The 55594-nt window shown below is 62.8% G+C and carries 55 protein-coding genes and 4 tRNA genes (2 of these 59 only partly in view); 31 read left to right on the plus strand and 28 right to left on the minus strand.

The genetic code is table 11. The features are described 5' to 3' along the window. Positions 1-270, minus strand: the 5' portion of a protein-coding gene (locus tag BLV20_RS23810; RefSeq protein ID WP_092304892.1) for a PA4570 family protein. It extends 3 nt beyond the left edge of the window; only the first 270 of its 273 coding nucleotides appear in the window; it begins with the start codon at positions 268-270; its stop codon lies beyond the left edge, outside the window. Here BLV20_RS23810 and BLV20_RS31505 point away from each other — a divergent pair. After that, the gene (locus BLV20_RS31505; RefSeq protein WP_175540253.1) at positions 269-433 is read left to right on the plus strand and encodes a hypothetical protein; all 165 of its coding nucleotides are present in this window, start codon (positions 269-271) and stop codon (positions 431-433) included. The genes BLV20_RS23810 and BLV20_RS31505 overlap by 2 nt on opposite strands. A gap of 44 nt (positions 434-477) precedes the next feature. Here the strand turns inward: BLV20_RS31505 and BLV20_RS23815 are convergent, their stop codons facing one another. Both BLV20_RS23815 and BLV20_RS23820 read right to left on the minus strand, forming a co-directional pair. Continuing rightward, entirely contained in the window at positions 478-819 is a 342-nt protein-coding gene (locus tag BLV20_RS23815) for a zinc ribbon domain-containing protein YjdM (protein WP_092304893.1), read from the minus strand. Between the two features lie 135 nt (positions 820-954). Beyond that, complete coding sequence (locus BLV20_RS23820) at positions 955-1923, minus strand: polyprenyl synthetase family protein (RefSeq protein WP_092304894.1); 969 nt, start codon at positions 1921-1923, stop codon at positions 955-957. Positions 1924-2164: 241 nt separating this feature from the next. Between BLV20_RS23820 and rplU the strand changes: the two genes are divergently transcribed. From rplU to BLV20_RS23845, 5 genes are all read left to right on the plus strand, one after another. Then, on the plus strand, positions 2165-2476 hold the full coding sequence (gene rplU / locus BLV20_RS23825) for a 50S ribosomal protein L21 (RefSeq protein ID WP_007924746.1): 312 nt from the start codon (positions 2165-2167) through the stop codon (positions 2474-2476). Between the two features lie 35 nt (positions 2477-2511). Next, the gene (gene rpmA, locus BLV20_RS23830; protein ID WP_003228360.1) at positions 2512-2769 is read left to right on the plus strand and encodes a 50S ribosomal protein L27; all 258 of its coding nucleotides are present in this window, start codon (positions 2512-2514) and stop codon (positions 2767-2769) included. Between the two features lie 195 nt (positions 2770-2964). Further along, positions 2965-4188 (plus strand): Obg family GTPase CgtA, encoded by a 1224-nt coding sequence (gene cgtA / locus BLV20_RS23835; protein WP_092304895.1) that lies wholly within the window; start codon positions 2965-2967, stop codon positions 4186-4188. A gap of 121 nt (positions 4189-4309) precedes the next feature. After that, positions 4310-5428 (plus strand): glutamate 5-kinase, encoded by a 1119-nt coding sequence (gene proB, locus BLV20_RS23840; RefSeq protein WP_092304896.1) that lies wholly within the window; start codon positions 4310-4312, stop codon positions 5426-5428. Positions 5429-5438: 10 nt separating this feature from the next. Beyond that, positions 5439-5903 (plus strand): CreA family protein, encoded by a 465-nt coding sequence (locus BLV20_RS23845; RefSeq protein ID WP_023969420.1) that lies wholly within the window; start codon positions 5439-5441, stop codon positions 5901-5903. A 139-nt stretch (positions 5904-6042) separates the two neighbouring features. On the opposite strand, the gene rpsT is transcribed toward BLV20_RS23845, so the two are convergent. Continuing rightward, the gene (gene rpsT / locus BLV20_RS23850; RefSeq protein ID WP_007924739.1) at positions 6043-6321 is read right to left on the minus strand and encodes a 30S ribosomal protein S20; all 279 of its coding nucleotides are present in this window, start codon (positions 6319-6321) and stop codon (positions 6043-6045) included. Positions 6322-6571: 250 nt separating this feature from the next. Here rpsT and murJ point away from each other — a divergent pair, with 250 nt between their 5' ends. The 6 genes from murJ (at position 6572) to ispH (ending at position 14071) form a co-directional block, all read left to right on the plus strand. Then, positions 6572-8110, plus strand: coding sequence for a murein biosynthesis integral membrane protein MurJ (murJ, locus tag BLV20_RS23860; protein WP_092304897.1), 1539 nt, complete (start codon positions 6572-6574; stop codon positions 8108-8110). A gap of 129 nt (positions 8111-8239) precedes the next feature. Continuing rightward, positions 8240-9184, plus strand: a complete 945-nt coding sequence (ribF, locus tag BLV20_RS23865) for a bifunctional riboflavin kinase/FAD synthetase (protein WP_175540254.1) — start codon at positions 8240-8242, stop codon at positions 9182-9184. 13 nt (positions 9185-9197) lie between these two features. Further along, complete coding sequence (gene ileS, locus BLV20_RS23870) at positions 9198-12029, plus strand: isoleucine--tRNA ligase (protein WP_092304899.1); 2832 nt, start codon at positions 9198-9200, stop codon at positions 12027-12029. Beyond that, complete coding sequence (gene lspA / locus BLV20_RS23875; RefSeq protein WP_092304900.1) at positions 12022-12534, plus strand: signal peptidase II; 513 nt, start codon at positions 12022-12024, stop codon at positions 12532-12534. Before ileS ends, lspA begins: the two co-directional genes overlap by 8 nt. Then, positions 12527-12979: an FKBP-type peptidyl-prolyl cis-trans isomerase gene (fkpB, locus tag BLV20_RS23880; protein WP_092304901.1), complete on the plus strand. Its 453-nt coding sequence runs from the start codon at positions 12527-12529 to the stop codon at positions 12977-12979. Before lspA ends, fkpB begins: the two co-directional genes overlap by 8 nt. A 144-nt stretch (positions 12980-13123) precedes the next feature. Beyond that, positions 13124-14071 carry a 4-hydroxy-3-methylbut-2-enyl diphosphate reductase gene (gene ispH, locus BLV20_RS23885; RefSeq protein ID WP_092304902.1) on the plus strand — a complete coding sequence of 316 codons (948 nt, stop codon included), beginning with the start codon at positions 13124-13126 and terminating at the stop codon, positions 14069-14071. Here ispH and BLV20_RS23890 read toward each other — a convergent pair whose 3' ends face one another. Beyond that, positions 14072-14596 carry a GspH/FimT family pseudopilin gene (locus tag BLV20_RS23890; protein WP_092304903.1) on the minus strand — a complete coding sequence of 175 codons (525 nt, stop codon included), beginning with the start codon at positions 14594-14596 and terminating at the stop codon, positions 14072-14074. It lies immediately after the preceding gene. Between the two features lie 133 nt (positions 14597-14729). Between BLV20_RS23890 and BLV20_RS23895 the strand changes: the two genes are divergently transcribed. The 7 genes from BLV20_RS23895 to thiO are packed head-to-tail and all read left to right on the plus strand — an operon-like array spanning position 14730 to position 21470. Further along, entirely contained in the window at positions 14730-15200 is a 471-nt protein-coding gene (locus tag BLV20_RS23895; RefSeq protein ID WP_092304904.1) for a GspH/FimT family pseudopilin, read from the plus strand. Then, positions 15197-15649: a type IV pilus modification protein PilV gene (pilV, locus tag BLV20_RS23900; protein ID WP_092304905.1), complete on the plus strand. Its 453-nt coding sequence runs from the start codon at positions 15197-15199 to the stop codon at positions 15647-15649. The genes BLV20_RS23895 and pilV overlap by 4 nt, the downstream gene beginning before the upstream one ends. Then, on the plus strand, positions 15646-16356 hold the full coding sequence (locus tag BLV20_RS23905; RefSeq protein WP_092304906.1) for a PilW family protein: 711 nt from the start codon (positions 15646-15648) through the stop codon (positions 16354-16356). Before pilV ends, BLV20_RS23905 begins: the two co-directional genes overlap by 4 nt. An 11-nt stretch (positions 16357-16367) precedes the next feature. Continuing rightward, on the plus strand, positions 16368-16844 hold the full coding sequence (locus BLV20_RS23910) for a pilus assembly PilX family protein (RefSeq protein WP_256577868.1): 477 nt from the start codon (positions 16368-16370) through the stop codon (positions 16842-16844). Next, positions 16831-19899 (plus strand): pilus assembly protein, encoded by a 3069-nt coding sequence (locus BLV20_RS23915; RefSeq protein WP_092304908.1) that lies wholly within the window; start codon positions 16831-16833, stop codon positions 19897-19899. The genes BLV20_RS23910 and BLV20_RS23915 overlap by 14 nt, the downstream gene beginning before the upstream one ends. Before the next feature lie 13 nt (positions 19900-19912). After that, positions 19913-20314: a type IV pilin protein gene (locus tag BLV20_RS23920; RefSeq protein ID WP_092304909.1), complete on the plus strand. Its 402-nt coding sequence runs from the start codon at positions 19913-19915 to the stop codon at positions 20312-20314. 55 nt (positions 20315-20369) lie between these two features. Then, a complete protein-coding gene (gene thiO / locus BLV20_RS23925) occupies positions 20370-21470 on the plus strand; it encodes a glycine oxidase ThiO (RefSeq protein ID WP_092304910.1) in 1101 nt (366 codons plus the stop codon). A gap of 146 nt (positions 21471-21616) precedes the next feature. On the opposite strand, the gene BLV20_RS23930 is transcribed toward thiO, so the two are convergent. From BLV20_RS23930 to BLV20_RS23940, 3 genes are all read right to left on the minus strand, one after another. Beyond that, the gene (locus BLV20_RS23930) at positions 21617-22945 is read right to left on the minus strand and encodes a sigma-54-dependent transcriptional regulator (protein WP_092304911.1); all 1329 of its coding nucleotides are present in this window, start codon (positions 22943-22945) and stop codon (positions 21617-21619) included. A gap of 284 nt (positions 22946-23229) precedes the next feature. Further along, on the minus strand, positions 23230-23463 hold the full coding sequence (locus BLV20_RS23935) for a PP0621 family protein (protein WP_092304912.1): 234 nt from the start codon (positions 23461-23463) through the stop codon (positions 23230-23232). A gap of 138 nt (positions 23464-23601) precedes the next feature. Continuing rightward, entirely contained in the window at positions 23602-24624 is a 1023-nt protein-coding gene (locus tag BLV20_RS23940; protein WP_092304913.1) for an outer membrane protein assembly factor BamD, read from the minus strand. Positions 24625-24775: 151 nt separating this feature from the next. Here BLV20_RS23940 and rluD point away from each other — a divergent pair, with 151 nt between their 5' ends. The 7 genes from rluD to BLV20_RS23975 all read left to right on the plus strand — a co-directional run bounded on the left by rluD (position 24776) and on the right by BLV20_RS23975 (position 29882). Further along, positions 24776-25738 (plus strand): 23S rRNA pseudouridine(1911/1915/1917) synthase RluD, encoded by a 963-nt coding sequence (gene rluD / locus BLV20_RS23945; protein ID WP_092304914.1) that lies wholly within the window; start codon positions 24776-24778, stop codon positions 25736-25738. Beyond that, the gene (pgeF, locus tag BLV20_RS23950) at positions 25735-26460 is read left to right on the plus strand and encodes a peptidoglycan editing factor PgeF (protein ID WP_092304915.1); all 726 of its coding nucleotides are present in this window, start codon (positions 25735-25737) and stop codon (positions 26458-26460) included. Before rluD ends, pgeF begins: the two co-directional genes overlap by 4 nt. Before the next feature lie 130 nt (positions 26461-26590). Further along, positions 26591-29155 (plus strand): ATP-dependent chaperone ClpB, encoded by a 2565-nt coding sequence (gene clpB / locus BLV20_RS23955; RefSeq protein ID WP_092304916.1) that lies wholly within the window; start codon positions 26591-26593, stop codon positions 29153-29155. Between the two features lie 314 nt (positions 29156-29469). Next, a tRNA-Asn gene (locus BLV20_RS23960) sits at positions 29470-29545 on the plus strand. Between the two features lie 9 nt (positions 29546-29554). Then, positions 29555-29631, plus strand: a tRNA-Pro gene (locus tag BLV20_RS23965). A 5-nt stretch (positions 29632-29636) separates the two neighbouring features. Continuing rightward, positions 29637-29712: transfer RNA gene (locus tag BLV20_RS23970), tRNA-Lys, on the plus strand. Between the two features lie 93 nt (positions 29713-29805). Continuing rightward, a tRNA-Pro gene (locus tag BLV20_RS23975) sits at positions 29806-29882 on the plus strand. Between the two features lie 123 nt (positions 29883-30005). On the opposite strand, the gene BLV20_RS23980 is transcribed toward BLV20_RS23975, so the two are convergent. From BLV20_RS23980 to BLV20_RS24050, 15 genes are all read right to left on the minus strand, one after another. Continuing rightward, the gene (locus BLV20_RS23980; RefSeq protein ID WP_092304917.1) at positions 30006-31304 is read right to left on the minus strand and encodes an NAD(P)/FAD-dependent oxidoreductase; all 1299 of its coding nucleotides are present in this window, start codon (positions 31302-31304) and stop codon (positions 30006-30008) included. Positions 31305-31364: 60 nt separating this feature from the next. Next, entirely contained in the window at positions 31365-31538 is a 174-nt protein-coding gene (locus BLV20_RS23985) for a DUF3094 family protein (protein ID WP_092304918.1), read from the minus strand. A gap of 209 nt (positions 31539-31747) precedes the next feature. Then, positions 31748-32377 (minus strand): DUF1780 domain-containing protein, encoded by a 630-nt coding sequence (locus BLV20_RS23990; protein ID WP_025807520.1) that lies wholly within the window; start codon positions 32375-32377, stop codon positions 31748-31750. Between the two features lie 115 nt (positions 32378-32492). Beyond that, positions 32493-33899, minus strand: a complete 1407-nt coding sequence (locus tag BLV20_RS23995; protein WP_092304919.1) for a lipid II flippase MurJ — start codon at positions 33897-33899, stop codon at positions 32493-32495. Further along, positions 33899-34720: an acyltransferase gene (locus tag BLV20_RS24000; RefSeq protein ID WP_092304920.1), complete on the minus strand. Its 822-nt coding sequence runs from the start codon at positions 34718-34720 to the stop codon at positions 33899-33901. The genes BLV20_RS23995 and BLV20_RS24000 overlap by 1 nt, the downstream gene beginning before the upstream one ends. 5 nt (positions 34721-34725) lie before the next feature. Beyond that, entirely contained in the window at positions 34726-36114 is a 1389-nt protein-coding gene (locus BLV20_RS24005) for an O-antigen ligase family protein (RefSeq protein WP_092304921.1), read from the minus strand. Beyond that, a complete protein-coding gene (locus BLV20_RS24010; RefSeq protein ID WP_092304922.1) occupies positions 36114-37217 on the minus strand; it encodes a glycosyltransferase family 4 protein in 1104 nt (367 codons plus the stop codon). The genes BLV20_RS24005 and BLV20_RS24010 overlap by 1 nt, the downstream gene beginning before the upstream one ends. Continuing rightward, positions 37208-38422: a glycosyltransferase family 4 protein gene (locus tag BLV20_RS24015; protein ID WP_092304923.1), complete on the minus strand. Its 1215-nt coding sequence runs from the start codon at positions 38420-38422 to the stop codon at positions 37208-37210. The genes BLV20_RS24010 and BLV20_RS24015 overlap by 10 nt, the downstream gene beginning before the upstream one ends. Before the next feature lie 22 nt (positions 38423-38444). After that, positions 38445-39794 carry a glycoside hydrolase 5 family protein gene (locus BLV20_RS24020; protein ID WP_092304924.1) on the minus strand — a complete coding sequence of 450 codons (1350 nt, stop codon included), beginning with the start codon at positions 39792-39794 and terminating at the stop codon, positions 38445-38447. After that, positions 39791-40969 carry a glycosyltransferase gene (locus BLV20_RS24025; RefSeq protein WP_092304925.1) on the minus strand — a complete coding sequence of 393 codons (1179 nt, stop codon included), beginning with the start codon at positions 40967-40969 and terminating at the stop codon, positions 39791-39793. The genes BLV20_RS24020 and BLV20_RS24025 overlap by 4 nt, the downstream gene beginning before the upstream one ends. After that, a complete protein-coding gene (locus BLV20_RS24030) occupies positions 40969-42951 on the minus strand; it encodes a GumC family protein (RefSeq protein ID WP_092304926.1) in 1983 nt (660 codons plus the stop codon). Before BLV20_RS24030 ends, BLV20_RS24025 begins: the two co-directional genes overlap by 1 nt. 72 nt (positions 42952-43023) lie before the next feature. Continuing rightward, the gene (locus BLV20_RS24035; RefSeq protein WP_092304927.1) at positions 43024-43845 is read right to left on the minus strand and encodes a polysaccharide biosynthesis/export family protein; all 822 of its coding nucleotides are present in this window, start codon (positions 43843-43845) and stop codon (positions 43024-43026) included. Positions 43846-43851: 6 nt separating this feature from the next. Continuing rightward, positions 43852-44763, minus strand: coding sequence for a glycosyltransferase family 2 protein (locus BLV20_RS24040; protein ID WP_092304928.1), 912 nt, complete (start codon positions 44761-44763; stop codon positions 43852-43854). Next, entirely contained in the window at positions 44763-46223 is a 1461-nt protein-coding gene (locus BLV20_RS24045; RefSeq protein WP_092304929.1) for a mannose-1-phosphate guanylyltransferase/mannose-6-phosphate isomerase, read from the minus strand. Before BLV20_RS24045 ends, BLV20_RS24040 begins: the two co-directional genes overlap by 1 nt. Further along, the gene (locus BLV20_RS24050) at positions 46223-47659 is read right to left on the minus strand and encodes an undecaprenyl-phosphate glucose phosphotransferase (RefSeq protein WP_092304930.1); all 1437 of its coding nucleotides are present in this window, start codon (positions 47657-47659) and stop codon (positions 46223-46225) included. Before BLV20_RS24050 ends, BLV20_RS24045 begins: the two co-directional genes overlap by 1 nt. A gap of 453 nt (positions 47660-48112) precedes the next feature. Between BLV20_RS24050 and BLV20_RS24055 the strand changes: the two genes are divergently transcribed. From BLV20_RS24055 to BLV20_RS24065, 3 genes are all read left to right on the plus strand, one after another. After that, positions 48113-48580, plus strand: coding sequence for an FAD/FMN-containing dehydrogenase (locus tag BLV20_RS24055; protein WP_092304931.1), 468 nt, complete (start codon positions 48113-48115; stop codon positions 48578-48580). After that, a complete protein-coding gene (locus BLV20_RS24060) occupies positions 48577-49266 on the plus strand; it encodes an energy-coupling factor ABC transporter permease (protein ID WP_092304932.1) in 690 nt (229 codons plus the stop codon). Before BLV20_RS24055 ends, BLV20_RS24060 begins: the two co-directional genes overlap by 4 nt. Positions 49267-49331: 65 nt before the next feature. Then, positions 49332-49547: a hypothetical protein gene (locus tag BLV20_RS24065; RefSeq protein WP_092304933.1), complete on the plus strand. Its 216-nt coding sequence runs from the start codon at positions 49332-49334 to the stop codon at positions 49545-49547. Positions 49548-49553: 6 nt separating this feature from the next. Here the strand turns inward: BLV20_RS24065 and yacG are convergent, their stop codons facing one another. From yacG to BLV20_RS24085, 4 genes are read right to left on the minus strand one after another with little or no spacing between them, the layout of a single operon-like run. Then, the gene (gene yacG / locus BLV20_RS24070; RefSeq protein WP_009045670.1) at positions 49554-49757 is read right to left on the minus strand and encodes a DNA gyrase inhibitor YacG; all 204 of its coding nucleotides are present in this window, start codon (positions 49755-49757) and stop codon (positions 49554-49556) included. Beyond that, positions 49754-50377 carry a dephospho-CoA kinase gene (gene coaE / locus BLV20_RS24075; RefSeq protein ID WP_092304934.1) on the minus strand — a complete coding sequence of 208 codons (624 nt, stop codon included), beginning with the start codon at positions 50375-50377 and terminating at the stop codon, positions 49754-49756. The genes yacG and coaE overlap by 4 nt, the downstream gene beginning before the upstream one ends. Then, positions 50374-51246 carry a prepilin peptidase gene (locus BLV20_RS24080; RefSeq protein ID WP_092304935.1) on the minus strand — a complete coding sequence of 291 codons (873 nt, stop codon included), beginning with the start codon at positions 51244-51246 and terminating at the stop codon, positions 50374-50376. The genes coaE and BLV20_RS24080 overlap by 4 nt, the downstream gene beginning before the upstream one ends. A 2-nt stretch (positions 51247-51248) precedes the next feature. Further along, the gene (locus tag BLV20_RS24085; RefSeq protein ID WP_092304936.1) at positions 51249-52466 is read right to left on the minus strand and encodes a type II secretion system F family protein; all 1218 of its coding nucleotides are present in this window, start codon (positions 52464-52466) and stop codon (positions 51249-51251) included. A 355-nt stretch (positions 52467-52821) separates the two neighbouring features. Between BLV20_RS24085 and BLV20_RS24090 the strand changes: the two genes are divergently transcribed. Both BLV20_RS24090 and BLV20_RS24095 read left to right on the plus strand, forming a co-directional pair. After that, positions 52822-53238: a pilin gene (locus tag BLV20_RS24090; protein ID WP_092304937.1), complete on the plus strand. Its 417-nt coding sequence runs from the start codon at positions 52822-52824 to the stop codon at positions 53236-53238. Between the two features lie 286 nt (positions 53239-53524). Next, on the plus strand, positions 53525-53887 hold the full coding sequence (locus tag BLV20_RS24095; protein WP_092304938.1) for a BON domain-containing protein: 363 nt from the start codon (positions 53525-53527) through the stop codon (positions 53885-53887). 193 nt (positions 53888-54080) lie between these two features. Here BLV20_RS24095 and BLV20_RS24100 read toward each other — a convergent pair whose 3' ends face one another. Then, positions 54081-55594, minus strand: the 3' portion of a protein-coding gene (locus BLV20_RS24100; protein WP_092304939.1) for a DUF748 domain-containing protein. It continues 1417 nt past the right edge of the window; only the last 1514 of its 2931 coding nucleotides appear in the window; its start codon lies beyond the right edge, outside the window; the stop codon is at positions 54081-54083.

Here is a 55594-nt window from a genome sequence, read left to right on the forward strand (position 1 = left end):
TAGACGTATTTTTGCGCTCTGGCCTTGCCCTTCGGCTGTTCCGGCAGGGCGCAAGGCCCGTGCATAGCAGAACAGAAACAGGTTGCGCACCAGTTCTTTGAGCACCACCGGCTCGCTGGAACTCAGGCCGTTGAGGTCCAGGTCGCCCTGATCCTGCAGTTCATTTAAGGCTTCTTCTTCCAATACCGCACAGACTTCCCCGGTTTCCCGATGCAGGATTCGCAGGTAAGGGTGTGGGCGGTCCAGCCATGCGTCGATCAAATAAGTCATGAGTTTCATCTCCTTGATGGGGTTCAATGAGAATAATTCTTATTCAATGAATAGCAAGTGCCTATTGGCGGTTTCTGCTGTTTTCTGTGTGGAAATTGTTGTGCGTCAAAAGGGCTGGCCTTTTGATATTTGGCAGGAGGGGCTTGGAGTCGAGGGGGAGTGAGAAGGGCTTCACCCCGCGCCTGGCGCGGGGCGATAACCGGAATATCAGACCTTGCGGACGAACTCGGACTTGAGCTTCATCGGGCCGATACCGTCGATCTTGCAGTCGATGTCGTGGTCGCCATCGCACAGGCGGATGTTCTTGACCTTGGTGCCGACCTTGACCACCAGCGAGGTGCCCTTGACCTTGAGGTCCTTGATCACGGTGATGGTGTCGCCGTCTTGCAGGACATTGCCGACTGAGTCCTTTTTCACGGTTTCATCGGATGTGGCCTCGGCTTCACCGTTGGCGGACCATTCGTGGGCGCATTCGGGGCAGACCAGCTGGGCGCCGTCTTCGTAGGTGTATTCGGAATTGCATTTAGGGCAGGGTGGCAACGTGCTCACTAAGACTCCTCGAGTTCAGGAAGGCTAAAAAGCGCACATTATATAGGGTTTTGCGTGGGGAGGGGCGTCGCGGGGAAAGTGCTGCGAGCAAGCCCGCTCCTGCGAAGGGCAGGAGCAAGCTCGTTCGTGGTCGGATCAGTGCGTGCGGGCTACCGCGAATTCGCTCAGTTCCACCAGCGCGTCGCGGTACTCGCTTGGCGGCAGGGCTTCCAGGCAAGCGATGGCGCGAGCGACATAGTCGCGTGCCAGCTGCGCGGTGTAATCCAGGGAGCCGGAGGCTTCCACGGCGGCGCGAATGCTTTCCAGATCTTCGATACCGCCTTTCTGGATTGCCTGGCGCACCAGGGCCGCCTGTTCCGGCGTGCCTTCGCGCATGGTGTAGATCAGCGGCAGGGTCGGCTTGCCTTCAGCCAGGTCGTCGCCGACGTTCTTGCCCAGGGTTTCAGCGTCGCCACGGTAGTCGAGCAGGTCGTCCACCAGCTGGAAGGCTACGCCCAGGTGATCGCCGAAGGTGCGCAGGGCTTCGCTCTGCGCTTCGGTAGCGCCGGCCAGGGCGGCGGCGCTGTGGGTCGACGCCTCGAAGAGCATTGCGGTCTTGCCGCGAATGACTTCCATGTAGGTTTCTTCGGTGGTGCTGGCGTCGCGGACTTTCGACAGTTGCAGCACTTCGCCTTCAGCAATGATGCGAGTGGCTTGCGAAAGGATCTTCATCACCGGCATCGAGCCCAGCTCGACCATCATCTCGAACGAGCGCGAGTACAGGAAATCGCCCACCAGCACGCTCGGGGCGTTGCCCCACATGGCGTTGGCGGTCGAGCGGCCACGGCGCATGCCGGACATGTCGACCACGTCGTCATGCAGCAAGGTGGCGGTGTGCAGGAATTCGATGGTGGCAGCCAGCAGGCGCATGTCATCGCCTTCGCGACCCAGGGCCTTGCCACACAGCAGCACCAATAAAGGACGCAGGCGTTTACCGCCGGCCGAGGTAATGTAGTCGCCGATTTTCGATACCAGCGGCACTCGGGAGGTCAGCTGCTTCTTGATGATGCCGTCGACGGCGCTAAAATCGTCCGCCACCGCGCGGTAGAAAGCTTGGGGTTGCATCAGCGACAGGTGCTCCAGAAGGGTTGCGCGGCATGCTAGGACCCACATCCGGGGCTGTCAAGGCGCGATGGGCGGCCACTTGCATCGCCAGGACAGCTTGCGTACAATCGCGCACCCTGAACTTCCTGGGCAGCACCTGCCTTACGCAATTGCACTTGGGCCGTTCCAGCCCCATGCAGCCATGCCAGCCAATACTTCTTCTTATAAAGAGCTGGGTGAGCAGGATTATCGGAGAAATACCATGTACGCAGTAATCGTTACCGGCGGTAAGCAATACAAGGTCGCTGAAGGTGAATACCTGAAGATCGAAAAACTGGAAATCGCCACTGGCGAATCCGTGACTTTTGACCGCGTTCTGTTGGTTGCCAATGGCGACGACGTGAACATCGGCGCACCTGTTGTTGCTGGCGCAACCGTCAAGGCTGAAGTGATCTCCCAAGGTCGTCACGATAAAGTCCGCATCATCAAGTTCCGTCGCCGTAAGCACCACATGAAGCGTATGGGCCACCGCCAGTGGTTCACCGAGATCAAAATCACCGGTATTCAGGCTTAATTTCAGCCTAATTCCTCACTAGGAGAATTGAACTCATGGCACACAAAAAAGCTGGTGGTAGTACCCGTAACGGTCGCGACTCAGAAGCCAAACGCCTTGGCGTGAAGATGTATGGCGGCCAGGTCATCAAGGCCGGCAACATCATCGTGCGTCAGCGCGGCACCCAATTCCACGCTGGCTACGGCGTTGGCATGGGTAAAGATCACACCCTCTTCGCGAAAATCGAAGGCGTGATCAAGTTTGAAGTAAAAGGCGCCTTCGGTCGTCGTTACGTGAGCGTCGTCGCAGCTTAATTGTGCGATCGCTGGAAAAGCCCTGTCTCGCGACGGGGCTTTTTCGTTTGTGGGGTGAGTCTCTTGCAAAACTGTTTGTATGGGCTGCCAGCGCTGGATGTTACGGCCGTTGATCGGGTTCGCTGCGCTCATTTTTGCAAGAGTCTTATATCTTAGTGTTTTTCAGCTCGTCCGCGCGGCGAGAGGCGTTTTGTTATGAAGTTCGTTGATGAAGTTTCGATCCGAGTAAAAGCTGGCGACGGCGGCAATGGCTGCATGAGTTTCCGTCGGGAAAAATTCATCGAAAACGGTGGTCCGAACGGTGGTGACGGGGGCGATGGCGGATCGATCTACATGATCGCCGACGAAAACCTCAACACCCTGGTGGACTACCGCTACACCCGTCATTTCGATGCCGAGCGTGGCTCCAATGGCGGCAGTACCGATTGCACCGGCAAAAAGGGTGAAGACCTGGAGTTGCGTGTGCCGGTCGGCACCACTGTGATCGACGCCGGTACCCAGGAAGTGATTGGCGATCTGACCAGGGCTGGCCAGCGTTTGCTGGTAGTGCAGGGCGGTTGGCACGGTCTGGGTAACACCCGTTTCAAATCCAGTACCAACCGCGCGCCGCGCCAGACCACTCCGGGCAAGCCGGGTGAGCAGCGCGACCTCAAGCTTGAGCTGAAAGTACTGGCGGACGTCGGTCTGCTGGGCTTGCCGAATGCCGGCAAGAGCACCTTCATCCGCTCGGTTTCCGCGGCCAAGCCGAAAGTGGCTGACTATCCGTTCACGACCCTGGTGCCGAACCTGGGCGTGGTCAGTGTCGATCGCTGGAAGAGCTTTGTGATCGCCGATATTCCGGGGTTGATCGAAGGGGCTTCGGATGGTGCGGGCCTGGGGATCCGTTTCCTCAAGCACTTGGCGCGTACCCGTCTGTTGCTGCATCTCGTGGACATGGCGCCGCTGGATGAAAGCAGCCCGGCCGATGCGGCAGAGGTTATCGTCAACGAGCTGACCAAGTTCAGTCCGTCCCTGGCTGAGCGCGATCGCTGGCTGGTGCTGAACAAGTGCGACCAGATTCTCGAGGAAGAGCATGAGGCGCGGGTCAAGGAGATCGTCGATCGCCTGGAGTGGACCGGTCCGGTGTACGTGATCTCGGCCATTTCCAAAGACGGTACCGAGCGCCTGAGTCGCGACATCATGCGGTATCTGGAGGATCGTGCTGATCGCCTGGCCGCCGACCCGGCTTATGCCGACGAATTGGCCGAGCTCGATCAGCGTATCGAGGACGAGGCGCGTGCCCAGCTGCAGGCTCTGGACGACCAGCGTGCCCTGCGCCGCAGCGGCGTGAAGAGCGTGCACGACATCGGCGACGATGATTGGGATGAGGAAGATGTGGATGATGAAGATGGTCCGGAAATCATTTACGTCCGCGACTGATTCGTTGCAGTAAACTACAAGCGCCGCTCACTGAGCGGCGTTTTAGTATCCGGGAAACGTAGCCAAGAATAACTTTATGGGCGCGCTCGGTCGCGTGGCTCTCAAGCTAAGGTTGAAGAAGATGCGGAGTAAGGTGACAGGTGCGCAGCGCTGGGTCGTGAAGATCGGCAGCGCGTTGCTGACGGCGGACGGCAAAGGGCTGGATCGCGCGGCAATGGGTGTTTGGGTCGAGCAGATGGTGGCCTTGCATGAGGCTGGCGTCGAGCTGGTATTGGTCTCCTCCGGCGCGGTTGCGGCCGGCATGAGTCGCCTGGGCTGGACCGCACGACCGAGTGCGATGCATGAGCTGCAGGCGGCGGCGGCCATCGGCCAGATGGGGCTGGTGCAGGCTTGGGAGTCGAGCTTTGCCGAACATGGCTTGCACACTGCGCAGATTCTGCTGACCCATGACGACCTGTCCGACCGCAAGCGTTACCTGAATGCTCGCAGCACCTTGCGCGCGCTGGTCGAGCTCAAGGTGATCCCGGTTATCAATGAAAACGACACCGTGGTCACCGATGAAATCCGCTTTGGTGACAACGACACGCTGGCTGCCTTGGTGGCCAACCTGGTCGAGGCCGATCTGCTGGTAATCCTCACTGACCGCGACGGCATGTTCGATGCGGACCCGCGCAGCAATCCCGATGCCCAGCTCATCTATGAGGCGCGCGCCGACGATCCGGCGCTGGACGCGGTCGCGGGTGGCACGGGTGGTGCGCTGGGGCGCGGCGGCATGCAGACCAAGCTGCGTGCGGCGCGTCTGGCGGCACGTTCCGGGGCGCACACCATCATTGTTGGTGGGCGCCTGGAGCGTGTACTGGATCGTCTCAAGGCGGGCGAGCGGCTGGGAACCTTGCTGTCGCCTGAGCGCGGCATGCTGGCGGCGCGCAAGCAATGGTTGGCGGGGCACCTGCAAACCCGTGGCACTCTGGTGCTGGACGATGGCGCGGTATCGGCCTTGTCCCAGGGCAACAAAAGCCTGCTGCCGGTGGGCGTCAAGCTGGTCCAGGGCAGTTTCCGTCGCGGCGAAATGGTGGTGTGCGTGGCGCCGGACGGGCGTGAAATCGCGCGCGGCCTGGCCAACTACAGCGCTCTGGAAGCACAAAAAATCATCGGTCAGCCTTCTGATGCAATTGTCGGCTTGTTGGGGTACATGGCTGAGCCTGAGTTGGTTCACCGTGACAATCTGATTCTGGTCTAAGGAAAAACCAATGCGCGTAGCAAAAGGATTGTTGGGCTTGCTGTTGGCAATGCCGCTGCTGGCCTCCGCTGAAGAGATCGGCCAGGTGTCCACGGTATTCAAGTTTGTCGGGCCTAACGATCGCATCGTGGTCGAAGCCTTCGATGATCCGAAGGTGGAAGGTGTGACCTGCTACCTGTCGCGAGCCAAGACTGGTGGCGTGAAGGGTGGCTTGGGTTTGGCGGAAGACCGTGCCGAGGCTTCCATTGCTTGTCGCCAGGTTGGGCCGATCAGTTTCAAGGGTGAGCTCAAGGATGGCGACGAGGTGTTCAAGGAGCGCACTTCCTTGGTGTTCAAAACCATGCAGGTGGTGCGCTTTCTCGATAAGAAGCGCAACACCTTGGTGTACCTGGTCTATAGCGATCGGTTGATCGAGGGCAGTCCGCAGAATGCGGTGACGGCGATTCCGATTCTGCCTTGGGCGCAAAATCCGTAACGGTCATCGCGAGCGCGCTCGCTCCTGCAGGTTTGTGCTGTGTAGGGGTGAGTTTCGCGATGGCGGTCTATGGGGTGGGGCATAAATCGCAGGCAATAAAAAACCGACCCTGAGGTCGGTTTTTTAACAAGCGTGTCGCTTAGGCTGCAGCAGCAAGGTTCAGAGCCTTGATGTGGCCATTCAGACGACCTTTATGGCGAGCAGCTTTGTTCTTGTGGATGATGCCTTTATCGGCCATACGGTCGATAACTGGCACGGCCAGAACATAAGCAGCTTGCGCTTTTTCAGCGTCTTTTGCGTCGATGGCTTTAACTACATTCTTGATGTAGGTACGAACCATGGAACGCAGGCTGGCGTTGTGGCTGCGACGCTTCTCAGCCTGTTTTGCACGTTTTTTGGCGGAAGGTGAGTTGGCCACCGTCGAGCTCCTCGAAAGACTTGGGAAATAGCTAACAAAATAGGCCGCGAATCATGCCGATGACGGAAAGACTTGTCAAGGGTAAGTGAGACGTTCCGCTGAGTGGTGGGATCTGAAGAGGCGGGATATTTATTTCCGGCGCTTGACCTGTAAACTCGCGAGCTTTGGCTCTGTGCTGTTGCGGCGCGGAGTATCGCATAAGTAGGCGCATTGTTCGCCTGCTGTTTATCTACAGGCAAAAAACCTTTTCATGAACCTGCTCAAGTCGTTGGCTGCTGTCAGCTCTATCACCATGCTTTCCCGGGTTTTGGGTTTCGTGCGCGATACCATCATTGCGCGCACATTTGGCGCCGGCATGGCGACGGACGCCTTTTTCATTGCCTTCAAGCTGCCCAACCTGCTGCGCCGTATCTTTGCCGAAGGGGCTTTTTCCCAGGCTTTTGTGCCGATCCTGGCGGAATACAAAAGCCAGCAGGGTGACGAGGCGACCCGCACCTTTATTGCCTATGTCTCAGGCCTGCTGACCCTGGTACTGGCGCTGGTGACGGCGCTGGGGATCATTGCCGCGCCCTGGGTGATCTGGGCGACGGCCCCGGGTTTTGCCGACACCCCGGAAAAATTCACCCTGACCACCGATCTGTTGCGGGTGACCTTTCCTTATATATTGCTGATCTCGCTGTCTTCCCTGGCCGGCGCAATCCTCAATACCTGGAACCGCTTTTCGGTCCCGGCGTTCGTGCCGACGCTGCTGAACGTCGCCATGATCATCTTTGCGGTTTTCCTGACGCCATATTTCGATCCTCCGGTCATGGCCCTGGGCTGGGCGGTCCTGGCGGGTGGCCTGGCGCAATTGCTGTACCAGCTGCCGCACCTGAAAAAAATCGGCATGCTCGTGCTGCCGCGCCTGAACCTGCGCGATACCGGGGTGTGGCGGGTGCTGAAGCAGATGCTGCCGGCCATTCTCGGGGTCTCGGTGAGCCAGATTTCGCTGATCATCAACACCATCTTCGCCTCGTTCCTGGTGGCTGGCTCGGTGTCCTGGATGTATTACGCCGATCGCCTGATGGAGCTGCCTTCGGGAGTTCTGGGCGTGGCCCTGGGCACAATCCTGCTGCCGACGCTGGCCAAGACTTACGCCAACAAGGATCGGCATGAATATTCGCGGATTCTCGATTGGGGCCTGCGCCTGTGTTTCATGCTGGTGCTGCCTTGTGCGCTGGCGCTGGGAATCCTGGCCGAGCCGTTGACGGTGTCGCTGTTCCAGTACGGCCAGTTCAGCGCCTTCGATGCTTCGATGACCCAGCGTGCGCTGGTCGCATATTCGGTCGGCCTGCTCGCAATCATTGTGGTCAAGGTCCTGGCGCCGGGCTTCTATGCCCAGCAGAACATCCGCACGCCGGTGAAAATCGCGATCTTTACCCTGATCGTCACGCAACTGCTGAACCTGGCATTTATCGGCCCGCTGAAACATGCGGGCCTGGCGCTGGCGATCAGTGCCGGGGCCTGCATCAACGCCGGTCTGCTGTTCTATCAGCTGCGCAAGCAGCAAATGTTCCTGCCGCAGCCTGGTTGGGGCAAGTTTGCCCTCAAGCTGGTCATTGCGGTGAGCGTGATGTCGGCGGTATTGCTGGGGCTGATGCAGTTCATGCCAGCCTGGGATCAGGGGCATATGCTCGCGCGTTTCCTGCGTCTGGGCGTGCTGGTGATCGCAGGCGTGGCGGTCTATTTCGGCATGCTGGCATTGCTCGGCTTCCGTTTGCGCGACTTCAATCGCAAGGCGTTGCACTGAGGTCCTGGGCCCCGTGAGCGTCGGCGAGGCAGTGGTTTTGTCGGTTCGATCACTTTGGCGCGTGCTGTTGCCTGTCGCCGGCCGTCGGGTGTGGTTATAATCGGCCACTTTATGAGCAAGAAGCGCGTTATGCAGCTGGTCCGAGGCCTCCACAACCTGCGCCCCCAGCATCGGGGCTGTGTCGCCACTATTGGCAACTTCGACGGTGTTCACCGCGGCCACCAGGCAATCCTGGGCCGGCTGCGGGAGCGTGCGCTTGAATTGGGCGTGCCCAGCTGCGTGGTGATATTCGAGCCGCAGCCGCGCGAGTTCTTCGCCCCCGATACCGCTCCAGCCCGCCTGGCACGCTTGCGTGACAAGCTGCAGCTGCTGGCGGAGGAGGGCGTCGACCGGGTCTTGTGCCTGGCGTTCAACCAGCGCTTGAGCAAGCTCAGCGCCAGTGAGTTCGTCGAGACGATCCTGGTCGACGGCCTGGGTGTGCAGCACCTGGAAGTCGGCGACGATTTTCGCTTTGGTTGCGACCGCGTCGGAGACTTCGATTTCCTGCAGAAGGCCGGCATTACCCACGGTTTTACCGTAGAAGCCGCGCAGACCGTCGAGCTGGATGGCCTGCGCGTCAGCAGCACCCAGGTTCGCAATGCGCTGGCGGCTGCCGATTTTGCATTGGCCGAGCGTCTGCTCGGCCGCCCGTTCCGCATCGCCGGACGGGTCTTGCACGGGCAGAAGCTGGCGCGCCAATTGGGCACGCCTACCATCAATGTGCAGCTCAAGCGCCGTCGCGTACCGCTGTCCGGGGTGTACCTGGTCGATGTCGATATCGACGGCAAGACCTGGCCGGGCGTCGCCAATATCGGCGTGCGGCCGACGGTTGCAGGTGATGGCAAGGCCCACCTGGAAGTTCATCTTTTAGATTTTGCCGGCGATCTGTATGACCGGCGTTTGACGGTGGTTTTCCACCAAAAGCTGCGTGAAGAGCAGCGTTTCGCCTCTCTGGAGGCGCTGAAGACGGCGATCAACGCGGATGTCGCCGCCGCCCGTGCCGAAATTGCACGTATCCATAGCGCCAATCGCTAATGAAGAGCCTTAAATGACCGACTATAAAGCCACGCTAAACCTTCCGGACACCGCCTTCCCAATGAAGGCCGGCCTGCCTCAGCGCGAACCGCAGATTCTGCAGCGCTGGGACAGCATTGGCCTGTACGGTAAGTTGCGCGAAATTGGCAAGGATCGTCCGAAGTTCGTTCTTCACGACGGTCCGCCTTACGCCAACGGCTCGATTCACATCGGTCATGCGGTCAACAAGATTCTCAAGGACATGATTATCCGCTCGAAGACCTTGGCGGGCTTCGATGCGCCTTACGTTCCAGGCTGGGACTGCCATGGCCTGCCGATCGAGCACAAGGTCGAAGTCACCCACGGCAAGAACCTGTCCTCGGACAAGACCCGCGAGCTGTGCCGCGCCTACGCCACCGAGCAGATCGAAGGCCAGAAGGCCGAGTTCATCCGCCTGGGCGTGCTGGGCGACTGGGCCAACCCGTACAAGACCATGGACTTTGCCAACGAGGCCGGGGAAATCCGTGCCCTGGCGGAAATGGTCAAGGGTGGCTTCGTGTTCAAGGGCCTCAAGCCGGTGAACTGGTGCTTCGACTGCGGCTCGGCCCTGGCTGAAGCGGAAGTCGAATACCAGGACAAGAAGTCCTCGACCATCGACGTAGCCTTCCCGATTGCCGACGAAGACAAGCTGGCGGCGGCCTTTGGCCTGGCCAAGCTGAGCAAGCCGGCTTCGATCGTGATCTGGACCACCACTCCGTGGACCATCCCGGCCAACCAGGCGTTGAACGTTCACCCTGAGTTCAACTACGCCCTGGTCGATGCTGGCGACAAGCTGCTGGTGCTGGCCGAAGAGCTGGTGGAGTCCTGCCTGGCCCGCTACAACCTCGAAGGCTCGGTGATCGCCACCGCCCCGGGTTCGGCGCTGGAGCTGATCAACTTCCGTCACCCGTTCTACGATCGCCTGTCGCCGGTCTACTTGGCTGAATACGTCGAGCTGGGCGCGGGTACCGGCGTGGTTCACTCCTCGCCAGCCTACGGCGAAGACGACTTCGTGACCTGCAAGCGCTACGGCATGGTCAACGATGACATCCTCAATCCAGTGCAGAGCAATGGCGTGTACGCCAGCTCGCTGGAATTCTTCGGCGGCCAGTTCATCTGGAAGGCCAACCCGGCGATCGTCGACAAGCTGACCGAAGTCGGTGCGCTGCTGCACACCGAAACCATCAGCCACAGCTACATGCATTGCTGGCGCCACAAGACTCCGCTGATCTACCGCGCCACCGCGCAGTGGTTCGTCGGCATGGACAAACAGCCAACCAGCGGCAACACCCTGCGCCAGCGCGCATTGCAGGCCATCGAAGAGACTCAGTTCGTGCCGGCCTGGGGCCAGGCGCGCCTGCATTCGATGATCGCCAACCGTCCGGATTGGTGCATCTCCCGCCAGCGCAACTGGGGTGTGCCGATCCCGTTCTTCCTGCACAAGGAAAGCGGCGACCTGCACCCACGCACCGTCGAGTTGATGGAAGAAGTTGCCAAGCGCGTCGAGCACGAAGGCATCGAAGCTTGGTTCAAGATGGACGCGGCCGAGTTGCTGGGCGACGAAGCCGCGCAATACGACAAGATCAGCGACACCCTGGACGTCTGGTTCGACTCCGGCACCACGCACTGGCACGTACTGCGCGGCTCGCACTCGATGGGCCACGCCAGCGGTCCGCGTGCCGACCTGTACCTGGAAGGTTCCGACCAGCACCGCGGCTGGTTCCACTCGTCGCTGCTGACTGGCTGCGCGATTGATGGCAATGCGCCGTATCGCGAGCTACTGACCCACGGTTTCACCGTCGACGAGAACGGTCGCAAGATGTCCAAGTCCCTGGGCAACGTGATCGCGCCGCAGAAAGTCAACGACACCCTGGGCGCCGACATCATGCGCCTGTGGGTCTCGGCCACCGACTACTCCGGCGAAATGGCGGTTTCCGACCAGATCCTGCAGCGCAGCGCCGATGCCTACCGGCGTATCCGCAACACCGCCCGCTTCCTGCTCTCCAACCTGAGCGGCTTCAACCCGGCCACCGATATCCTGCCGGCCGAAGAAATGCTCGCGCTGGACCGTTGGGCCGTGGACCGCACCCTGCTGCTGCAGCGCGAGCTGGAACTGCACTACGGTGAATACCGCTTCTGGAACGTCTACTCCAAGGTGCACAACTTCTGCGTGCAGGAGCTGGGCGGCTTCTACCTGGACATCATCAAGGACCGCCAGTACACCACCGGCGCCAACAGCAAGGCCCGTCGTTCGTGCCAGACCGCGCTGTTCCACATCTCCGAAGCGCTGGTGCGCTGGATCGCGCCGATCCTGGCCTTCACCGCCGACGAGCTGTGGCAGTACCTGCCGGGCGAGCGCAATGAGTCGGTGATGCTCAATACCTGGTACCAGGGCCTCAGCGAACTGCCGGAAGGCTTCGAGCTGGATCGTGCCTACTGGGACCGGATCATGGCGGTCAAGGTCGCGGTCAACAAGGAAATGGAAATCCAGCGCGCGGCCAAGGCCGTCGGTGGCAACCTGCAAGCCGAAGTGACCCTGTACGCCGAGGACGCGCTGAGCGCCGACCTGGCCAAGCTGAGCAACGAGCTGCGTTTCGTGCTGATCACCTCCACCGCCAGCGTCGCGCCTTTCGTGCAGGCACCGGCGGATGCGGTGGAAACCGAAGTCGCCGGCCTCAAGCTGAAAGTGGTCAAGTCGAGCTTCGCCAAGTGCGCCCGTTGCTGGCACTGCCGTGAAGACGTCGGCGTGCACCCAGAGCACCCGGAAATCTGCGGTCGCTGCGTCGACAACATCAGCGGCGAAGGCGAGGTTCGTCACTATGCCTAATGCCGCGGGCCGTTTCGGCCGTCTGGGCTGGCTGTGGTTGAGCCTGCTGGTCCTGGTCATCGACCAGGCCAGCAAGCTGCACTTCGAAAGCTCGCTGACGATGTACCAGCAGATCGTGGTGATCCCGGATTACTTCAGCTGGACCCTGGCCTACAACACCGGTGCGGCGTTCAGCTTCCTGGCGGACAGCTCGGGCTGGCAACGCTGGCTGTTTGCACTGATCGCCGTCGTGGTCAGCGCGGTGCTGGTGGTCTGGCTCAAGCGCCTGGGGCGCAACGAAACCTGGCTGGCAGTCGCCCTGGCACTGGTGCTGGGGGGGGCGCTGGGCAACCTGTACGACCGCGTTGCCCTGGGCCATGTGATCGATTTCATCCTGGTGCATTGGCAGAACCGCTGGTATTTCCCGGCGTTCAACTTTGCCGACAGCGCCATCAGCGTGGGTGCGGTGATGCTTGCGCTGGATATGTTCAAAAGCAAGAAAACCGGAGAAGCCGTCCATGACTGAACAGGCATCGGCTGGGCAACGCATTGGCCAGAACACGGAAGTCACTTTGCATTTCGCGTTGCGCCTGGAGAACGGCGACACCGTGGACAGCACCTTCGACAAGGCCCCGGCGACCTTCAAGGTCGGCGACGGCAACCTGCTGCCAGGTTTTGAAGCGGCCCTGTTCGGCTTCAAGGCGGGCGACAAGCGTAGCCTGACCATCGAGCCGGAAAACGCCTTTGGCCAGCCGAACCCGCAAAACGTGCAGATCATCCCGCGTTCGCAGTTCCAGGACATGGAGCTGTCCGAAGGCCTGCTGGTGATCTTCAACGATGCGGCGAATACCGAGCTGCCAGGCGTGGTCAAAGCCTTCGATGACGCCCAGGTGACGGTTGATTTCAATCATCCGTTGGCCGGTAAAACCTTGACCTTTGATGTCGAGATCATCGACGTTAAAGCGCTTTAACCCTGTAGGAGCAAGCTTGCTGGCGATGAATGCCTGACATTCGACATCGTCGTTACTGGCATACCGCCATCGCTAGCAAGCTGGCTCCTGGATAAGTTTTCTACTGTTTTCGCTACTTCTTGCGCGCAAGACACGAGGCACAGCATGCAAATCAAACTCGCCAACCCCCGTGGCTTCTGCGCTGGCGTGGACCGCGCGATCGAAATCGTTAACCGCGCCCTGGAGGTCTTCGGGCCGCCGATCTATGTGCGCCATGAAGTGGTGCACAACAAATTTGTCGTCGAAGACCTGCGCGCTCGCGGCGCGATCTTTGTCGAGGAGCTGGACCAGGTGCCGGATGACGTCATCGTGATCTTCAGCGCCCACGGCGTCTCCCAGGCCGTACGCAGCGAAGCGGCAGGCCGTGGCCTGAAAGTCTTCGATGCAACCTGCCCGCTGGTGACCAAGGTGCATATCGAAGTGGCGCGCTACAGCCGCGACGGTCGCGAATGCATCCTGATCGGCCATGCCGGCCACCCGGAAGTCGAAGGCACCATGGGCCAGTACGACGCCAGCAATGGCGGCGCGATCTACCTGGTGGAAGACGAGCAGGACGTCGCCGCGCTGCAGGTACGCAACCCTGACAAGCTGGCATTCGTTACCCAGACCACCTTGTCGATGGACGACACCAGTCGCGTCATCGACGCCCTGCGCCAACGTTTCCCGGCCATTGGCGGGCCGCGCAAGGACGATATCTGCTACGCCACGCAGAACCGTCAGGACGCGGTCAAGCAGCTGGCCGACGAGTGCGATGTGGTGTTGGTGGTGGGCAGCCCGAACAGCTCCAACTCCAACCGCCTGCGTGAGCTGGCCGAACGCATGGCCACCCCGGCGTATCTGATCGACGGCGCCGAGGACATGCAACGCAGCTGGTTCGACGGCGTCGAGCGTATCGGCATCACCGCCGGGGCTTCGGCTCCCGAGGTCCTGGTGCGGGGCGTGATCGAGCAACTGCACGCCTGGGGCGCCACCGGCGCGGACGAACTGGCCGGTCGCGAAGAAAACATCACCTTCTCCATGCCCAAGGAGCTGCGCGTTCGCTCGCTGCTCTGATCAACCGCGTTCATCGCACAGTGCCTGCGCCGTCTTGTCGCTGCGCAGGCTGACCCGCCCGCTGCGAGAAAGCACCACCTGGTGCTGGCTGACTCCCGATTCGACCGCGCAAATGTGCAGGGTCCCGGCCTGAAAGGCACCGCTGGGCAGATGCGGATCGCCCAGGCCACTGAAACGCACGTAATGCTGCACCGGGCGATTGCCGACAATCGCCACCCGGGCGTCCCCCCGCCGTTCAAGCAGCACCGGGTTGTCGCTGTCCTGCGAACCCTCGCCACTGATATCCAGAATGATCCGCCAGCCCTGGCTCCAATCGTCGTTCACGCCATGAATCACGGTTCGTTGCTGGCGCAGGATGGCTTCGGTGCGCGCGTTGCGAATGCCGCTGGCAAGCATCTGTGCGGCATCCAGCCGGCGTGTCGACTGCAGCAGCTCGCCAAATGACGTGCTCGCGAACAGCATCAACAGGCTGGCAAGCGCCAGGGCGACGACTATCTCGATCAGGCTGAAACCCTTCTGCAACATGGTCTTCCCTCCATGGAATGCGACTGGTCCGGACAATCCTTGTCCGGCCATTGAGCAAAACCGCGAACGCTCGGTCTATGAATGTTCGAAGTGCCAGAGCCAGTTATAGCCGCTGGCCGCTCAAGGGGATGGCATGCGTCACCGTACAGAAGGCTTCACGCTGATCGAATTGCTGGTGGCCCTGGCAGTTTCGCTGGTTTTGTTGACCCTGCTGGTTCCTGCATTCAGTCAAATGGCGCAGCGCTCCAAGGCCGAGAGCGATGTCAACGAACTGCTGAGAAGCTTGAATTACGCGCGTCTGCAGGCGATCGACCGGGGCTTGCCGATTTACCTGCGGCCGACTGCCGTCGATTCCGACTGGAGCCGGGGGCTGTCGATTTATCAAGGCGACGGGCCGGCGGCGAATGTATTGCGGGTTGTTCCCGCGGTCAGTCGCGGCGCCCGGCTGACGCTAACCTCTGAGTTCGACAGCATTGGTTTCAATGCGCTGGGTGGCGTATCGGCGGCGGTTCCGCCGGTCATGACCTATGTGCTGGGCGCGCAACACAGAACGATCACGCTGTGCCTGAACGGACGGATCGCGGTAAACGGGGAGTGCAAATGACAGGCAGGAGCGGGCAGGCCGGGATGACCCTGATCGAGGTGCTGGTGGCGGTGCTGATTCTCGGTGTCGGCCTGCTCGGTGCGGCGGCGCTCCAGCTCAATGCGCTGCGCTACACCGACAGCGCATTGATGACCAGCCAGGCCAGCTTCATCGCCTATGACATGCTCGATCGCATCCGCGCCAACAGCGCCGCCGACTACACCGTGGCGGCTCCCGATGTGGGCAATTTCAGCGTGGTTCGAGACCAGGACCTCTACGACTTCAAGCGCAATGTCGAGAGCTTTGGCGGGCCGACCGCCGAAGGCCATATCAGCCTCAAGCAGGGCGTGTTCACCATCAGCATCACCTGGGATGACGCCCGTGCCGCCCATTCTGGCGAGCCTGCCGAAGGCTCGCGCAGTTTTGTCCTGAGCAGCCGGGTGGCGGTGGATCCGGGGAGCAAGCCATGAGGCGCGCGAACAGTGGTTTCGGCTTGATCGAAATGCTGGTGGCGCTGGCCTTGAGCTTGATCGTGACCTTGGGGGTGACGCAGATTTTCATCTCGGCAAAAAACACTTACGCCAGCCAGAACGCCGCGGCCAGCCTGCAAGAGGACGCGCGTTTCGTGCTGAGCAAAATGCTCCAGGAAATACGCATGGTCGGCATGTTCGGCTGCCTGCAGAGCATCGCCGATGCCAGTACCGCGGCGGATTTTGCCGGTCACGCGCAAACGCCGATCCGCTGGGACAACACGCACCATCGGCTGACGCTGGTCACGACCGATATCGGCGACAGCGGCGGCGCCCCTACCTGGACCGTGTTGACCGACTGCCGCAACAGCGCCACTGCCTACACCGGTGCCCGCAAGGCCGCCACGGGGCAGCAGGCATTTGCGGTGCGGCGCCTGGTGTACAGCTTGAAGAACGATCAATTGCTGATGGGCACCGGCACCGGCTTCAGTCAGGCGGTGCTGGTGAACAACGTCAGCGCCTTCGAAGTGTCGTTCGGCATCGCCAGCACGGCCACGGATATCGCGGCTTCCCGCTACAGTCGCGATCCCGGCGACCCGGCCCGCATCCGTAGCGTGCGCTTGAGCCTGACCCTGAGCGATCCCCAGGGGCGAGTGCGGCCGCAAACCTTCAATGTGGTGGCCGCCTTGCGCAATCGGCTGTTGTGAGTGAGCTGCCCATGATTTCCTACCGAACGCTCCCCGGGGCGCAGCGCGGCATGGCGTTGCTGATGAGCCTGGTGTTCCTGCTGTTGCTGACCTTGATCGGCGTTTCGTCGATGCAGAACGCGACCTTGCAGGAAAAGATGTCCGGCGGCCTGTGGTTGCGCAACCAATCGTTTCAGGCGGCGGAAATGGCCCTGCGCATTGGTGAGAGCGCGGTGCAGCAAGACAGTTATGTATTGGCGGCCTGTACCGGCAGCCAGTGCGCGCCGCCCGGCGAAGCTTCAGTGGTCAGTGCCGCGGGCCGCAACAGCCATTCGGGCGTGACCTGGATTGCCACCGGCAACGGCTTCTACGGCGTGCAGAACATCGGTACGACGCTGGGGGCGGTCAACGTCCCGAGCAACACTTCCGCGACCCTGTACCGGGTAACCGCGGTCGGCGTGGCCGGCCATTCGCGCAGCGTGCTGGAGAGCATCTATGCCAAGTACTGAAACCTCGGCGTGGCTGGCTGGCGTATTGCTGGGCTTCTATCTGAGTGCCCCGGCCTATGGCTTCACCCCGGCACAGGCTCCCTTGGCGAATACGGCGGCAGTGGCGCCGAATGTGATGCTGCTGCTCGATGGTTCAGAGAGCATGAACAGCATCGTCCATGCTCCGGGTTTCGATCCCGAACAGCAGTGGGCGCCGGTCAGGCCCTGCCGGGTGCAGGCCGGCGAATGCCTGGCCGGGGCCAGCCTGAGCGCGGATTCGATAGCCCTTTCGACTCTCGGCCAGGCGGGTTGCGCCAGCGGTTACGTCGGCTTCCACCGCGACAATGCCCGGGCGCTGTGCCTCAAGCTGCCTGACCCGGCAGGTAACGGCCGCACCCGCTATTCGGCGGCTTACCTGGCCTATCTGCTTGCCTTGGCAGGCGGTCGCGATCGTGATTTCACCGATGGTTCGATTCCCGTTCAGGACCGGATGACCCAGGTTCGCGATGCCGCCAGCAAGCTGGTGGCTGGCAACCGTGCGCTGCGCATCGGCCTGGCGAGTTTCAACCCGCCAGCAGGCGGCGATGTGGCGCCGGGTGGGCGTATCGTGCAGGCCATCAGCGACCTGGCGCCGATCAGCGACCAGGTCAGCCAGGCCCAGGCTGACGCTAACTACCAGGCGTTGCTGTCCGCCATTGGCGGGCTCAGGGCGTCGACCGAGGCGCCGCTGGCGGAAACCTATTACGAAATCAGTCGTTACTTTCGTGGCCTGACGCCTTACTACAACAGCACGCCATCCACCTACGGCAGCCCGATCCAGTATCGCTGCCAGCGCAATTACGGCCTGGTGGTGACCGACGGCCTGCCCAGCTACGACCATAGTTTTCCCACCCGTGAGCCCCAGGCTGCCGCCAGCCTGCCGGATTGGGACGGGGTGGCGAATGACGGCAGCAATCCCGGCGGCAACGAGGAGGGCAGCAGCCTGTACCTGGATGACATCGCCAAGCTGGCGGTGGATGTCGATATGCGCGCGGCAGGCAGGGATATCGCCGGGAAAAGCTGGGATTCGGCAGGTTTCGCGCAACAACGGATGAACACTTACACCATCGGTCTCAACGCCCGTTACCCCATGCTGGCGGATGCGGCGAACTATGGCCGGGGCAAGTTCTACCCGGTGACTGACAAGGCGGGGCTCGATGCGGCGTTGGCATCGGCCCTGGACGAAGTTTCGGCTTCCGCCGCCCAGGCGCCCGCTAGCATTGCCGGTGCCGCCGGGCTGGCCAGCGGTTCGAGTTATTTCCAGGCGTCTTATGACCCCGGCGACTGGCACGGCACCATCAGGGCCTATGGCATCAGCCCCGCTGGCGCGGTCGATACCGGTACGCCGCTGTGGAGTACCGACTCGACCCTGGTTCCCGGTGCGGCGCCTGGGGTGTTCCAGACCTGGAACAGCGCCACGCGGAGCGCCGTCGCCTTGCGCCATGACCAGCTGTCCGGCGCGCAACAGGCCGCGCTCGCGCAGAGCCTGCCACCGGGCATCGCCGCGGCCGATCTGCTGGCCTGGAGCCAGGGCGCTGACCGGGCCGGCCTCAAGGTGCGTACCCACTTGCTGGGGGATATCGTCAATTCGCCGCTGGTCCTGGCTACGCCGACCGCGCGCGACGCTGCCGATCTACAGGGCGACAGCGGTTACAGCGCTTACCTGGCGGCCAAGGCCCAGGGCATGAGCCCGAGCCTGCTGGTCAACGCCAATGACGGCCTGCTTTCGCTGATCGATCCGGCCAATGGCAAGCGGCGTTACGCCTATATGCCCTCCAGCGCATTGCCGCTGCTGCACCACATTGCCGACCCCGGCTACGCCAATGGCGATCGTCATCGGTTTTTGGCCGATGGCCCGGTGGCGGTCTTCGATGCCCAGCTCGGCGCATCCTGGGCGACCCTGGCGCTGGCCGGCACCGGGGCGGGAGGTAAGGCGTTTTATGCCGTGCAGCTGTATGGCCAGGCCGGCGATGCGCCCCAGGCGCTATGGGAAATCGCCGCGCCTGGATCAGCCGATGCCAGCCATGCGTTCAACGATCTGGGTTATGCCTACGCGCGCCCGGAAGTGGCGCGCCTGGCCGACGGGCGCTGGGCGGCGTTCATCGGCAATGGCTACGGCAGCCATTCCGGGGTAGCGGCCCTGTATGTGGTGGATCTTCGCGATGGTTCGCTGATCAGGAAAATCGCCATCGATGGCAATGGTCGGGAGAATGGCCTGTCTTCGGTGAAGTTGCGGGTGGACAGCCAGAATGTGGTCCAGGCGGCCTATGGCGGCGATCTCCAGGGCCATCTATGGAAGTTCGACTTGCACGGTTCGGCGCCGGACAGCTGGGGCCTGGCCTTTGGCGGCGCTCCGTTGTTCACCGCCCCTGGCGGCGCGACCCAGCCCATCACTGCGCAACCATTGCTGGTGGATCATCCCGAAGGCGGCAAGCTCGTGCTGTTCGGCACCGGGAAGCTCAGCGAGCTGGCCGACAAGCGCAGCCAGGATTCCCAAGGTTTCTACGCGGCCTGGGATGCCCCGGATGGCGCAGGGCGCATCACCGTGGCGGATCTGCAGGCGCAAGCGATCACCGGGTTGTTTGCCGGCAGCGCAGGTTCCTACATCACCAGCACTAGGTCGGATGTCAGCTATCCGGCCGAGAAGGGTTGGTACCTGCCGCTGGGCGAGGCAACGAGCGGTGAGCGGGTTATCAACCCAGCCACCCTGGTGGCGGGGCGCATTGTGTTCAGTACCGCCGCGGTCGAGGCTGGCGACCCTTGTTCCAGCGCGAGCAACGGCAAATTGGTCGAGCTGGACGCATTCAGCGGTAAGATGCTCGATGACGCGGTGCTCGATACCAACGGTGATGAAGTGGTCGACAGCCTGGACACGCCGTCCAGCGGCGTCATCTTTACCGGCGGCATTCCTGCGTTGAGCGGCGTCCTTAACCGCGCTACCCGCAAAATCGTCAGCGATTCCGGCGGCGGTGTTGCTTCCCTGGTGGAAAAAGCGGGCGGTGGCAGCCGCCGCATCATGTGGCGACAAATACAGTAAGTGAGAATGAGGCATGCGCAGATCCAACCAAGGTTTTACCCTGATCGAAATCATGATCGTGATTGCGATCATCGGGCTCATCGTCACCTTGAGCCTTCCGAGCATCACCGAGTACGTGAAGAAAACCCATCGCACGCAAATCGCCGGCTTGTTGTCCGAACAGGCGCAGAGCCTCGAGCGTTTTCATTCCAAGGGCGGTGTCTACAGCAACGCTCCGGGCCTCAGCGCCGGCAACGATGACTACAGCATTACGCCTGTTTTGGCCGACCAGAGCTTTACCCTGACCGCGACGCCAAAAAGCGAGGGCATGATGGCCGGCGACAAGTGCGGCGAATTCACCCTCAGCCACACCGGTGCCATGGGCAACAACAACCTGGCCGAAGGGGTGACCAGCAAAGATTGCTGGGGGCGCTGAGCAACCTTCTCGGGTGCTGGCGGCGCCCGGTGTTTTTTCCTTCCTGGACTGGACTATGGCAAAGCAACAGCAAGTGGTGATTGTCGGCGGTGGAGTGATCGGCCTGCTGACGGCGTTCAACCTGGCGTCCGCCGGGCAGCAGGTGGTGCTGCTCGAGCGCTCGAATGTAGGCCAGGAATCTTCCTGGGCCGGTGGCGGGATCGTCTCGCCGTTATACCCCTGGCGCTACAGCCCGGCGGTCACCGCGCTGGCGCATTGGTCGCAGGATTTTTATCCACAGCTGGCCGAGCACCTGTACACCGCGACCGGGATCGATCCCGAAGTGCACACCACCGGCCTGTATTGGCTGGACCTCGACGACGAAGCCGAAGCGCTGGCCTGGGCCCGGCGGGAGCAGCGGCCATTGAGCGCTGTGGATATCTCGGCGGCCCATGACGCGGTACCGGTGCTGGGCAGCGGTTTTGCACGGGCGATCTACATGGCCGACGTGGCCAATGTGCGCAATCCGCGCTTGATCAAATCGCTGAAGGCCGCCCTGTCCCTGCTGCCGGCGGTGACGATTCACGAACATTGCGAAGTCAGCGGGTTCATCCGCGAAGGGGAGCGAGTCCTCGGCGTGCAGACCTCCCTGGGCGAAATCCGTGGCGACCAGGTGGTACTGGCGGCAGGTGCCTGGAGCGGCGAGCTGTTGCAAAGCCTGGGCCTGGCGTTGCCGGTGGAGCCGGTCAAGGGCCAGATGATCCTTTACAAGTGCGCCTCGGACTTTCTTTCGTGCATGGTCCTGGCCAAGGGGCGTTATGCAATTCCGCGGCGCGACGGCCATATCCTGGTCGGCAGCACCCTGGAGCACGAAGGTTTCGACAAGACGCCGACCTCATCGGCCCTGGAAAGCCTGAAGGCTTCGGCCGTCGAACTGATTCCGGCGCTGGCGCAGGCCGAAGTGGTGGGGCATTGGGCGGGGCTGCGCCCGGGCTCGCCCGAGGGCATTCCCTATATCGGTCCGGTGCCGGGGCAGGCGGGGTTGTGGTTGAACTGCGGGCATTACCGCAATGGCCTGGTCCTGGCGCCAGCCTCTTGCCAGCTGTTTGCCGACCTGATGCTGGGCCGGGAGCCGATCATCGACCCGGCGCCGTATGCGCCGGCCGGGCGGATCTAAGGTCTGTACGCAAAGCCGGCCAGTGAAGGCCGGCAAAAGCAGGTGAGCAAGCGAAGTTTGGTTTTACTGAATGAGCTCCGAGCCTGTTTTTAACGCAGCATGGCCGGCCTGGCGTCGGTGGCGCCCAGCCACCTGTCGGGCAAAGCCTAATCCAGCCCGAGTTTCTTTAGCCGGTAACGCAACGAACGAAATGACAGGCTCAAGCGCTGGGCCGCTGCCGTGCGGTTCCAGCGGGTGTGCTCGAGGGCCTGCAGAATCAGCCGGCGTTCGACGTCCTCCAGATAAGCTTCCAGATCGATCACCTGTGCTGGGTCGGACGCGATGGCCGGGTGGGCGCTGCTGGATGCCAGGCGCAGGTCATGCGCTTCGATTTGCCGGTTCTCGCACAGGGTGTGAGCCCGTTCGAGAAGGTTCTCCAACTCGCGCACATTGCCGGGAAAATCATAGCCCTTGAGCGCCAGCAACGCGCTTGGCTGAAGCCGTGCCAGCGGCTGGCCGGTGCCCTGCGCCAGACGTTCGAGGATGGTGGTGGCCAGCAACTCGATATCGTCCTGGCGCGCCCTCAGCGGCGGCACGGGCAGTTCGATCACGTTCAGGCGATAGTAGAGATCCTGGCGAAAACGCTCGGCCTGGACTTCCGCCTGCAAGGTTTTGTGGGTGGCGCAGAGGATGCGCACATCGACCTGGACTTCCTGTTGTCCGCCAATGCAGCGCACGGCCTTTTCCTGGAGCGCACGCAGCAGTTTGACTTGCATCGCCAGCGGCAAGTCCGCCACCTCATCGAGAAACAGCGTGCCGCCGTGCGCCGCCTGGAACAGGCCGGGCTTGTCTTCGACAGCGCCGCTGAAGCTGCCTTTGCGATGGCCGAAGAGCTCGCTCTCCATCAGCTCCGGCGGAATGGCCCCGCAGTTGACCGGCACGAAGGCTCGGCCGGCCCGAGGCCCCAGCGCATGAAGGGCGTGGGCCACCAGCTCCTTGCCGCTGCCGGATTCTCCGCTGATATAGATCGAAGCCTGGCTCTGGGCCAGTTTGCCGATCTGTCCACGCAGTTTATGCATGACGGCCGAATCGCCCAGCAAAGTGCCGGTAGCAGGCATTGGCGGCGTGGGCCCGGGTCGCGTGTTGTTCAGCAGCTCGCGCAAGCGGCCCAGGGCCACCGGCTTGCTGAGGAAATCGATAGCGCCGGCCTTCAAGGCCCGGGCCGCGGTTTCCGGGCGGGGGCAGGCACTGAGTATCGCCAGCGGTATTCGCAGCTGGCCGCCCTGGATATGCTCGAGTAATTCCAACCCGGTGCCGTCCGGCAAGCGCAGGTCGCTCAGGCACAGGTCGAAGCCTTCGCGGGCCAGCCAGTGATGCGCTTCGCCCAGGGTGCGGGCGCTGCGGGTGTGGCGTTGCATCCGGCCGAGGCTGATTTCCAGAAATTCGCGAATGCCCGGGTCGTTATCGACGATCAGGACTTTTTGCTGTGGGCTCATGCCGCGTGCTGCTTCATCCGTGAGCGAAAGAGGTGCGAAGGCACCCGCCATCCTGGCGTGTGCTGAAGTCTAGGCAGGCTTGAGGTCGCTTGCCCCGTTCAAGGCGCGATGGGGGACGGGCGCTTGGCCGGATTCAGAATGACCCACAGGCCGATACCCCCGGTTTGCGAAGGGTTGCTGGCCGCAAGCGCGGGGAGGGGGGAGTGCTGATTATTGTGTAGCGAATTATTCGGCGGTGCAGACAACGCGCTGTCGACGTTGCATGCACCGCGGTCAAGCGGCGTTCAACGCTCGCGCGACACCGGGCCTTGCTCCAGGTGTGCCTGGCTGCAATACCACTGTTGTTCGAGGCTCAGCGCCCGGTCACGGGGCAAATGCACGCCGCAATGGGCGCAGCGCACCATAGGCGTGGTGCTGGGTTCGCGGGGCGCAGCGGTGCCGGAGGCGGGCTGCTTGAATTTGCGCCAGAGCCATACCGCAGCGGCAATCAGGGCGATCCAGAACAGTAGACGAAGCATGGTAGCCAGCTATATGAATGAGGAACTGGCAGTTTAGCCAAGCTCATGCCGGGCGCACAGTGCAATCGCGCTGGCGATGAAATTCGCAGATAAAAAAAGGGAGGCTCGAAAGCCTCCCTTTTCTGGACCGCGGCGGTGTCAGTCGAACATGCCGAAAGTCATGTAGCTGAACCACGAGCGGTCGCTGTTGTTGCCTTCGGCTTCGTGCTGTTCTTCTTCGACAGCGTCGCCATTGGCGTCTTTAGGCTTGAGCTCGGCCGGAATCGCATCCTTGGCGTCCTGGTATTGCTTCATCACGTCCTGGTTGGCGCGGGTTTCTCCCGGCGGCAGCGGTGGACGGGACTCGATCAGGCCCAGGGTGGCCTTGCTTAACCAGGAGCGGTTGTCCGCCTCGGCAACCCGTGGCACGAACTGGCCGTCGACCAGGGTCGGATGATCAGGGTAGTTGAGCTTCAGGGTTTCCAGGCTGGTGGCCGCCAGATCGTCGAGGTGCAGACGCTGGTAGGCTTCGGTCATCACCGCCAGGCCGTCGCCGACCGATGGGGTTTCCTGGAAGTTTTCCACCACGTAGCGGCCACGGTTGGCGGCGGCTACATAGGCCTGACGGGTCAGGTAGTAGTCGGCCACGTGGATTTCGTAGGCGGCCAGCAGGTTGCGCAGGTAGATCATGCGCTGCTTGGCGTCCGGCGCGTAGCGGCTGTTCGGGAAGCGGCTGGTGAGCTGGGCGAACTCGTTGTAGGAGTCGCGGGCGGCGCCCGGGTCACGCTTGGTCATGTCCAGCGGCAGGAAGCGCGCCAGCAGGCCGACGTCCTGGTCGAAGGAGGTCAGGCCCTTGAGGTAGTAGGCGTAATCCACGTTCGGGTGTTGTGGGTGCAGGCGGATGAAACGCTCGGCGGCGGACTTGGCGGCTTCCGGCTCGGCGTTCTTGTAGTTGGCATAGATCAGTTCGAGCTGTGCCTGATCCGCGTAGCGACCAAACGGATAGCGCGACTCCAGGGCCTTGAGCTTGGCTGTGGCGCTGGTATAGCTGTTGTTGTCCAGGTCGGTCTGCGCCTGCTGGTACAGCTCGACCTCGCTCAGGTTTTCGTCAACGACTTCCTTCGATGAGCAAGCAGCGGTCAGTGCGAGGATGGCGATCAGCAGCAGGTGTTTCACTTGCATGGCGGCTTGCGTCCCTATGACGGCCGCTGTCTTGGGCGGGGCCGTCCTGTTATGATGAGCGCCCCGTTGAAAAGCCTCGGGGCAAAAGACGCCGTATTTAACCACAAGCGCGCAGCCGAAACCAAAGGCTGTGCCGACGCCTAGTCTGAGCATGTCCGATAAAATTGAACTTCGCGCAGAGGTGCCGTCCGAACTGGGCGGCCAACGCCTCGATCAAGTCGCCGCCCAATTATTCGCTGAGCACTCGCGCTCGCGCCTTTCCGCCTGGATCAAAGACGGCCGCCTGACTGTGGATGGAGCGGTGATCCGCCCGCGAGACATTGTCCATGGCGGCGCAGTCCTGGAGCTGACCGCCGAGCAGGAAGCCCAGGGCGAGTGGATCGCCCAGGACATCGAGCTCGACATCGTCTATGAAGACGACGACATCCTGGTGATCAACAAGCCTGCGGGCCTGGTGGTGCATCCGGCTGCCGGTCACGCCGATGGCACTTTGCTCAACGCCTTGCTGCACCATGTGCCGGACATCGTCAATGTCCCGCGCGCCGGCATCGTGCATCGCCTGGACAAGGACACCACCGGTCTGATGGTGGTGGCCAAGACCATTCAGGCGCAGACCCAACTGGTCGCCCAGTTGCAGAGCCGTAGCGTCAGCCGCATCTACGAGTGCATCGTGATCGGCGTGGTCACCGCCGGTGGCAAGATCAACGCGCCGATCGGTCGTCACGGCCAGCAGCGCCAGCGCATGGCGGTGATGGAAGGCGGCAAGCCGGCCGTCAGTCACTACCGCGTGCTGGAGCGTTTCCGTTCCCACACCCACGTCCGGGTGAAGCTGGAAACCGGGCGGACCCACCAGATCCGTGTGCACATGGCCCATATCAACTATCCGTTGGTCGGCGATCCCGCCTACGGTGGCCGTTTCCGTATTCCGCCTGCCGCGAACCCGACCATGGTCGAATCCCTCAAGCACTTCCCGCGCCAGGCCCTGCACGCGCGCTTCCTTGAGCTGGACCACCCGACCACCGGCAAGCGCATGAGCTGGGAGTCGCCGCTGCCGGAAGATTTCGTCTGGCTGCTGACCCTGCTCAAGCAGGATCGCGAGGCTTTCGTCGGATGAGTGACTGGCTGATTCCTGACTGGCCTGCGCCGGCGGGGGTCAAAGCCTGCGTCACCACCCGTGCGGGCGGCGTCAGCCTGGCGCCGTTCGACAGCCTCAACCTGGGCGATCATGTCGATGACAACCCAGAGGCGGTGGCTGAAAATCGCCGTCGCCTGACCGAACGTTTCTCTATAAAGCCAGCCTGGCTGAAGCAGGTTCACGGTATTGATGTGGTCGAGGCGGATCCGTCCGTCGTCGCCACCGCCGACGCCAGCTGGACCGCCACGCCCGGCATCGCTTGTAGTGCCATGACCGCCGACTGCCTGCCCGCGCTGTTCTGCGACCGTGCCGGTACTCGGGTAGCGGCTGCCCATGCCGGTTGGCGCGGGCTGGCGGCCGGGGTATTGGAAGCGACGCTCGAAAGCCTGAAAACCGCGCCTGAAGAAGTATTGGTCTGGCTCGGGCCGGCCATTGGCCCGCAAGCCTTCGAGGTCGGGCCGGAAGTGCGCGAAGCCTTCGTCCGGCAGCTGCCACAGACCGAACAGGCCTTTGTGCCGAGCCACAATCCCGGCAAGTTCATGGCTGACATCTACAAACTGGCCCGCCTGCGCTTGGCGGCATGTGGTGTCACGGCCGTGTATGGCGGCGACTTCTGCACCGTCAGCGACCCGCGTTTCTATTCCTACCGCCGCAGTCCGCGGACTGGGCGCTTCGCTTCCCTGATCTGGCTGGAACGCTAGAATCTTCTGACCTGTGTCAAGCCCGCAAGGCTTGAATCTTCCAGAATCGACCGCATCTACAGGGTTATCTGGCAGGTTTCTCTATTTAGGTGTGTCCATCGCTCCGACCTGCTCAAAAGGAAGGTGACTAATGCGTATAGACCGATTAACCAGCAAGCTGCAGCTGGCATTATCCGATTCTCAATCCCTGGCGGTTGGCCTCGATCATCCCGCCATCGAACCGGCGCACTTGATGCAGGCGCTGCTCGAACAGCAGGGCGGCTCGATCAAGCCACTGCTGATGCAAGTGGGCTTCGACGTGAACAGCCTGCGCAAGGAATTGAGCAAAGAACTCGACCACTTGCCGAAAATCCAGAACCCTACCGGCGACGTGAATATGTCGCAGGATCTGGCGCGCCTGCTGAACCAGGCCGATCGCCTGGCGCAACAGAAAGGCGACCAGTTCATTTCCAGCGAGCTGGTGCTGCTCGCGGCCATGGACGAAAACAGCAAGCTCGGCAAATTGTTGCTGGGGCAGGGCGTCAGCAAGAAGGCCCTGGAAAACGCCATCAACAACCTGCGCGGCGGCGAGGCAGTGAACGACGCCAACGTCGAGGAGTCGCGCCAGGCCCTGGACAAATACACCATCGACCTGACCAAGCGCGCCGAAGACGGCAAGCTTGACCCGGTGATCGGCCGTGACGACGAAATTCGCCGGACCATCCAGGTGCTGCAACGCCGTACCAAGAACAACCCGGTACTGATCGGCGAGCCTGGCGTGGGTAAAACCGCGATTGCCGAAGGCCTGGCCCAGCGCATCATCAATGACGAAGTGCCGGACGGCCTGAAAGGCAAGCGCCTGCTTTCGCTGGACATGGGCGCATTGATTGCCGGCGCCAAGTATCGCGGCGAGTTCGAAGAACGCCTGAAATCCCTGCTCAACGAACTGTCGAAGCAGGAAGGGCAGATCATTCTGTTCATCGACGAACTGCATACCATGGTTGGCGCCGGTAAAGGCGAAGGCTCGATGGATGCGGGCAACATGCTCAAGCCGGCCCTGGCGCGGGGCGAGTTGCACTGCGTCGGCGCCACCACGCTCAACGAATACCGCCAATATATAGAGAAGGACGCGGCCCTCGAGCGGCGCTTCCAGAAAGTCCTGGTGGATGAGCCGACCGAAGAAGACACCATCGCCATCCTGCGTGGCCTGAAAGAACGTTATGAGGTGCACCACAAGGTGGCGATCACCGACGGCGCGATCATTGCCGCGGCCAAGCTCAGCCATCGCTACATCACCGATCGGCAGTTGCCGGACAAGGCGATCGACCTGATCGACGAAGCCGCCAGCCGTATCCGCATGGAGATCGACTCCAAGCCGGAAGTGCTGGACCGCCTGGAACGGCGCCTGATTCAACTGAAGGTCGAATCCCAGGCCCTGAAAAAGGAAGACGACGAAGCGGCGATCAAGCGCCTGGAGAAACTCCAGGAGGAAATCACCCGCCTGGAGCGCGAATACGCCGATCTGGAAGAAGTCTGGACCTCGGAAAAAGCCGAGGTGCAGGGTTCGGCGCAGATTCAGCAGAAGATCGAGCAGTCGCGTCAGGAACTGGAAGCCGCGCGCCGCAAGGGCGACCTCAACCGCATGGCCGAGTTGCAGTATGGGGTGATCCCGGACCTGGAGCGCAGCCTGCAGATGGTCGACCAGCACGGCAAAAGCGAAAACCAGTTGCTGCGCAGCAAGGTGACCGAAGAGGAAATCGCCGAGGTCGTCTCCAAGTGGACCGGTATTCCAGTGTCGAAGATGCTCGAAGGCGAGCGCGACAAGCTGCTGAAGATGGAAAGCCTGCTGCACCAGCGCGTCATTGGCCAGAACGAAGCGGTGGTCGCGGTGGCCAACGCCGTGCGGCGTTCCCGCGCCGGGTTGTCCGATCCGAACCGGCCGAGTGGCTCGTTCATGTTCCTCGGCCCGACAGGTGTGGGTAAGACCGAGTTGTGCAAGGCGCTGGCCGAGTTCCTTTTCGATACCGAAGAGGCGATGGTGCGGATCGATATGTCCGAGTTCATGGAGAAACATTCCGTGGCTCGGCTGATCGGTGCGCCTCCAGGCTACGTCGGCTACGAGGAAGGCGGCTACTTGACCGAGGCGGTGCGGCGCAAGCCTTACTCGGTGATCCTGCTGGACGAGGTCGAGAAGGCCCATCCGGATGTGTTCAACATCCTGCTGCAAGTGCTTGAAGACGGCCGCCTGACGGACAGCCACGGACGCACCGTGGATTTCCGTAATACGGTGATCGTCATGACCTCCAACCTGGGGTCGGTGCAGATCCAGGAGCTGGTGGGGGATCGCGAAGCACAGCGCGCGGCGGTGATGGATGCGGTGTCGACCCATTTCCGTCCGGAGTTCATCAACCGGATCGACGAAGTGGTGATCTTCGAGCCATTGGCCCGGGATCAGATCGCCGGCATCACCGAAATCCAGCTGGGTCGCCTGCGCGGCCGTCTGGCCGAACGCGAGCTCAAGCTGGAGCTGAGCGACGAGGCCTTGGACAAGCTGATTGCCGTGGGTTACGACCCGGTCTATGGCGCGCGTCCGCTCAAGCGGGCGATCCAGCGCTGGATCGAGAACCCATTGGCGCAGTTGATTCTGTCTGGCAGCTTCCTGCCGGGAGTCACGGTGACGGCCAAGCTGGAGAACGACGAAATCGTCTTCGCCTGAGCCGCGAAGGGCGTCGTTGTGAAGAAGGCCTCGCATTGCGAGGCCTTTTTTTGCATAGGGCGTTGAACTGTAAGGCAAAGGCTTGTAAAGTGCGCCCCGCAGTACGTCACCCCAAGGGTTTTTCCTCCCTGAGGAAAAAACTGAAATAAGTTGCAAATCATTGTCTTGAAAGCAATTTAGGGGGTTGACAGAGGTTTTTAAGATTGTAGAATAGCGCGCCTCAGAGACATGAACGCAGCGATGCGAACAAGGTCAAAGAGGAGGCTTCTAGAAATAAAAGCCTGCTGTAAAGGTTGTAAATTGAAATGTTCAGTTCCGTGATAGCTCAGTCGGTAGAGCAAATGACTGTTAATCATTGGGTCCCAGGTTCGAGTCCTGGTCACGGAGCCAATTTCAAATCGGGGTATAGCGCAGTCCGGTAGCGCGCCTGCTTTGGGAGCAGGATGTCAGGAGTTCGAATCCCCTTACCCCGACCATATTTGGGTCGTTAGCTCAGTTGGTAGAGCAGTTGGCTTTTAACCAATTGGTCGTAGGTTCGAATCCCACACGACCCACCATTTTTGAAACCAGTTCGCTGGAATCGAATCTTAAGATCAGACGCCAAAAGCTCTGTTCGCAGAAGGCGCCTTTAAAAGGTGCCTTTTTTTTACCGGGGTATAGCGCAGTCCGGTAGCGCGCCTGCTTTGGGAGCAGGATGTCAGGAGTTCGAATCCCCTTACCCCGACCATACTGAAAATCCTCGTATCGAAAGATACGGGGATTTTTTTTGCCTGAAATTTGCCGTCTTCCCGTGTCGTGACACAAAAAAATGCCCCGATCGCTCGGGGCATTCCTGTCTTGGCTGGCTGACTCAGTGCAGCTTGAGGCGTGGCTCGGTGCCGCGGCCGATCCGGCTGCCAAGCATCAGCATGGCGGTGCGGAACGGGCCATAGAGCGCCATCTGGTGCATGCGGTACAGCGATACATAGAACATCCGCGCCAGCCAGCCTTCGAGCATCACGCTGCCGGTCAGGTTGCCCATCAGGTTACCCACGGCGGAAAACCGCGACAGCGAAATCAGCGAGCCGTAATCGGTGTATTTGTATTCCGCCAGGGCCTTGCCTTCGATACGCAATTTCAGCGACTTGGCCAGCAGCGACGCCTGCTGGTGAGCGGCCTGGGCCCGCGGCGGAACATTGCGATCGGTGCCCGGTTGCGGGCAGGCGGCGCAGTCGCCAAAGGCGAAGATGTTCTCGTCGCGAGTGGTTTGCAGGGTTGGCAGGACCTGCAGCTGATTGATGCGGTTGGTTTCCAGGCCGTCGATGTCCTTGAGGAAACCCGGAGCGCGAATGCCGGCGGCCCAGACTTTCAGGCTGGCAGGAATCACCTGGCCATCGGCGGTAATCAGGCTGTCGGCGGTCACTTCGCTGACCGCGGCGTTGGTCATGACCGTCACCCCGAGTTTTTCCAGGGTCTTGTGCACCGGGCCGCCGATCCGCTCCGGCAGGGCTGGCAGTACCCGCGGGCCGGCCTCGATCAAGGTGATGTGCATGTTTTCCGGCTTGATCCGGTCCAGGCCGTAGGCCGCCAGCTCATGGGCGGCGTTGTGCAGCTCGGCGGCCAGTTCGACGCCCGTGGCACCGGCACCGACGATGGCCACGCTGATTTGCTCGACCGCATCGGTCTGCCCGGCGTGGGCACGCAAATAGTGGTTGAGCAGTTGCTGGTGGAAACGTTCGGCCTGTTTGCGCGTGTCGAGGAACAGGCAATGCTGGGCGGCGCCCTGGGTGCCGAAGTCGTTGGTGGTGCTGCCGACCGCAATGACCAGGGTGTCGTAGCCCAGCTCACGAGCCGGCAGCAGTTCCACGCCGTTTTCGTCGTAGGTGGCGGCCAGCTGGATCTTTTTCTGCTGGCGATCGAGCCCGCTCATGCGGCCCAGCTGGAACTCGAAGTGGTTCCATTTGGCTTGGGCGACATAGTTGAGTTCGTCTTCGGAAGAGTTCAGCGAACCGGCGGCCACTTCGTGCAGCAAGGGTTTCCAGATGTGGGTCAGGTTGGCGTCGACCAGCATCACACTGGCGGTGCCGCGCTTGCCCAGAGTCTTACCCAGACGGGTAGCCAACTCCAGACCGCCGGCGCCGCCGCCAACGATGACAATACGATGAGTCATGGGGATATCTCGCAAGGCTAAAAGAAATCGGTGCAGTTACCCGAGCGAGCGCGATGCAGCTCATAGCGTCAGGTAACTGATTAATCGGCTCAACAGGCCCAGGCCAATGGTGATGGCCACGACTATCACGAGGAGCATCCAGGGCCGGAAGGGGCGGCGCTCGACTCGGTGCTGGGCCAGTTGCAGGTATTCTTCGACATGGCGTTGGTCTTCGGGGTTCAGGCGGCTGGTCATAAAAAGCCTCGTCAGCTAGACGTTGCGAAAAGTATGAAGGTTACAGCGCAGTGCCATCTTGTCGGGCTATGCGGCAATGAACGGAGCATAGCTGCTCGCGGATGCCGGCCTTGTCATCCCGTGAATGATTGCGCTTTGTAACACTCACGCGGTGTTTGCGCCATGCCACGAACGGCTTGAAGGCTTGGGGGAAAACGGCGGCCGGCGGCCTACAGGCTGATACCGACGTCGAAAACGATGCTGCGCCCCAGGTTGCCGCGCAGGAAGTCCGGCGCATCGGGATGGGCGAACAGCACGCGGGCGAAAGTCGGCCCGACCAGCGACAACGAACGCCAGCCCTGGCGCAGGTATTCGGTCGGCGGCGGGAAGTGGCTGTTGAGGTCGAGCACTTCGCGCTTGAGGCTGGCGAAGGCAATGATGTCCAGCTCCCCCAAATCCATGCCGCGTTCCTTGTAGTTGTGGGCTTTCTTGCGCAAGGTCGGGGCGAGCCTGAGCAGCAGTTCATTGGCCGGAATGCGCTTGGGCTTGGCCTCGCGCCGCACCAGCTGGCTGAGGGAGAAAGCGCTGCGGCGCCGCTGCAACTCGTCGCGCCATTCGTCATTGAGGCGGCGGCCTTCATCCAGCACGAAGAACACCTCGAAACAGGCCTCGCGAAACAGCACGTCCGGCGGTTCCTGCCCCGCGGGGGTGAACTCGTCGGCTCGGTAAGGGATATTCAAGCCTTGCAGCAGGCGTTGGCAGACCCAACGCTCACGCTCCCATTTGCGCGCATTGGACAGGAAGGCGTTGGCTTGTTCGGCCTGAATGGTGAGCAGGCGCAAGTAATCTGAGTCATCCATAGTCCAAGCTTAGCGTCCAAACGCTGATCCAAGAAATACACTCTGCCGAGTCGGCGGGGGCTGACGACACTTATAACGGATAAGTGTGACATCCGGTCAAGCCTCCCGCCGGCCTTCAGGCGCGCCAGGGTTTCAGCCAGAAGCCCAGGGCGATCAGCAAAAGCAGCCCGGCGACGGTGCTGAGCCCCAGTTGCAGCCAGACATCCGGCAACGGATGCAGCAGCAGCGCCGCGGCCGCCAGCAGGGCGGCACTCACGGCCCAGCGCACCGGCCAACCGATGAGGGTGAGCAGTTGCTGGCGCTGCATCAGCAGCAGGTTGGTCAGGATTACCCCGCCGAGGGCCGCCAGGGGAATCGCGTTCAACCCCAGGATCAGCGGCAGGCCCGCCAGCAGCAAGGCGTTGAGCAGGCTGCCCAGCAGTTCGCAGTGCAGCGGCGTGCGGGTATCGCCGGCGGCATAGGCATAACGCGCGAGCATGGCGTTCCAGGCGCCGAACACCAGGGAAACGGCAAACCAGCCCAGCAAGGTCGGCAGCGGGCCGTCGGCGCTTTGGGCGGGCAGCAGCCAGTGGATCAGCGCCGGGCTGGCGCCCACCAGGCCGAGCGCGGCGGGCAGGCTCAGCAGGGTCGCCGCGTCGAGCCCGCGATGCAACAGGCCCAGGCGCTGGTCGCCGGCCTTGCCGCTCATCAGGCCGAGCAGCACCTGGTTCAGGCTCATCAAGGCAATCAGCGGCAGGTTGATCAGTTTTCGCGCCAGGTTGACCCAGGTCACGGCGCCTTCGCCCAGGTAGCTGGCGACCACGCGTTCCACCAAAGCCAGGCCCTGGCTGGCCAGGTTGCTGGCCAGCAGCGGGCCAAGGCGCACGAGCAATTCCCGGCTGGCTCCAGCGTCCCCGCGAACCTGCCAGGGGCGCCAGCCGGTTTGCCAGATCGCCGGGACCAGCGACAGGCACATCAGCAGGCTGCCGAGGAAAAATGCCAGCGAAAGGCCGGAGCCCAGGCTCGCCTGGCCGTAGAACGCCAGATAAAGCACCGGCGGCAGGTTGAACAGCAGCGAGCCAAGCCCTGGCAGGACAAAGCGTTGCCGGGCATGCAGCGGGATGCTGAACAGCGCATGCAGGAGCAGGCCGGGGATGCAGGCGGCGAGGCTGCGCAGGTTGGCGGCGGCCTCGGCCTGTGCCTCGTCATCGAGCCCTGGGCCGATCAGGCGGATCCACAGCGGCGCGCTCAAGGCCAGCAGGGCATACAGCCCCAGCCCCAGCCCCAGCAGGCGCGGGCTCAGGCCGGCCAGCCAGGCGTGCTGGCGCTGTGCGTCGCGCTCCTGGTACAGCGGCAGGGCCGCGGCCGCCAGGATGCCGGCCGCCAGGGTCATGCGCAGGGCCTCGGGAATGAACACCGCGACCAGGAACGCATCGCTGCGGCTGCCCGCGCCCCAGGCCGCGACCAGCAGCCATTCGCGGGCAAAACCGGCGACCAGCCCGGCGAGCGTCGCCAGGGTCAGCAGCAGGGTGCTGCCAAGCATCAATAAAACAGGGTGAACAAGCCTTTGCCACCCACCTTGTAGTTCAGATCGTGAGGGCGCTCGCCCATGGGTTTGGCACCGCTGCCACCAATGATCTTGTAGGGAGGAACGACCTTGGCCACGAGGGTGTTGGCGGTCACTACGGCCCCGCGACCGATATGCGAGCCATGGGCGAGCAGCGCGCGGGTGGCGATCCAGGCGTAGTCATCGATGTAGATGGGCGCGGACACCGACCAGAACTCGGGGCTCATCGGGTCATGGCCGCCGGCGAGAATCAGCACATGAGAGGCGATCGTCACATGATCGCCGATGATCAGCCCGGCCCGGGCATCGATCTGACAATGCCAGCCGATCACGCTGTCGTCGCCGATCACCAGGTTTTCCACGCCGAGCACTTCGGTGTTGCGCCAGATGCTCGAGCCCTTGCCGATCTTCGCGCCGCCCAGGCGCAGCCAGGCGATGCGTATGTGATGGCTGGGGATCTTGTTGATCAGGATGTTGTAGGCCTGTTCCCAGGCCCGCAGCCAGCGGTCCTTGAGGGTGGCCAGGTTCTTGCCGTAGCGCGGCACCAGGGTGGTCGGGATGTCCCGTTTCAAGCGACCGTACAGGCGCCGGGCCAGGGGATGCTCGATGATCGCTTCGATATCCACCGCACAGATGCTGTAGCGCGCTTGTTCGCCGTCGCCCTCGACGAACAGCACATCGTTGTTCTGCCCCCAGCTGTAGGCCTCGAGCAATTCATCGTGGCTGACTCCTAGCTCCGAGGCCAGGGCAGGCAGGCGTTCCGGTAGATCCGCTGAATGGAAAATACGGTGTTTCATGCTGGCTATCCTTGGGGTTGACGAGGGGGTTGGGTGATGACCGGACGCAGCCGGACCTGTTGCAGGCTCATGCCCATCAACAGCCAGAACAGACCGATCAGCACGAAAGTGAAGCTGAAATAGTGATCGAACAGACCGGTCAGCAGCGCCGCCAGCAGGCCGGAAATGCACCCCAGCCACAACGCGTTGTCGGCCGTCACCTGACGGATCGGCGCCTGCGGGCGCACCTCGCGCCACCACAGCACAGTGACGGCGATGAACAGCAACATGCCCGGAATGCCGATCTTGTAGATGAAGTTCAACCACAGGTTGGAAATGCCCGGCAGGCCGCTGCCCGGTACCGGCGGGTCAACTTTGAAGCCGATGCCCAGCGGGTAGCGCAGCATCGCCTCGGGGAATTTCGCGTATTCCTCGAAACGCACCTCGGTACTGGCGTTGGTCGCCGAAAACATCGTCATCAGGCGTTCCTGCAGTGGCGGGTAGAACATTACCAGGGCCACCGCGAAGGCTGCGCCGAGGCCGATGATCCGGCCGCTGTAGGGCACGCGCTTGTAGGTCAGCCAGATCAGCACCAGGGCCAGGGCCAGGATCGCCCCGCGGGAAATACTCAGCAGCAGCCCCGCGCAACCGAGGATCGCCACCGCCAGCCCCAGCGCCCGGCGCCCGCCGGTGCGGGTCCAGCCGTAGAGCAGCGCCAGGGGAATGAACAGCACCAGCACGCCGCCCGTCAGGTTGGGGTGTACCCAGGGCGATGCCATGCGCTGATAGTTGGCGGAGAAGATGTCCTTCACCGCTTCCGGGTGGGCGTACTTGAGGTCGGTGAGGATCGGGATCATCGACATGGCGTTGCGCGTCTTGATGAACATGCCGATCGACAGCAGCAGCATCAGCAGGGTGCCCAGCAGCAGGGCGATCACCAGTTTGTCGCGGTCGGCGTCGGTACGCAGCAGCAGCGGCACCATGAACAGCAGCGACAGGTTCATCAGCCAGCGCACCCAGTTCACTGGGCCGTTGCCTTCGGCGTGGATGATCAGCATGCCCCAGACAAAGGGAATGGCACTGAACAGCATCAGCCAGGCCATGGCCCGCTCGGTGGGGCGCCAGAGCATGAGGTTGCGGGTCTTGCCGATGAACGACTGCCAGAACACCCCCACCCAGGTCAGGCCCAGCACCGCTTCGCTGACCGTGGTGCGAACCCCCAGTTGCAGCGTGGTGTAGGGGATGCAGGTGGCCAGCACGGCGAAGATCAGCAGGCCCCACAACGGCTTGCGCAGCAGCGTCAGGGCCACCGCCATGCCGGCCACCACGAAGATGACCTTCGCCGGCGACAGGGTCCACAGCAGGATCCCGAAGATCAGCCCCAGGCTCAGGCCAATGTAGTTTCCTGGCAGCATCAGTGAAAAAGCCCTGTGAGCAAAGCATCGAGGCGCTGGCGGTGGTGCGGCTCGGCAAATTGCCGGGCCCATTCGCGCAGCGTTTCCGGGTCGGGCCTGTCGCTGGCCTGGGCTTGTTCGATCAGGGCGTTGCGCAGGCTGGCGCGGTCACGGGCGTCGAAGCGCCGCGCGCCCGGAGGGGTGACTTCGTCGAGCGCCGAGCCACGGGCCACCGCGACCGGCGTGCCCTGCAACAGCGCCTCGACCACCGGCAGGCCGAAGCCTTCGGCGTAGGACGGCTGCCACAGGCAGTCGGCATACCGGTACAGGGCCTGCAACTGCTCTTCGGTCAGGCCGTTGACCCAATGCAGGCCGGGCAGTTGGCTGAGGTTCGCCGGCAGGTCGCTGGCATGGCCGACCAGGACCAGGTCTGGTATGGACGGGTTTTCCAGGCGGCAGCGCTGCCACTGCTCGATGAACAGCGGCATGTTCTTGCGCGGCTCCCGCGTCCCCACGGCCAGCCAGTAGCGTTCGGGCAGGCCCGCTGGCAGTGGGGCGATGGAGCCCCGGAATTCCGGCACCAGGTTGTGCAGCACGCGGAATTTCGGGCGTGCCCAGGGAAACAGCCGGGCTGCTTCGCTGCAGGAAAACCGCGACGGGCACCAGACTTCATCGGCGATCCAGATCGACCAGGCGATCGACACGGCGTCGATCACTCGATAGGCCATGGCCTTGAGCTGCGAGCGGTGGAAGTTGCGCTGGGTCAGCTGGAACAGGTCATGCAGGATCAGCACATAACGCGTGCCCGCCGGTTTGTGGCCGATGGGCAGGCCCATGTTGGCGGTGGCGATATACAGGTCGACCGAGTGCTCGCGAATGGCCGCCGGCAAGAAGGTGCGTTCGAAGCGCAAGCGCACGCCGGGGCGTTGCACGCCATCGAGGGGGCTGGGCCAGGCCGGGCAGAAGGCGGTCTGGCGTTGTTCATGCTCCAGTGGCGCGTCGCTCACCAGCAGCAATTCGGTGTCTTCGCGGGCGCGCAGGGCTTGTTCCAAGGCTCGTACCTGGCGGGCGATGCCCGAGGAAGGAGCGGCCGTGGCCGGACGATAATCGAGGGCTACACGCATGCGGGATGCTCCTGTGTGGAGGGCAATGTCCGGTAGATCTGTTCCAGTTCGTCACCGGCCACCGCCCAGTCGTGATGCTGGCGGGCATACAGGCGGGCGGCGCCGGCCAGCCGGGCGGCGAGGTCCGCTTCGTGCAGCAGGCGAACCACGGCGTCGGCCAGTGCCTGGGCGTCGTCGCCTGCCAGGTAATGTTCCTCGTGACGGATGGCCAGGCCCGAGGCGCCTTGCGCGGTGCTCACCAGCGGCAGGCCGGCGGCCATGGCTTCGAGCACCTTGAGTTTGGAACCGCCGCCTTGGCGCAACGGCGCGATGAACAGCGCGCAACGCCGTTGCAGGTCGGGCAGGTCGGGAACGAAGCCGACCCACTCGATGCGGCTGTCGGTCCAGCGTTCGCGCCAGCTGGCCGGCAGGGCATACCCGGCCACCGCCAGGCGGGCCTCGGGGCAGCGGCTCCAGACCTGCGGGAAAATCTCGTCGAGCATCCACTGCACCGCGTCCAGGTTCGGTGCGTACTCGTAGTTGCCGACAAACAGCACCCGCTGGCTCTGCGGGTCGGCCGAAACGCTGGCGAAGCTGCGGCTGTCGACGCCGTTGACCACCACCTCGACCGGCGTGCGGGTCAGTTGGCGCATGGCCTGGGCGTCGCTTTCGGTCACCGCCACCACTTGGCGGGCCGAGTCGAAGGCCTTGCGTTCCCACTGTCGGCAGCGCCATTGGTCGTAGCGCACAAAGGGGCTGGCCCAGGCCGGGAAGCGGTCATAGGTGGCGCCGCCCAGGCTGGATTCAAGGTTGTGTTCGGTGAGCACGAAGTCCCGGCCGGCCCGCCGCAGCGGTTGCAGGTAGGGTTGCAGGCTGTAGCTGTGCTCGACCTGGATCACATCCCAGGGCTCCTGCAGCAGGCTGTCGAAACGCTCGCGCAGAGGGCGCGACATGCCGTTGACCGTGGTCAGCAGGGGCCAGGGGGCGAACAATCCGGCCAGCACCGTGATGGGGTGTTTCAGCGGGCGCCGCGGCACCACGATCAGGCGTTCGAGCCAGGGCTCGAGGGCGGCGCGGACGGCGGCATCGGCCTCGGTCTTGGACTGCACCAGCAAGGTGATGCGGTGGCCCCGCTCGCTCAAGGTCCGCAGCAAGTGGAACTGGCGCGTCTTGCCGCCGCTGGTCATGGGCCAGGGCAGGTAGGGGAGAATCCAGAGAATCTTCACGTACGGCACTCCATGTCATCGATTACCACACGAGAATCTGCAGGGAAGGTTTCACCGCAGGCTGAATGCCGTCCGCGGCGTCGAGGCTGGCCCGGGTTCCGCTGAGCGGATCGTGGAGCTCGGCCTGGCGCACCTGGGGCAAGCGGATGGTGCCGCCCTTGGCGCTCCAGAACATCAGCAGGCGTTTACCGTCGTCGCGGGTCCAGGACACGCTGTAGAAAGTGTCGGGCAGGTTCTCGAGCTGCGGCGTCTGGCCGGGCTTGAGGCGCGCGCCGGTGATCTCGAGAAAACGCGCGAGCGCCTTGTACACCGGCTTGGGTTCGCCGTTGAGGTCGAGCAGGCCGTAATGCTGGTCGCGGGCCGAGGCGCGCGAGTCGAGATCGGAAAGGGCGAAGAGAAAGATCCGCTCGTAGTCCTGGTCGCTCATCAGGGCCAGGCGGCGCAGGGTGTAGTCGGCCTGGCCATCGACGCCGATCAGCCGCTGCATCTCCTTGGGCCCGGCGTAGCTCGACCAGCCCCACTCGGTGGCCCAGATCCTCTTCAGGCCGGCGCGGTGCAGCATGTCGTTGAGCTGCTTGCCGCGCAGCAGCACTTCATTCTTGCCGGGCTCATCGCTTTCCGGGATTTCCGAATACGGGTGATAGGCGGCGACCATGCCCAGGCTCTGCACGCCCAGTTCGCCGAGCTTTTCGAACATCAGCGCGTTGCGATGAGTCGGCATCTGGCTGTAATAGGCCATGCCGCCCATGACCTGGGTCTTGTCCGGGGCCACCTGGTTCAGGGCCTGGTGGGTCGCCAGCAACAGCTCGCCGTAACCCTTGGCGTCGGGTTTGGGGCGCCAGTTGTTGGGGATGTTCTGTTCGTTCCACACCTGCCAGGCGTCGATGTTCGGGTAGCGCTGGGCGAGCATGGCCATGCGCGTGGCGAAGACTTTCGGATCGCGTGGCGGGTACTGGTCCTGGAACGGGCCGCCCTTGGGCGCGGTGGTCACGAAGGGCGCCGAGCCCACCAGGTAGAACAGCGACTTGAGTTTCGAGTCGGTGAGGGTCCGGTCCAGTTCGTCGAGGGTGCTGAGCTGGTAACCCTCTTCGGTGGGTTCGAGCCGATCCCAGTGCAAATCGACCCGCACCCATTGCAGGCCGAGCTGCTTATAGGCGGCGATCTGTTTGCGGTATTGCTGCGGGGTGAACCACAGGAAATGCGCATTGACCCCCAGGTAGTCCTTCCACTCCAGGGTGCGGTCGGGAGCCAGGTTGATCGGCGTGGCATCGACCTGTTCGCTGAGCAGCAGGGCGCCGCCCACCGCCAGCGCGGCCACCAGCGGCAGGTAGCGCAACAGCGGGCGACGTTGCAGATGTAGTCGGGTCTTCATGACCGCTCCTTGCACACTTCGTTGAACAGGTCCGCGAAGCGGCGCGCGGTCGCGCTCCACTCGCGTTGTTGCCCGGCCTCGCGGGCCCGCGCGGCCCACTGGCGAGACAGTTCGGGCTCCAATACCAGGCGGCTCAAGTGCTGGCTCAGCGCTTGGACGTCGCCTTGCTGATAGGTCACGCCATTGCCGCCGGCCACTTCCTCGGCGAAGGCCCGGGCGTTGGAAGTGACGACCCCGCGACCGCAGGCGTTGGCCCAGGACAGGGCGCCGCTGGTGCCGCGCATCTGGCCGAGCCAGGCGAGCTTTTTCGATTCGCGGTACGGCAGCACCATCACGTGGTGGGCCTGGATGGTGCGGGCGATTTCGCTGGACGGCAGGTCCAGTTGCCAGTCCACCACGTCCTCCAGTTGCAGGTCGCGAATGCGCTGGCGCAGGCCGTCGAGATAATTGCCGGCCGGGTCGAAGGTCATGTCCGGCGCGGTGCCGCCCGCCAGGGTCAGGCGTACCTGGCCACGACATTGCGGGTGGGCCGCGAGGGTGCGGGCCAGGGCGTCGACCAGATCCTCGATGCCCTTGCCGCGATAGATGAAACCGAAATACAGCAGGCGCAAAGGCGCCAGCGGCGGCAATTCGGCCGCGGCGATCGGCAGGTTGCCGTGGGCGATCACCGCCACTTGCTGCGCGTGCAGGCCCATGCGCTGGCGCAGGCAGTCGCCGCCCAGCCGGGTCAGGGTAATCAGCCGGCGCATGCCGCGCGCCAGGCGCCGTTCTTCGTGCAGGGTCAGCGGGTCGGCGAGCAGCGCCGCCGCTTGCGGCAGCGGGTGCGGCAGGCGTTCGAGCAGGGTCAGTGGCCAGAACAGCCGGGCGCGGCGCCAGATCAGGCGCTCCGGGTCATGCACGGTGGCCGTGCGGGGAATGCGCGGTTGTTCGCTGCTCAGGTAGTTGAGCGCCTGGAATTCGCCGAAGCGGCCGCCGCCGAGCTCGGCATGCACCAGGTCGACGCCCGTCCAGTCGAAGGCGCGCAGGCGCGTCAGTTGCTCCGCGGGATCGTGGCAGCCGGCCAGCGGCGTCAGCACTTCGATGCCAAGGCCGCGCAACGCATGGCTGAAATGCGCGGCGTAATCGGCGATGCCGGTCTGTTCCGGCGGCAGCGGGGCCAGCAGGGCGATACGCATCAGGTTGCCCCGCGCCAGCTGTTGATCCGCTCCAGGATGCTGGACGGCACTTCGAAGCGGCGACGGTTGAGGATCAACCCGTCGACCTTGCCGAAGGCGGTGGTGAGCAGCGACAGCGCGTTCTCGATCATCGGCACCGTGCTGGTCCGGGCCTCGATCACCAGGGCGATCAGGTCGGCGCGCCGCAGGATCAGGAAGGCCTCCTGGTTCGACAGCAGGGCCGAGGCATCCAGCAACAGGACTTCGCCGGGCTGGGCCGGCGCGCTGTCGTTGATCCGCACGCGCTGGCCGCGTTCCTCGAGCAGGCGGCGCAGGCGTTCGAGGATGAAACTCACGCCTTCGCCATGGCGCGCCGAGGTCAGGCCCAGGGTCAAGCCCTGGGTTTCGATGCGGTCCATGGGCAGCAGGCTGTAGAGCCGGTAGATGCTCGCGGTCATGGCGGCGGGCGTGGCGTCCTCGAGGTCCGGCACGCTGCCCCACAGCGGCACCTGGAACAGCTCCGGCAGGCGCGAACCGTCATGGATGCGCTGGTCCAGCAGGTAGCAGACATAGATGGTCAGCAAGCCCACGGCGATCCCCGCGGGAATGGCGAACAGCAGGATCAGCAGGCTCTTGGGAAAGACCCGCGCCGGGTTGAAGGTGGCGTGCTCGATGATCGCGATATTGCTGATCTGGCTGCTGTCGAGCTCGTGGTCGATACGCGCCTGTTCCAGGTTCTCCGAGTACAGCGCGTAGCTCTTTTCCGCGGTGCGCAATTGCTGGGTCAGGCGGTTGAGCTCGGGCTCGTCGGTCAATACCCGGTCGCGCTCGGTGCGCAGGGCGGCCAGGGTCTTGTCGTAGTTCTCGATCTGCCCGGTCAGCCTGCGCTGTTGCAGCTGGGCGTCGATGACCTGCTGCTTGACGTTGGTCACCAGGCTATTGGGGGCGGTGTTCTTCGAGCGTTCCAGGCGGGTGTCTTCCCGTTCGCTGAGGGCCTGCAAGTCCTGGATGTTCTGTTCGATCTGCTTGACCGCCGGCGCCTCGGGCAAATAGGTGCGCAGCAGGCGCGCGCGTTCCACTTGCAGGGTGTTGAGCTGGCGCTTGAGGTCGAGCTGGGTCGGGTTGAGGCTGGTCTCGCGACTGGTCACCACTTCGCCGGGCTGATCGAGGATCTGCTGGCGGGCGTTGATCAGGAAGCTGCCGATCCCGGACAGCTGGTTCTGCGCGCTGACCCGCGCGTCGGTCAGCCGGTCGATCTGGTTGGTGAGGTTTTCCAGGCGGGCCTCGACGCTGATCGAATCGATCTGCTTCAGGCGGCTCTGCAATTGCTCCTTGAGGCTGAGGATCTGCCCGGCCACCTTGTTGCCTTCGCCTTCGTAGAAGGCATACAGGCTTTTGCGACCCAGCACCCGGGCGCGTTCGGTGAGGAAGGTGTCGACCCAGATGCGTACCACTTGCTGGGCGACTTCCGGGTCGTCCCAGGTAAAGCTGATGTCGATCACCGACGAGCCGGGTTCATGGCTGGCCTGGAAGTTCTTTTCCAGGCGCGTCGCCAGGCGATCCAGCGGGCTTTGCGGCTCCGACAGACCGACCAGTTGCAGCAGGCTGCGCAGGAAGTCGATGGCCGCGCCTATGGCTTTCTTGGCGTAGAACTTGATGGTCTTCCAGATGCCCTGGGGCTCGGCGGCCGCGCTCAGTTCCAGGTAGCGCTGGGCGACGATGTGCACGATGGGCCGGCCGGTGAGCATCTTCTCCTCATCGACGATCGGGTCATGCTGGGTGCTGGGCGAGATCAGCGTCTGGCGGTTGCCGGCTTCGATCGGCACGGTGGTGCTGTCGCGCCCGGGCTTGACCAGCAGGCGCGCGTCGGACTCGTAGCGCGTCGGCAGCAGGAAGGCGCCCAGCACCGCGACCACGATGGTGGTGATGACCGCCAGCTTGAACTCGCGGCGGAAGATGAAGAACAGACGCAACAGGTCGCGTAGAGAGCGTATTTCGATCACGGGGATCACTCCGTTGAAAGTACTTTAAACAGTGGCTGGTGGAGGCCGGTCAAACGCATCGTTCCTGTCTACTCAAGGAAAGTTATTAACGTTTTCGATGTTGGTGGTGCTGTTGCCACTGTTGCTTACGTCCTCGCTGTTCAAGTCATAGTTGAAGCCCAGGCCGATGCCCTTGTTGATCGGGAAGAGCCTGGTGAAGTACATGTCCACCGCTTCCACCGTGCTGCCGATCGTCGATTGCGGCACGTAGATCAGGTCGCCGCGTTGCAGCGCGACCATCGGATGGTTGGGGTTGCTGAGCATGCTGCTGAGGTCGACGAAATACATTTTGTATTTGCCGTCGGGGCCGGTCCGCAGCAGCGCGATGTTCGAGCTGTCGGCCGAGGGCAGCACGCCGCCGGAACTGAGCAGCGCCTGTTCCACCGACACGGTGCCGGCCAGGTTGAAGAACGACGGGTTGGCCACCGCGCCGCCGATGAACACCCGGTTGCTCGGCGCAACGGCAATGTTCACGGTCACTTCGGGCTCGCGGTAGATCGCCTTGTAGCGCCTGGTGATTTCCTTGCCCAGGTCTTCCGGCGTCAGCAGCGAGGCCTTGATCCGGCCGATGCTCGGCATGGAGATAAAGCCGTCCGGGCGCACCACGAACAGCGCCATGTCGTCGGAGCTGGCCGGCTCCTGGGCATCGCGCACGATGCGCAGGGTGTCGCCGCTCTGGATCAGTACCTGGGCTGGCGGCAGGTCGGCCAGGGTCAGTGCCGCCGCATGGCGAGCCTTGAGGGTGTCGCTGTCGGGAAGCGGAACGTGGGCGGGGGTCGAGCAGCCGCCCAGCCACAGGGAGGCAGTCAGGATGCTCAACAGACAAAGCCGGGAAGGTCGGTTAATGGTCATCATGACGGCTCAGGTCCAGTAGTTGGAAAACATGCTCAAGCGGCGCTTGAGCGGTGTCGGCAGATGCTGCTCGGCGTGGCCGAGGCGATAGCCCAGCAGTTTCAGCGCGCTGCGCAGCAGCACTTCGGGCACGCGTTGCAACTGGCCGGCGTCGCGCAAGGCGCGCAACTCGGCCAAGACGTAACGCTTGCCTTCTCCGCCCGCGCTGCCGAAGGCATCGCGGATCCACGGTTCGCGGCCATAAAACACGCCGATATCGAAATAGCGGCGAAACTCCTGCGCCAGGCTGTAGCTGTGCGAATGCTGCACACAGGCGCTGGCGGCGTAGCGCACCAGGAAGCCGTTGAGCAGCATGCGCGCCGCGACGTGGGCGTCCTCGCTGCCGATGACATCCTCGGGAAAGCCGCCCACCGCTTGCAGGGCGCTGCGCCGGTAGACGGAAAACGAGTCCGAGCTGAAGCAGGTCTTGATCCCCAGCTCCTCGGCGTCGGCCAGGCTCTTGCTGCGGCTTTGCGCGCTGTAGTTGAAGTGGCGCGACTGCGCCTCGAGAATCCCCGCGCCGGGGTGCGGCACTTGCCGCCCGTAGGCCAGGCCGATGCGCGGGTCTTCTTGCAGTTCCTGGATCAGGTTGGCGAAGGTCTGCGGCGTGGCCGGGATCGCATCCTGGGTCAGCAGGATCAGCGCATCGGCATCCACTTGTTCGCTCGCCCAGCGGCGGGTGCCGCCATGGTTGAACTGCTGGGCGGGAATGACTTCTACCCGGGCGCCGGACTGCCGGAAGCGGCTGACGGTGTTGTCCGTCGAGCTGCTGTCGACCACCAGCACGCTGTCCGGTTGCAGCGTCTGCGCGGCCAGCGCCGGCAGCAGCCGATCGAGGTGCGGGCCGGCATTGCGGGCGGGAATGATCAGCGCCGTTTTCATTAGGGTTTTACCTGCGCCGGCGCGCGGCCGTAGACATCTTCGAAACGCACGATGTCGTCTTCGCCCAGGTATTCGCCGCTCTGCACTTCGATCATCACCAGGTCGATGATCCCGGGGTTGCTCAGGCGGTGCTTGTGGCCGGCGGGAATGTAGGTGGACTCGTTGCTGTTGAGCAGGACTTCCAGGTCGCCATTGGTGATCAGGGCCGCGCCGCTGACCACGATCCAGTGCTCGCTGCGGTGGTGGTGCATCTGCAGCGACAGCGACTCCTTGGGCTTGACCATGATGCGCTTGATCTTGAAGCGGCTGCTTTCCTCGAGCACGGTGTAGGTCCCCCATGGCCGGGTGACCGTGCGGTGCAGGCTGTAGGCGCTGTGGCCCAGGCGCTTGAGCTCGGTGACGATATGCCGCACGTCCTGGGTCCGCGTGGCATCGGCCACCAGCAGCGCGTCCGGGGTATCGACGATGATCAGGTTGCTGACGCCCACGGCGCCGAGCACACGCTTGGGCGAGTCGATATAGCAATTGCTCACGTCGTGCAGGATGGCTTCGCCGTTGACCTGGTTGCCGGCGGCGTCGCTCGGGGTCAGCTGGCGCAGCGCATCCCAGGAACCGATGTCGCTCCAGCCCAGGTCGCAGGGCACCACGGCGACCCGCTCGGAACGCTCCATCAGGGCAACGTCGATCGACACGTCCGGGGCGCGGGCCAGGCTGTCGGCGTCCAGTTCACGCTGGCGGCAGTGCTTGTTGTCCAGGGTCATGCCGTGTTCCAGGCAGGCCTGGGCGGCGCTCAGCACTTCGGCAGCGTGCAGGCTCAGCTCTTGCAGCAGGGTATCGGCACGGAAGCAGAACATGCCGGCGTTCCATAAATAGTTGCCGCTGTCGACGTAGGCCTGGGCGGTGGCCAGGTTGGGTTTTTCGACGAAGCGCGCCACCTGGAAACCCTGCTTCAGCGCCGGGCCCTGCTCGATGTAGCCAAAGCCGGTCTCGGGTTTGTCGGGCTGGATGCCGAAGGTCGCCAGGTAACCGTCGGCGGCGAGGCCGCGCGCCTTGCCCACGGCTTCGGCGAAGGCCTCCTGGTCGAGGATCAGATGGTCGGCCGGCAGGATCAGCAGATGCGCCTTGTCCCCCCAGTGCTCGCGTACATGCAGGGCAGCCACGGCAATGGCCACGGCGGTGTTGCGCCCGAACGGCTCGAGCAGCAGGTCGAGGTCGAGCTTGCCTTGGTTGATGCCGCGGTACTCGTCCAGCGAGCGGAACAGCAGTTCACGGTTGGTCACCGTGACCACGCTGCCGACGTCCGGCAGGTTGCTGGCGCGCAGGAAAGTCTTTTGCAGCAGGCTCTGGCCATCGCGCATGCGAATGAATGGCTTGGGCATGTTCTGCCGGGAGACTGGCCACAAGCGCGAGCCCGAACCGCCGGAAATAATGCAGGGGATCAATCCAGTGAATGTGCTCATCAGTAGACTTCCTTCGTCGAGAGAACGGCCGGGACCGTCATGAAAACGATGTACAGATCCAGCCAGACCGACCACTTGGAGATGTAATCGAGGTCGTACTCCACGCGCTTCTGGATTTTCTGCAGGGTGTCGGTTTCTCCTCGGTAGCCATTGATCTGGGCCCAGCCGGTAATCCCGGGCTTGACCCGATGGCGCGAGCTGTATTCGCGCACCGCTTGCTCGAATGGCACGCCCGCCGCCTTGGTGGCGGTGGCGTGGGGGCGAGGCCCGACAATCGACATGTTGCCCATCAGCACATTGATCAGCTGGGGCAGCTCATCGATGCTGGTTTTGCGAATGAAGCGCCCGACGCGGGTGATCCGCGGATCTTCCCGGGTGGTTTGCCGTTCGGCATTGAGGTCCGCCTGGTCGACATACATCGAGCGGAACTTGAGCACGTGGATCAGCCGGTCGTTGTAGCCGTAGCGCTTTTGCCGGAAGAGCACCGGGCCCTTGGAGTCGAGCTTCACCGCCACGGCGGTGGCCAGCAGCACGGGCGACAACAGCACCAGCCCGAGCATGGCGAGCACGACGTCTTCGCAGCGCTTGATCAGCGGTGCCCAGCCGCGCAACGGCAGTTCCGAGGTGTTGAACATCAGGATGCCGCCGACATCGGTCATGCGGTTGTGGCCAAAGCGCAGGGTGGTGATGTCGGGCACCAGGGCAACATTCACCGACAGCTGCCGCAGCCGGTGCACCAATTCGCCGATGCGCGCATGCGCGGCCCAGGGCAGGGCGATCAGCACCTGGTTGACCTGCTCGGAGCGGATCAGCGTTTCCAGGTTCTGGGTGTTGCCCAGAAAGGGCAGTTCGCAGAACTCCTTGGGCACGCGGTCGCTGCGATCGTCGATGAAACCGATCAGGCCGGAACGGATATCGCCGTGGCGCTGCATGTGTTCGGCAAGAAACCGCGCGCTTTCGCTGAAACCGAGGATCACCGTGCGTTGCAGGTATTTGCCGGTGGCCATCCACGAATGGAACAGGCGCAGCAAGAACAGGCGCTCGATGCCAAACAGCACGAGGCTGGCGACGAACCAGATAAACAGGTCTTGCAGGCTGAAGACGGGCAGCAGGTGCAGCCCCAAATACATCACCAGCAGGATGCAGAAAGCGGAGGTCCAGGCCACCAGCATGGTGCGCAGGCGCAGGCGATTGCTGAAGAACTCCTCGGAGTAGACCCCCTGGGCCTGGAACATGATGACGGTGATGACGGCGAAGAACAGCAACAGGCCCAGCACGGTGGGCCAGACATCCGCGCTGGCGGAGTCGAGGCTCAGGAGTAGCAGGATTCCAGGCAGGGCCGCCGACAGGGCGTGCGTCAGTTTTACCCCCGAAATGAAGAGTTCCATGAATCCGGTTCGGGTCAGGAACCTGCTATCAATCGATTTCGTAAGCATCGAATCCCGTCGCTGCCAGGTAAAACCCAGCTCTGTTAAGGGTGAGGCGACTACAGAGGCAGGTTGAAAAAACTAAGGCTTACTGCAAAAAAGTCTGTTTTTTGGCGGCCCATAGTGGCCAAACAATACTGCTTCCCTGCTTTAATGGTCAAGGATTTGACTAATTATGGCAGGACAACCAATTTTTTGCATTATTCATCGGTTTTTTGACGGTCTGTCGCGTTCAAGACGAACGGGAGCATGGCCGTGTGTCACGAAGTTGGCTCTTTCGTGAGCGAGGCGTGACGGATAAATGGAGTGTTGTTCAGGGGGTGACTCTTGTCCAACCCGCGGCCAGCTATTCCTTTTGGGCAACGCTGGCGGCGCTCCTGAAACCGGTGTAGCCCTCGGGCGACACGGCCTGGCGGTGTAGACTGGACCCGCCGGATTGACCGAAGCAAAGGGGGAGGCGCTGTGAGATACGGGTTATTGCTGTTGCTGGGTTTCATGCCATTTCTGGCGCATGCGGTGCAGGTCGGCGAGCGCCTGGCGCCCTGGACCCTGCTCGATCAATTCGACCGGGCCTACAGCCTCGACGGGCAGGCCAGGACGCTGCTGGTGGCGCGCAGCATGGACGGCGCCAAGCTGGTCAACGCCGCCATGCAGGGGCATCCGGCGGGGTATCTGGAGGCCCGGCACGCAGTGTTTGTCGCTGACATCCAGCGCATGCCGGCGGTGATCGCCAAGATGTTCGCGGTTCCGGCGATGCGTGATTATGCCTATCGGATCATGCTCGACCGCGACGGGCGAGTGGCGCCGCGCTATGCCGGTGCCGTGGATAAAGTGCTGTGGCTGCAGCTCGACAATGGCCGGCTGGTGGCGCAACGCGAGTACGGCAGCGTCGCCGAGCTGCGCGAAGCGCTGGAGCGGGTGCGGCCATGATCAGCGCCGCGCTGCTGTCGCCGCTGACTCTTGGCGTCGGCTGGCTGATCTATGTGCCGGTGCTGCTCTGGGCCGCCTGGCGCGCGCCCTGGGTCGAGCTGTTCAGTGACAGCCGGCGCCAGCATCTGTTGTTCGGGACGGTGTTTGCGCTGTTCATGCTGTGGCTGGTGCGCCGGGATTTCGATACCGGCGTGTCGTATCACTTTATTGGCATGACCGCCGTGACCCTGTTACTGGACTGGCCGCTGGCGATCGTCGGCGGGCTGATCGCCCAGGCGGGGCTGGTGGCGCTGGGACGCCAGGACCTGGCGGCGGTCGGCGTCAACGGTGTCTTGCTGATCCTGTTGCCGGTGCTGGTCACCGAAGCGTGCGCGGTCCTGGTGGAGCGGGCGCAGCCGCGTAACCCCTTTGTGTACATCTTCTGTTCCGGTTTTTTTGCCGCCGCGCTGTCGGCGCTGTTGTGCCTGCTGGTCGGCCTGGGGCTGCTGTGGTTCGACGGGCGCTTTGCCATGCCGGAGTGGCTGGAGGACTTCGTCGGCTACCTGTGGCTGATCCTGTTCCCCGAGGCTTTTATCAACGGCATGGTGGTCAGCGCGCTGGTGGTGTTCTGTCCGGAATGGCTGGAAACCTTCAACCGCACCCGCTACCTGTCGGCGCCGTGGAAGGACGACGACCCGCGTTTTTGATCCATATCAAGCACTCTCGGCGGACGCGGTTCCATGCTCCGGCAAAACCGTTCGGGAGCATGGCCATGAGTGTGTATGGATGGGCGCGGCAGGAAGTGCGCAACAGTTTGAACGCCGCACAGGAAGAGGGCTTCGAGCCGGGCTTGAGCCTGCGCGCGCTGCTCAGTGCGGTGGTGGAAGAGAGCCGGCGGGTACGCAGCGCCGAGGATCTGGCCGACGAGTTACAGTTTCTCGCGGAGAACCTCGACGATACGCAGGATTACGCTTTCATGCGGCCTTGAGGCCTTTTAGTGGGCACGGGGCGGCAGGTCGTCGGAAAACAGATCGTCCTCGGCATCCGGGCTGACGGGAATCTTGTGTTCTTCGGCAGCCCAGGCGCCTAGGTCGATCAGTTTGCAGCGGTCCGAGCAGAAGGGACGGTTGACGTTGCTCGCGGTCCATTCCACGGGCGCACCGCAGGTTGGACATTCCACGGTCAGGGGTTGGCTCATGACTGGCCTCCACGCAAGGTAAGGTAAAAGTGATGCAGGCGCTCGACCTCGCTGTGCAGCCAGGCGAGGTCGCGGTCGTTGACCAGCACATCGTCGGCATGCCGCAGGCGCTCTTCGCGGGTCGCCTGGGCCTTGAGAATCGCCTGGACCTGCTGTTCGCTGATGCCGTCGCGCTGCAGGGTCCGCTCGATCTGCAGTTGCTGCGGCACATCGATCACCAGGATCCGCTGGGTCATTGCGTATTGCCCGGACTCGATCAGCAGCGGTGACACCAGGATCGCGTAGGGCGATTCGGCGCGGGCCAGGTGCGCGGCGATTTCCTCGGCAATCAACGGATGCAGCAAGGCTTCCAGCCAGAGGCGTTGTTGCGGCACCTCGAAGATCAGCTTGCGCAGCGCGGCGCGGTCCAGCTGGCCATCGGCCTGCAGCACGCTGTCGCCGAAATGCTCGGCAATGCGGGCCAGCGCCGGGCGGCCAGGCTCTACCACCCAGCGGGCGGCGTGATCGGCATCCACCACATGGACGCCCAGGTCGATGAAGTGCTGGGCCGCGGCACTTTTACCACTGCCGATACCGCCGGTAAGGCCGAGGATCCAGGGTTTGAAAACAGGCTTGGTCATCTGAAACCGACAAACTGCAAATAGGAGCCGGTTATTTGACCACCCCAGAGCATGGCAATCCAGCCGGCAATGGCCAGAAAGGGACCGAAAGGGATAGGCGTGGACATTTGCGCACGGTTGCGGCGCAGCATGGCGATCCCGGCCAGGGCTCCCACCAGCGAGGCCAGCAGCAGGGTCAGCGGCAGGATCTGCCAGCCGCCCCAGGCGCCCAGCAGGGCCAGCAGCTTGAAATCGCCATGGCCGATGCCTTCCTTGCCGGTCAGCAGCTTGAACAGCCAATACACCGACCACAGGCATAGGTAACCGGCCACGGCGCCCCACAGCGCATCGTGGAGGCTGACGAACAGGCCGAAGCCATTGACGATCAGGCCCAGCCACAACAGGGGCAATACCAGCACGTCGGGCAGCAGCTGGTGGTCGGCATCGATCAGGCTCATCGCCAACAGGCCCCAGCTCAGGACCAGCAGCAACCCGGCCTGCCAGCCAAAGCCGACATGCCAGGCGACGAATGCCGAGGCCAGGCCGCAGGCCAGCTCCACCAATGGATAACGCCAGCCAATGGCAACCTTGCAGGCGGAGCAGCGCCCGCGCAGCAGCAGGAAGCTGAGCAGCGGGATGTTTTCCCACGCTCGGATCGGGTGCGCGCAGTGAGGGCATTGGGAATGCGGAAGCAGCAGGTTGTAGGTCGGCCCGGCAGGTTCGAGGGGCAGCCCCAGGATGTCACGGGCCTGGGCCTGCCAGTCGCGCTCGAGGATCTTTGGCAGGCGCCAGATCAACACGTTGAGGAAGCTGCCGACAATCAGCCCCAGGATCAGCGCCGATGACACGAAGACCAGCGGGTAGCTGGCCAGGACTTCACTCAATGACATGTTCAGATCGCTGTACCGAGTTGGAAGATGGGCAGGTACATGGCAACCACCAGACCGCCGACGAGGGTGCCCAAAACTACCATGATCACAGGCTCCATGAGACTGCTGAGGGTGTCGACCAGGGTATCGACTTCCTCTTCATAGTGGATCGCGACCTTTTCCAGCATGCCGTCCAGGGACCCGGATTCCTCGCCGATGGCGGTCATCTGGATGGCCATGCCGGGAAAGATGCCGGAGGCGCGCATGGAAAAATGCAATTGCATGCCGGTCGCCACATCCTGCCGGATGCGGTTCACCGCGTTCTTGAACACTTGGTTGCCAGTGGCCCCGGCCACCGAGCCCAGGGCCTCCACCAGCGGTACCCCGGCGGCGAAAGTGGTCGACAAGGTCCGGGCGTAGCGGGCCACCGCCGACTTGTATATCAACGGCGCTACCAGGGGCAGCTTCAGCAGCCCGACGTCGAGCCACTGGCGAAAACGCGGTGAGCGGCGGTGGGCATGGCGCAGGCCGAACCCGCCGAGCAACAGGCCGCCCGCCAGCAGCCACCACCAGCGCTGCACGAATTCCGAGAGGCTGATGACCAGCTGGGTAAACACCGGCAGCTGTGCGCCGAAGCCCTGGAACATCGACTGGAATTGCGGCACTACCTTGACCAGCAGGATGGTCGTCACCACCAGCGCCACGCAGATCACCGCCAGGGGATAGGTCATGGCCTTGCGGATTCGCGCCTTGAGGCTTTCGCTTTTTTCCTTGTAGGTCGCCACTCGCTCCAACAGGGTTTCCAGGGCGCCGGCCTGTTCTCCGGCATCCACCAGGCTGCAATACAGCTCATCGAAATACTCGGGCCTCTTGCGCAACGCGGCGGTGAAGCTGCTGCCGGCGGCGATGTCCTGTTTCAGCTCGCCCAGCAGTTTGCGCATGTTCGGGTTATCGAAGCCTTCGGCGATGATGTCGAACGATTGCAAAAGCGGCACGCCGGCCTTGATCAAGGTCGCCAGCTGCCGGGTGAACAGGCTGATATCGCGTGCCCTGACGGCAGGCGCGCGCTGGAACAGCGAGCGGGATTTCTTCCTGACCCGGGCCGGGTTGATGCCTTGCTTGCGCAACTGGGCCCTGATCAGCGAGGGGGTATGGCCGCTCAATTCGCCGCGCAGTTTGCTGCCTTGCCTGTCGGTGCCTTCCCACAGGTAAACGCTGACTTTTGCTGCTTTGACCGCCATGGTGTGGAGTTCCAGGTAGTGATGGATGTCCTCAGGGCCGGCAATGCCCTGTGCGATAGCCCGCCGGCCAGTGGCGCGGCGTGCGGCTCATAGAGTTTCAACGGCCCGATACGTTCCTTGGGCAGGGCAGATGGCGTGGCAATGGATGATCGAGTGACAGCGTAGCCCGCGATGGCGGCGGCCGAGGGCACTTGGCTGACAAAAAGTGTCAGATAGTGCGACTTCTGGCGCTCACCGCTGCGGGTCTGGGCCGCTCAAGCCCCCTTAACCCGGGGGGACAGGCGCTGGCACAGGCTGTGCTATGGCTGGTTGGTGAGTGTCCAGACCCTCGGATATCCCTGCTTGGAGCAGATAGATGAAGTATCAGAAAGGTTTCACCTTGATCGAGCTGCTGGTCGTCGTGGCGATCATCGGCATCCTCGCCACCTTCGCCATGCCGCTGTATTCCAAATACCAGGCGCGGGCCAAGGTCACCGCGGCGCTGGCCGAAGCCTCGGCACTGAAGGTCAACTTCGAGGACGTGCTGAACCAGGGCAGCGACCCGACCCTGGAACTGGTGGGTGGCAAGGCGACGACGTCGAACTGCACCATGAGCGCCGCGGGCTCCGCCTCCACTGGAGCGGGAAGCATTGCCTGCACCATCCTCAATGCACCGGCGCCGGTGCTGAACAAGACCGTTACCCTGACCCGCACCACAGCCGACGGCTGGGTCTGCAGCACCACCGTGCCGGCGGATTATTCGCCCAAGGGCTGCACGGCCAGCGGTAGCTGAGTCCGGTATCCGCGTGCCTGGCGCGTGAAATCTCACGCGCCGCCGTGCTTTTTTGGAAAGTTTTGGAAATTCAGGAAGTTAGCTTCCCCGGAAAATGCAACTTGCATGCAGATTATTCAACGGTCGTGCAATTTGCATGATCCGGAAGTTGATTGTGTATTTATAACTTATTGATATTTAAGGGTTTTGTTACTTTTCTGAACTTGGCATAACGCCTGCAATCTACTTTAGTAACCCTGCTGCCAGGACTTGGAGCAGGTTTTCCAGAAGAACAGGAGTTACTCGTATGAAGAAGTTCGCTATCGCTGCTGCAACTGCAACTGCTACCGCTCTGACCCTGACCATGGCTAACGTTGCATTTGCCCAGTCCACTCAAGCTACTCAGGCGCCAATGGTGCTCGCGGCGGGTGAAGTGACCAAGGCCAAGGAAGCCACTTCCGATACCTGGATCACCACCAAAGTCAAAGCGGATCTCGTCACTGAAAAAGGCATTCCCGGTACCGACATCAAGGTCGAAACCAACAAGGGTGTGGTTTCCCTTTCCTCCACCACAGCGTTGACCGATGCGCAGAAAGAAACTGCAATCAACATCGCCAAGAACATCAAAGGTGTGAAAGCGGTATCGGCTGATGGCCTGAAAACCGACTAAACCTCAAGCCTCTGGCCTGGACAGGGAAAAGACGCGGTGGATGAGCCATCCACCGCTTCCTTGAAGGTTCATGCGATCGGCCACAGGGAGGTGGCTCCTCTGCAAACGAAACAGGCCCCGGCACCATGTGTCGGGGCCTGTTTCGTTTTAGGCCGGGCGCAGCGGCTGCGCCGAGCGGCGCAGCCGCCGACGCTTATTCAGCGTCCAGGTGCATCGGGGTAATGACTCGACCATCGCTTTCGGCCTGGCCGAGGTTGGCATCGATGAAGTACACCCGGTCATCCGCCAGTTGGCCCTTGTCCACCAAGAAGTCCTTGATGCTGCTGGCCCGTTCCTGGCCCAGCTGGCGCAACAGCACATCGCTGCCGCTCCAGAACTTGATCACGCCTTCACGCATTTTTGCGGTGCGCTCTTCCTTGCCCAGGTCCTTCCATTCGGCCGGTGGCTGGGTCTTGAGGCGCGTGCGATAGATGCCTTCCAGCAGCGGGGCTTTCTCTTTCTCCGGTACTTCCAGCAGCGATGCCTGGGCAGGCACCTTGTCGCCGCGACGCTGGAGCATCTTGTAGTAGTTGTATTGGTATTCCCGCTCCAGGCGCTGCTCGGCGATCAACGGGCCATCGCTGCTCTGCGCGGCGGTACCTTCGATCTCCAGGCGCAGGGCCGGACGTTCCTTGAGCGCATTGGACAGCTTGACCAGCGCCGCTTCCGATTCCGGGTTCAGGTCACTGGAGCCTGGCGCGAACGAGACACTGCCCAGGTCTTCCGAACCGCCGCCGGCGACCAGCCCGCCAATCAGTTTGAACGGGGCCGCGGCGGCCTTGACGATCAGGTTGCGCAGGGTCTGCCAGACAATCGGCATGACGCTGAACTGCGGATTGTTGAGGTCGCCGGTCACCGGCAGTTCGATGGAGATCTTGCCGTCGACGTCCTTGAGCAGGGCCACGGCCAGCTTCAACGGCAAGCTCACGGCGTCGGGGCTTTCGACTTTTTCCCCCAGTTCCAGCTGTTCGACCACCACTTTGTTTTCGGCCTTGAGCTGGCCGTTGGTGATCACATAGTGCAGGTCAAGGTTGAGCCGGCCCTTGCGGATACGGTAACCGGCGAACTTGCCGGAATAGGGGGTGAGGGTGGTCAGTTCGACGCGTTTGAAACTGGTGGCGATATCCAGCGCGGCCATTGGGTCGAACGGGTTCACGCTGCCCTTGATGGTCACCGGCGCATAGCGATCGACCTTGCCCTTGATGTCGACGCTGGCCGGTTTTGCCTGGCGGCTGTCGATGGTGCCGACCTGGCCGTTGAGCTGCTGCACGGCCGTGGCGAAGTTGGGGGTCAGGCTGAAATCGGCGAAGTTGGCCGAACCGTCGTTGATGGCGATCTGGCCGATATGGATGCCGAGGGGTTTTTCCTTGGCGGCCGGCTTGGCCGCGCTTTTCGGCGCGCTGTCGGCCGGTTGCGGGATCAGCAGGTCGTCGATGTTGGTGGTGCGGTCGTCGTTGATCATGAAGCGCGCATAGGGTTGCAGCAGGTTGACCTTGTTGATGGTCAGGCTGTCACCGTGCTGATAGTTCAAGCCTTCGAGCACCAGTTGCTGCCACTTTACGAAGTCGCGGGTTTTCAGGGTATCCAGGGTATGCAGCTGGTCTACCTGGGCGCGGCCGGTCACGCTGAATGTCAGCGGATCGATGTTTTTCAGGTCCACCGCCAGGT

Source organism: Pseudomonas sp. NFIX28 (assembly GCF_900107395.1).
Classification (GTDB): domain Bacteria; phylum Pseudomonadota; class Gammaproteobacteria; order Pseudomonadales; family Pseudomonadaceae; genus Aquipseudomonas.

Excerpts from the sequence above, each read along its gene's own strand:
- BLV20_RS31505 (WP_175540253.1), top strand. The coding sequence starts at position 269 with ATGAGTTTCATCTCCTTGATGGGGTTCAATGAGAATAATTCTTATTCA.
- BLV20_RS23820 (WP_092304894.1), bottom strand. The coding sequence starts at position 1,923 with ATGCAACCCCAAGCTTTCTACCGCGCGGTGGCGGACGATTTTAGCGCC.
- rplU (WP_007924746.1), top strand. The coding sequence starts at position 2,165 with ATGTACGCAGTAATCGTTACCGGCGGTAAGCAATACAAGGTCGCTGAA.
- rpmA (WP_003228360.1), top strand. The coding sequence starts at position 2,512 with ATGGCACACAAAAAAGCTGGTGGTAGTACCCGTAACGGTCGCGACTCA.
- cgtA (WP_092304895.1), top strand. The coding sequence starts at position 2,965 with ATGAAGTTCGTTGATGAAGTTTCGATCCGAGTAAAAGCTGGCGACGGC.
- proB (WP_092304896.1), top strand. The coding sequence starts at position 4,310 with ATGCGGAGTAAGGTGACAGGTGCGCAGCGCTGGGTCGTGAAGATCGGC.
- BLV20_RS23845 (WP_023969420.1), top strand. The coding sequence starts at position 5,439 with ATGCGCGTAGCAAAAGGATTGTTGGGCTTGCTGTTGGCAATGCCGCTG.
- murJ (WP_092304897.1), top strand. The coding sequence starts at position 6,572 with ATGAACCTGCTCAAGTCGTTGGCTGCTGTCAGCTCTATCACCATGCTT.
- ribF (WP_175540254.1), top strand. The coding sequence starts at position 8,240 with ATGCAGCTGGTCCGAGGCCTCCACAACCTGCGCCCCCAGCATCGGGGC.
- ileS (WP_092304899.1), top strand. The coding sequence starts at position 9,198 with ATGACCGACTATAAAGCCACGCTAAACCTTCCGGACACCGCCTTCCCA.
- lspA (WP_092304900.1), top strand. The coding sequence starts at position 12,022 with ATGCCTAATGCCGCGGGCCGTTTCGGCCGTCTGGGCTGGCTGTGGTTG.
- fkpB (WP_092304901.1), top strand. The coding sequence starts at position 12,527 with ATGACTGAACAGGCATCGGCTGGGCAACGCATTGGCCAGAACACGGAA.
- ispH (WP_092304902.1), top strand. The coding sequence starts at position 13,124 with ATGCAAATCAAACTCGCCAACCCCCGTGGCTTCTGCGCTGGCGTGGAC.
- BLV20_RS23890 (WP_092304903.1), bottom strand. The coding sequence starts at position 14,596 with ATGTTGCAGAAGGGTTTCAGCCTGATCGAGATAGTCGTCGCCCTGGCG.
- BLV20_RS23895 (WP_092304904.1), top strand. The coding sequence starts at position 14,730 with ATGCGTCACCGTACAGAAGGCTTCACGCTGATCGAATTGCTGGTGGCC.
- pilV (WP_092304905.1), top strand. The coding sequence starts at position 15,197 with ATGACAGGCAGGAGCGGGCAGGCCGGGATGACCCTGATCGAGGTGCTG.
- BLV20_RS23905 (WP_092304906.1), top strand. The coding sequence starts at position 15,646 with ATGAGGCGCGCGAACAGTGGTTTCGGCTTGATCGAAATGCTGGTGGCG.
- BLV20_RS23910 (WP_256577868.1), top strand. The coding sequence starts at position 16,368 with ATGATTTCCTACCGAACGCTCCCCGGGGCGCAGCGCGGCATGGCGTTG.
- BLV20_RS23915 (WP_092304908.1), top strand. The coding sequence starts at position 16,831 with ATGCCAAGTACTGAAACCTCGGCGTGGCTGGCTGGCGTATTGCTGGGC.
- BLV20_RS23920 (WP_092304909.1), top strand. The coding sequence starts at position 19,913 with ATGCGCAGATCCAACCAAGGTTTTACCCTGATCGAAATCATGATCGTG.
- thiO (WP_092304910.1), top strand. The coding sequence starts at position 20,370 with ATGGCAAAGCAACAGCAAGTGGTGATTGTCGGCGGTGGAGTGATCGGC.
- BLV20_RS23930 (WP_092304911.1), bottom strand. The coding sequence starts at position 22,945 with ATGAGCCCACAGCAAAAAGTCCTGATCGTCGATAACGACCCGGGCATT.
- BLV20_RS23935 (WP_092304912.1), bottom strand. The coding sequence starts at position 23,463 with ATGCTTCGTCTACTGTTCTGGATCGCCCTGATTGCCGCTGCGGTATGG.
- BLV20_RS23940 (WP_092304913.1), bottom strand. The coding sequence starts at position 24,624 with ATGCAAGTGAAACACCTGCTGCTGATCGCCATCCTCGCACTGACCGCT.
- rluD (WP_092304914.1), top strand. The coding sequence starts at position 24,776 with ATGTCCGATAAAATTGAACTTCGCGCAGAGGTGCCGTCCGAACTGGGC.
- pgeF (WP_092304915.1), top strand. The coding sequence starts at position 25,735 with ATGAGTGACTGGCTGATTCCTGACTGGCCTGCGCCGGCGGGGGTCAAA.
- clpB (WP_092304916.1), top strand. The coding sequence starts at position 26,591 with ATGCGTATAGACCGATTAACCAGCAAGCTGCAGCTGGCATTATCCGAT.
- BLV20_RS23980 (WP_092304917.1), bottom strand. The coding sequence starts at position 31,304 with ATGACTCATCGTATTGTCATCGTTGGCGGCGGCGCCGGCGGTCTGGAG.
- BLV20_RS23985 (WP_092304918.1), bottom strand. The coding sequence starts at position 31,538 with ATGACCAGCCGCCTGAACCCCGAAGACCAACGCCATGTCGAAGAATAC.
- BLV20_RS23990 (WP_025807520.1), bottom strand. The coding sequence starts at position 32,377 with ATGGATGACTCAGATTACTTGCGCCTGCTCACCATTCAGGCCGAACAA.
- BLV20_RS23995 (WP_092304919.1), bottom strand. The coding sequence starts at position 33,899 with ATGCTTGGCAGCACCCTGCTGCTGACCCTGGCGACGCTCGCCGGGCTG.
- BLV20_RS24000 (WP_092304920.1), bottom strand. The coding sequence starts at position 34,720 with ATGAAACACCGTATTTTCCATTCAGCGGATCTACCGGAACGCCTGCCT.
- BLV20_RS24005 (WP_092304921.1), bottom strand. The coding sequence starts at position 36,114 with ATGCTGCCAGGAAACTACATTGGCCTGAGCCTGGGGCTGATCTTCGGG.
- BLV20_RS24010 (WP_092304922.1), bottom strand. The coding sequence starts at position 37,217 with ATGCGTGTAGCCCTCGATTATCGTCCGGCCACGGCCGCTCCTTCCTCG.
- BLV20_RS24020 (WP_092304924.1), bottom strand. The coding sequence starts at position 39,794 with ATGAAGACCCGACTACATCTGCAACGTCGCCCGCTGTTGCGCTACCTG.
- BLV20_RS24025 (WP_092304925.1), bottom strand. The coding sequence starts at position 40,969 with ATGCGTATCGCCCTGCTGGCCCCGCTGCCGCCGGAACAGACCGGCATC.
- BLV20_RS24035 (WP_092304927.1), bottom strand. The coding sequence starts at position 43,845 with ATGATGACCATTAACCGACCTTCCCGGCTTTGTCTGTTGAGCATCCTG.
- BLV20_RS24040 (WP_092304928.1), bottom strand. The coding sequence starts at position 44,763 with ATGAAAACGGCGCTGATCATTCCCGCCCGCAATGCCGGCCCGCACCTC.
- BLV20_RS24045 (WP_092304929.1), bottom strand. The coding sequence starts at position 46,223 with ATGAGCACATTCACTGGATTGATCCCCTGCATTATTTCCGGCGGTTCG.
- BLV20_RS24050 (WP_092304930.1), bottom strand. The coding sequence starts at position 47,659 with ATGCTTACGAAATCGATTGATAGCAGGTTCCTGACCCGAACCGGATTC.
- BLV20_RS24060 (WP_092304932.1), top strand. The coding sequence starts at position 48,577 with ATGATCAGCGCCGCGCTGCTGTCGCCGCTGACTCTTGGCGTCGGCTGG.
- BLV20_RS24065 (WP_092304933.1), top strand. The coding sequence starts at position 49,332 with ATGAGTGTGTATGGATGGGCGCGGCAGGAAGTGCGCAACAGTTTGAAC.
- yacG (WP_009045670.1), bottom strand. The coding sequence starts at position 49,757 with ATGAGCCAACCCCTGACCGTGGAATGTCCAACCTGCGGTGCGCCCGTG.
- coaE (WP_092304934.1), bottom strand. The coding sequence starts at position 50,377 with ATGACCAAGCCTGTTTTCAAACCCTGGATCCTCGGCCTTACCGGCGGT.
- BLV20_RS24080 (WP_092304935.1), bottom strand. The coding sequence starts at position 51,246 with ATGTCATTGAGTGAAGTCCTGGCCAGCTACCCGCTGGTCTTCGTGTCA.
- BLV20_RS24085 (WP_092304936.1), bottom strand. The coding sequence starts at position 52,466 with ATGGCGGTCAAAGCAGCAAAAGTCAGCGTTTACCTGTGGGAAGGCACC.
- BLV20_RS24090 (WP_092304937.1), top strand. The coding sequence starts at position 52,822 with ATGAAGTATCAGAAAGGTTTCACCTTGATCGAGCTGCTGGTCGTCGTG.
- BLV20_RS24095 (WP_092304938.1), top strand. The coding sequence starts at position 53,525 with ATGAAGAAGTTCGCTATCGCTGCTGCAACTGCAACTGCTACCGCTCTG.